54 protein-coding genes (1 of these 54 running past the window's edge) are annotated in these 57,671 nt (G+C 57.7%); 24 read left to right on the forward strand and 30 right to left on the reverse strand.

The window, feature by feature from the left end:
- The first annotated feature begins 160 nt into the window (after positions 1–160).
- The 4 genes from EKD05_RS08060 (at position 161) to EKD05_RS08075 (ending at position 4,683) form a co-directional block, all read left to right on the forward strand.
- A complete protein-coding gene (locus EKD05_RS08060) occupies positions 161–550 on the forward strand; it encodes an isoamylase early set domain-containing protein (RefSeq protein WP_129671931.1) in 390 nt (129 codons plus the stop codon).
- A 37-nt stretch (positions 551–587) separates the two neighbouring features.
- Positions 588–2,132 (forward strand): glutamine-hydrolyzing GMP synthase, encoded by a 1,545-nt coding sequence (guaA, locus tag EKD05_RS08065; protein WP_129671932.1) that lies wholly within the window; start codon positions 588–590, stop codon positions 2,130–2,132.
- Positions 2,129–3,091, forward strand: a complete 963-nt coding sequence (gene mvk, locus EKD05_RS08070; protein WP_205703891.1) for a mevalonate kinase — start codon at positions 2,129–2,131, stop codon at positions 3,089–3,091. Before guaA ends, mvk begins: the two co-directional genes overlap by 4 nt.
- A gap of 140 nt (positions 3,092–3,231) precedes the next feature.
- Positions 3,232–4,683 (forward strand): hypothetical protein, encoded by a 1,452-nt coding sequence (locus EKD05_RS08075; protein ID WP_129671933.1) that lies wholly within the window; start codon positions 3,232–3,234, stop codon positions 4,681–4,683.
- 72 nt (positions 4,684–4,755) lie between these two features.
- Here EKD05_RS08075 and EKD05_RS08080 read toward each other — a convergent pair whose 3' ends face one another.
- The 23 genes from EKD05_RS08080 to mraZ all read right to left on the reverse strand — a co-directional run bounded on the left by EKD05_RS08080 (position 4,756) and on the right by mraZ (position 28,207).
- Positions 4,756–5,289 (reverse strand): ATP/GTP-binding protein, encoded by a 534-nt coding sequence (locus EKD05_RS08080; RefSeq protein WP_129671934.1) that lies wholly within the window; start codon positions 5,287–5,289, stop codon positions 4,756–4,758.
- Between the two features lie 48 nt (positions 5,290–5,337).
- Positions 5,338–6,150 (reverse strand): DUF4388 domain-containing protein, encoded by an 813-nt coding sequence (locus EKD05_RS08085; RefSeq protein ID WP_129671935.1) that lies wholly within the window; start codon positions 6,148–6,150, stop codon positions 5,338–5,340.
- Between the two features lie 86 nt (positions 6,151–6,236).
- On the reverse strand, positions 6,237–7,160 hold the full coding sequence (locus EKD05_RS08090; RefSeq protein WP_129671936.1) for a DUF1385 domain-containing protein: 924 nt from the start codon (positions 7,158–7,160) through the stop codon (positions 6,237–6,239).
- 85 nt (positions 7,161–7,245) lie between these two features.
- Entirely contained in the window at positions 7,246–7,746 is a 501-nt protein-coding gene (locus tag EKD05_RS08095) for a hypothetical protein (RefSeq protein WP_129671937.1), read from the reverse strand.
- 95 nt (positions 7,747–7,841) lie between these two features.
- Positions 7,842–8,099 carry a hypothetical protein gene (locus EKD05_RS08100; protein WP_129671938.1) on the reverse strand — a complete coding sequence of 86 codons (258 nt, stop codon included), beginning with the start codon at positions 8,097–8,099 and terminating at the stop codon, positions 7,842–7,844.
- Entirely contained in the window at positions 8,096–9,241 is a 1,146-nt protein-coding gene (mnmA, locus tag EKD05_RS08105; RefSeq protein WP_129671939.1) for a tRNA 2-thiouridine(34) synthase MnmA, read from the reverse strand. The genes EKD05_RS08100 and mnmA overlap by 4 nt, the downstream gene beginning before the upstream one ends.
- Positions 9,242–9,438: 197 nt before the next feature.
- The gene (gene ftsZ, locus EKD05_RS08110; protein ID WP_129671940.1) at positions 9,439–10,605 is read right to left on the reverse strand and encodes a cell division protein FtsZ; all 1,167 of its coding nucleotides are present in this window, start codon (positions 10,603–10,605) and stop codon (positions 9,439–9,441) included.
- A gap of 26 nt (positions 10,606–10,631) precedes the next feature.
- Positions 10,632–11,882 carry a cell division protein FtsA gene (gene ftsA, locus EKD05_RS08115; RefSeq protein ID WP_129671941.1) on the reverse strand — a complete coding sequence of 417 codons (1,251 nt, stop codon included), beginning with the start codon at positions 11,880–11,882 and terminating at the stop codon, positions 10,632–10,634.
- A gap of 131 nt (positions 11,883–12,013) precedes the next feature.
- Positions 12,014–12,841 carry a cell division protein FtsQ/DivIB gene (locus EKD05_RS08120; RefSeq protein WP_129671942.1) on the reverse strand — a complete coding sequence of 276 codons (828 nt, stop codon included), beginning with the start codon at positions 12,839–12,841 and terminating at the stop codon, positions 12,014–12,016.
- 5 nt (positions 12,842–12,846) lie between these two features.
- Positions 12,847–13,956 carry a D-alanine--D-alanine ligase family protein gene (locus EKD05_RS08125; protein WP_129671943.1) on the reverse strand — a complete coding sequence of 370 codons (1,110 nt, stop codon included), beginning with the start codon at positions 13,954–13,956 and terminating at the stop codon, positions 12,847–12,849.
- Positions 13,953–14,891 carry a UDP-N-acetylmuramate dehydrogenase gene (gene murB / locus EKD05_RS08130; protein WP_129672034.1) on the reverse strand — a complete coding sequence of 313 codons (939 nt, stop codon included), beginning with the start codon at positions 14,889–14,891 and terminating at the stop codon, positions 13,953–13,955. The genes EKD05_RS08125 and murB overlap by 4 nt, the downstream gene beginning before the upstream one ends.
- A gap of 15 nt (positions 14,892–14,906) precedes the next feature.
- Positions 14,907–16,325 (reverse strand): UDP-N-acetylmuramate--L-alanine ligase, encoded by a 1,419-nt coding sequence (gene murC / locus EKD05_RS08135; protein ID WP_129671944.1) that lies wholly within the window; start codon positions 16,323–16,325, stop codon positions 14,907–14,909.
- 3 nt (positions 16,326–16,328) lie between these two features.
- Entirely contained in the window at positions 16,329–17,042 is a 714-nt protein-coding gene (locus EKD05_RS08140; protein ID WP_129671945.1) for a hypothetical protein, read from the reverse strand.
- Entirely contained in the window at positions 17,042–18,244 is a 1,203-nt protein-coding gene (locus tag EKD05_RS08145; RefSeq protein ID WP_129672035.1) for a glycosyltransferase, read from the reverse strand. The genes EKD05_RS08140 and EKD05_RS08145 overlap by 1 nt, the downstream gene beginning before the upstream one ends.
- Entirely contained in the window at positions 18,141–19,403 is a 1,263-nt protein-coding gene (gene ftsW / locus EKD05_RS08150; RefSeq protein ID WP_129671946.1) for a putative lipid II flippase FtsW, read from the reverse strand. Before ftsW ends, EKD05_RS08145 begins: the two co-directional genes overlap by 104 nt.
- A gap of 32 nt (positions 19,404–19,435) precedes the next feature.
- Entirely contained in the window at positions 19,436–20,236 is an 801-nt protein-coding gene (locus EKD05_RS08155) for a rhomboid family intramembrane serine protease (protein ID WP_129671947.1), read from the reverse strand.
- Between the two features lie 33 nt (positions 20,237–20,269).
- Positions 20,270–21,802 carry a UDP-N-acetylmuramoyl-L-alanine--D-glutamate ligase gene (gene murD, locus EKD05_RS08160; protein WP_165360643.1) on the reverse strand — a complete coding sequence of 511 codons (1,533 nt, stop codon included), beginning with the start codon at positions 21,800–21,802 and terminating at the stop codon, positions 20,270–20,272.
- A gap of 1 nt (position 21,803) precedes the next feature.
- Positions 21,804–22,904, reverse strand: a complete 1,101-nt coding sequence (mraY, locus tag EKD05_RS08165) for a phospho-N-acetylmuramoyl-pentapeptide-transferase (protein ID WP_129671948.1) — start codon at positions 22,902–22,904, stop codon at positions 21,804–21,806.
- A 3-nt stretch (positions 22,905–22,907) separates the two neighbouring features.
- A complete protein-coding gene (gene murF / locus EKD05_RS08170; protein WP_165360644.1) occupies positions 22,908–24,386 on the reverse strand; it encodes a UDP-N-acetylmuramoyl-tripeptide--D-alanyl-D-alanine ligase in 1,479 nt (492 codons plus the stop codon).
- Positions 24,387–24,510: 124 nt separating this feature from the next.
- Positions 24,511–26,328 carry a penicillin-binding protein 2 gene (locus EKD05_RS08175; protein WP_129671949.1) on the reverse strand — a complete coding sequence of 606 codons (1,818 nt, stop codon included), beginning with the start codon at positions 26,326–26,328 and terminating at the stop codon, positions 24,511–24,513.
- Positions 26,329–26,353: 25 nt separating this feature from the next.
- Positions 26,354–26,764: a hypothetical protein gene (locus EKD05_RS08180; protein ID WP_205703892.1), complete on the reverse strand. Its 411-nt coding sequence runs from the start codon at positions 26,762–26,764 to the stop codon at positions 26,354–26,356.
- Between the two features lie 40 nt (positions 26,765–26,804).
- Positions 26,805–27,719: a 16S rRNA (cytosine(1402)-N(4))-methyltransferase RsmH gene (rsmH, locus tag EKD05_RS08185; RefSeq protein ID WP_370374891.1), complete on the reverse strand. Its 915-nt coding sequence runs from the start codon at positions 27,717–27,719 to the stop codon at positions 26,805–26,807.
- Between the two features lie 56 nt (positions 27,720–27,775).
- Positions 27,776–28,207 (reverse strand): division/cell wall cluster transcriptional repressor MraZ, encoded by a 432-nt coding sequence (gene mraZ / locus EKD05_RS08190; RefSeq protein WP_129671950.1) that lies wholly within the window; start codon positions 28,205–28,207, stop codon positions 27,776–27,778.
- A gap of 332 nt (positions 28,208–28,539) precedes the next feature.
- On the opposite strand from mraZ, the gene moaC reads away from it, so the two are divergent.
- Together moaC and EKD05_RS08200 are read left to right on the forward strand one after the other, a co-directional pair.
- Positions 28,540–29,028: a cyclic pyranopterin monophosphate synthase MoaC gene (moaC, locus tag EKD05_RS08195; protein WP_129671951.1), complete on the forward strand. Its 489-nt coding sequence runs from the start codon at positions 28,540–28,542 to the stop codon at positions 29,026–29,028.
- A 225-nt stretch (positions 29,029–29,253) separates the two neighbouring features.
- On the forward strand, positions 29,254–29,556 hold the full coding sequence (locus tag EKD05_RS08200; protein WP_205703893.1) for a hypothetical protein: 303 nt from the start codon (positions 29,254–29,256) through the stop codon (positions 29,554–29,556).
- A 101-nt stretch (positions 29,557–29,657) separates the two neighbouring features.
- Here EKD05_RS08200 and EKD05_RS08205 read toward each other — a convergent pair whose 3' ends face one another.
- The 5 genes from EKD05_RS08205 to EKD05_RS08225 are packed head-to-tail and all read right to left on the reverse strand — an operon-like array spanning position 29,658 to position 34,560.
- Positions 29,658–30,413, reverse strand: coding sequence for an MBL fold metallo-hydrolase (locus EKD05_RS08205; protein ID WP_129671952.1), 756 nt, complete (start codon positions 30,411–30,413; stop codon positions 29,658–29,660).
- Positions 30,414–30,452: 39 nt separating this feature from the next.
- Positions 30,453–31,106 (reverse strand): response regulator transcription factor, encoded by a 654-nt coding sequence (locus tag EKD05_RS08210; protein ID WP_129671953.1) that lies wholly within the window; start codon positions 31,104–31,106, stop codon positions 30,453–30,455.
- Positions 31,106–33,298, reverse strand: coding sequence for a GAF domain-containing sensor histidine kinase (locus EKD05_RS08215; RefSeq protein WP_240695685.1), 2,193 nt, complete (start codon positions 33,296–33,298; stop codon positions 31,106–31,108). Before EKD05_RS08215 ends, EKD05_RS08210 begins: the two co-directional genes overlap by 1 nt.
- A gap of 13 nt (positions 33,299–33,311) precedes the next feature.
- Positions 33,312–34,052 carry a ScpA family protein gene (locus EKD05_RS08220; protein ID WP_129671954.1) on the reverse strand — a complete coding sequence of 247 codons (741 nt, stop codon included), beginning with the start codon at positions 34,050–34,052 and terminating at the stop codon, positions 33,312–33,314.
- A complete protein-coding gene (locus EKD05_RS08225) occupies positions 34,039–34,560 on the reverse strand; it encodes a hypothetical protein (RefSeq protein ID WP_240695686.1) in 522 nt (173 codons plus the stop codon). Before EKD05_RS08225 ends, EKD05_RS08220 begins: the two co-directional genes overlap by 14 nt.
- Positions 34,561–34,709: 149 nt before the next feature.
- On the opposite strand from EKD05_RS08225, the gene EKD05_RS08230 reads away from it, so the two are divergent.
- Both EKD05_RS08230 and EKD05_RS08235 read left to right on the forward strand, forming a co-directional pair.
- On the forward strand, positions 34,710–35,855 hold the full coding sequence (locus tag EKD05_RS08230) for a hypothetical protein (protein ID WP_129671955.1): 1,146 nt from the start codon (positions 34,710–34,712) through the stop codon (positions 35,853–35,855).
- 9 nt (positions 35,856–35,864) lie between these two features.
- The gene (locus EKD05_RS08235; RefSeq protein WP_129671956.1) at positions 35,865–37,088 is read left to right on the forward strand and encodes a response regulator; all 1,224 of its coding nucleotides are present in this window, start codon (positions 35,865–35,867) and stop codon (positions 37,086–37,088) included.
- Positions 37,089–37,154: 66 nt separating this feature from the next.
- Here the strand turns inward: EKD05_RS08235 and rbsK are convergent, their stop codons facing one another.
- Entirely contained in the window at positions 37,155–38,072 is a 918-nt protein-coding gene (rbsK, locus tag EKD05_RS08240; protein WP_129671957.1) for a ribokinase, read from the reverse strand.
- 78 nt (positions 38,073–38,150) lie between these two features.
- Here rbsK and recO point away from each other — a divergent pair, with 78 nt between their 5' ends.
- The 5 genes from recO to EKD05_RS08265 are packed head-to-tail and all read left to right on the forward strand — an operon-like array spanning position 38,151 to position 44,544.
- Positions 38,151–38,906 (forward strand): DNA repair protein RecO, encoded by a 756-nt coding sequence (gene recO / locus EKD05_RS08245; protein WP_129671958.1) that lies wholly within the window; start codon positions 38,151–38,153, stop codon positions 38,904–38,906.
- A gap of 10 nt (positions 38,907–38,916) precedes the next feature.
- Positions 38,917–39,594, forward strand: coding sequence for a PH domain-containing protein (locus tag EKD05_RS08250; RefSeq protein ID WP_129671959.1), 678 nt, complete (start codon positions 38,917–38,919; stop codon positions 39,592–39,594).
- Positions 39,595–40,428, forward strand: a complete 834-nt coding sequence (locus tag EKD05_RS08255) for a purine-nucleoside phosphorylase (protein WP_129671960.1) — start codon at positions 39,595–39,597, stop codon at positions 40,426–40,428.
- Positions 40,429–40,443: 15 nt separating this feature from the next.
- Complete coding sequence (locus EKD05_RS08260) at positions 40,444–43,383, forward strand: C1 family peptidase (protein WP_129671961.1); 2,940 nt, start codon at positions 40,444–40,446, stop codon at positions 43,381–43,383.
- A gap of 3 nt (positions 43,384–43,386) precedes the next feature.
- Positions 43,387–44,544, forward strand: a complete 1,158-nt coding sequence (locus EKD05_RS08265) for a M20 family metallopeptidase (protein ID WP_129671962.1) — start codon at positions 43,387–43,389, stop codon at positions 44,542–44,544.
- A gap of 304 nt (positions 44,545–44,848) precedes the next feature.
- On the opposite strand, the gene EKD05_RS08270 is transcribed toward EKD05_RS08265, so the two are convergent.
- The gene (locus tag EKD05_RS08270; protein WP_240695687.1) at positions 44,849–45,763 is read right to left on the reverse strand and encodes a DUF1338 domain-containing protein; all 915 of its coding nucleotides are present in this window, start codon (positions 45,761–45,763) and stop codon (positions 44,849–44,851) included.
- Positions 45,764–45,959: 196 nt separating this feature from the next.
- Here EKD05_RS08270 and EKD05_RS08275 point away from each other — a divergent pair, with 196 nt between their 5' ends.
- The 11 genes from EKD05_RS08275 to EKD05_RS08325 all read left to right on the forward strand — a co-directional run.
- Positions 45,960–46,913: a hypothetical protein gene (locus tag EKD05_RS08275; protein ID WP_129671964.1), complete on the forward strand. Its 954-nt coding sequence runs from the start codon at positions 45,960–45,962 to the stop codon at positions 46,911–46,913.
- Between the two features lie 493 nt (positions 46,914–47,406).
- Positions 47,407–48,606: an ArsA family ATPase gene (locus EKD05_RS08280; protein ID WP_129671965.1), complete on the forward strand. Its 1,200-nt coding sequence runs from the start codon at positions 47,407–47,409 to the stop codon at positions 48,604–48,606.
- A gap of 126 nt (positions 48,607–48,732) precedes the next feature.
- Positions 48,733–48,975, forward strand: coding sequence for a bacteriochlorophyll c-binding family protein (locus EKD05_RS08285; protein ID WP_097650419.1), 243 nt, complete (start codon positions 48,733–48,735; stop codon positions 48,973–48,975).
- Positions 48,976–49,056: 81 nt separating this feature from the next.
- Positions 49,057–50,313 carry a hypothetical protein gene (locus EKD05_RS08290; RefSeq protein WP_129671966.1) on the forward strand — a complete coding sequence of 419 codons (1,257 nt, stop codon included), beginning with the start codon at positions 49,057–49,059 and terminating at the stop codon, positions 50,311–50,313.
- Between the two features lie 66 nt (positions 50,314–50,379).
- Positions 50,380–51,879 carry a hypothetical protein gene (locus EKD05_RS08295; protein ID WP_129671967.1) on the forward strand — a complete coding sequence of 500 codons (1,500 nt, stop codon included), beginning with the start codon at positions 50,380–50,382 and terminating at the stop codon, positions 51,877–51,879.
- Between the two features lie 159 nt (positions 51,880–52,038).
- On the forward strand, positions 52,039–53,283 hold the full coding sequence (locus EKD05_RS08300; protein WP_129671968.1) for an ArsA family ATPase: 1,245 nt from the start codon (positions 52,039–52,041) through the stop codon (positions 53,281–53,283).
- A gap of 2 nt (positions 53,284–53,285) precedes the next feature.
- Positions 53,286–54,395, forward strand: coding sequence for an ArsA-related P-loop ATPase (locus EKD05_RS08305; RefSeq protein WP_129671969.1), 1,110 nt, complete (start codon positions 53,286–53,288; stop codon positions 54,393–54,395).
- A 25-nt stretch (positions 54,396–54,420) separates the two neighbouring features.
- Entirely contained in the window at positions 54,421–55,428 is a 1,008-nt protein-coding gene (locus tag EKD05_RS08310) for an alpha/beta fold hydrolase (protein ID WP_129671970.1), read from the forward strand.
- Between the two features lie 76 nt (positions 55,429–55,504).
- A complete protein-coding gene (locus tag EKD05_RS08315; protein ID WP_129671971.1) occupies positions 55,505–56,389 on the forward strand; it encodes a hypothetical protein in 885 nt (294 codons plus the stop codon).
- A 41-nt stretch (positions 56,390–56,430) separates the two neighbouring features.
- Positions 56,431–57,267, forward strand: coding sequence for a hypothetical protein (locus tag EKD05_RS08320; protein ID WP_129671972.1), 837 nt, complete (start codon positions 56,431–56,433; stop codon positions 57,265–57,267).
- A gap of 106 nt (positions 57,268–57,373) precedes the next feature.
- On the forward strand, positions 57,374–57,671 hold the start of the coding sequence (locus EKD05_RS08325) for a lipase (RefSeq protein ID WP_240695688.1). 449 nt of this gene lie beyond the right edge of the window; only the first 298 of its 747 coding nucleotides appear in the window; it begins with the start codon at positions 57,374–57,376; the stop codon falls past the right edge of the window.

A 57,671-nucleotide genomic window follows, 5' to 3' on the forward strand; every position in this document is an offset into this window, starting at 1 on the left:
GCGCACCTTCGATCGTCCGCTGCCGGTATTCTGGTTTGTGTACGTTTGACACCATAAAAAAGTGACACCTGGTGAGGGGCGCAGCCCCCAGGAGTATGCTATAATCCCATCGACATGTGCCAACAGCGACGTTGGTGCAGCGCAACAAAGGAGTTAGCGCATGATTACCAAGCGACCGGGTCGTCATGGAGGTGTGCTGGTTACGTTTGTGGTGCCTGCCTCGATTTGGGCTGATACAATCTATGTCGTTGGTGACTTCAACCGTTGGGATGAGCAGGCAACGCCGCTTCGCTTGACCGAAAATGGCTGGATAGCGACGCTTGAGCTTGAAGCAGGTCGTTCGTATCAGTATCGCTACCTCGTCAATCGGGTTGAGTGGCATAACGACTGGAACGCTGATGCGTATGTGCCGAATCGTTTTGGTGGCGATAATTCTGTGGTGATTACGCCGGATTTTCTAACTCCGCAGCCTGAGGGCAAAAAGGCTTCTTCCAATGACGTTGTGCTCACCTTTGTGCGTCCGCAGTTGCGCTTGATTTCATCTGGTTAAGGCCCCCTCTGGGGCCTTTGCCTCTTTTCTCAAAACCATGTCAAATCAGAGTGTCCCTGTCCTCGATTTTGGTTCGCAGACAGCCCAGTTGATTGTGCGACGCCTCCGCGAATTGGGCGTCTACAGCGAGTTGTTGCCCCACGATGCGTCCGAAACACAGGTGCGTGCCCTCAATCCTATCGGGGTGGTGCTCTCTGGTGGCCCCGCTAGTGTCTATGCGCCTGATGCGCCGTCGCTGCCCGCCTGGTTGCCTGCCTCGGGCTTGCCTGCCCTTGGGGTCTGTTATGGCATGCAGTTGATGAGTTATACCCTCGGTGGCATAGTCCAACGCCCCGATGCACGTGAGTATGGCCCCGCGATGATTACCCGCAACGAGGAGCATCCTCTGTTTGCTGGCCTCCCCGCTGAACAGCCGGTCTGGATGAGTCACGGGGATAGAATCGAGGCCCTGCCCCCCGGGTTTCGTGCGCTCGCTGCGAATCCTGCGACGCCTTTTGCGGCAATGGGTGATGATGCCCGTCGTTGGTATGGGGTTCAGTTCCATCCCGAGGTTGTCCATACGACCCACGGTCAGGCGTTGCTCGGTAATTTCCTCTTTCATATCTGTGGTGCCGAAGCCTCGTGGCGCCCCACCGCGTTTGTCGCCGAGGCGGTTGAACGGGTACGTCAGCAGGTTGGCCCCGCTGAACGTGTGATCTGTGCCCTCTCGGGTGGGGTTGACTCGGCTGTCGCTGCGTTGCTTATCCATCGTGCCATCGGTGAACGCTTGACCTGTATCTTTGTTGATAATGGCCTCTTGCGCCTGGGTGAGGCTGAACAGGTTATTGCAACGTTCCGTGAGCATGTGCAGGTGCCCCTTATCGCTGTGGATGCCCGTGAGGAGTTTCTCGCTGCCCTCGAGGGCGCCGCCGATCCTGAACGCAAACGCAAAATTATTGGCGAGAAGTTTATTCGTATCTTTGAACGCGAGGCTCGTAGCCTCGGTGAAGTACGGTTTCTTGCCCAGGGAACGCTCTATCCCGATGTGATCGAGTCGCGTGCCCCCGATCGTATCAAGGGCGTGACGATCAAGACGCACCATAATGTCGGTGGTTTGCCCGCTGATATGAAGATGAAATTGGTCGAGCCTCTGCGCTATCTCTTTAAGGATGAGGTGCGTGCGGCTGGCCTCGAACTCGGTTTGCCTGAAGATTGGGTCTGGCGCCATCCGTTCCCCGGGCCTGGTCTTGCGGTGCGGGTCATCGGGCCGGTCTCTTTTGCCCGCCTCGAGACGCTGCGCCAGGCCGATGCGATCTTTCTGGCCGAGTTGCGCGCCGCTGGTCTCTATCGGGCGACCCAGCAGGCGTTTGCGGTGCTTTTGCCTGTCCAGAGTGTCGGGGTGATGGGTGATGAACGTACCTACGCCGATACGATTGCCCTGCGTGCGATTACGACCGAAGATTATATGACCGCCGATTGGGCCCGTTTGCCGCACGAATTGCTCGCGACGATCAGTAGCCGTATTGTCAATGAGGTTCCTGGAGTCAATCGGGTTGTCTATGATCTCTCGTCAAAACCGCCTGCTACGATTGAATGGGAATGAGTGCGCTGATCCAGTCTGCTCCATCCAAGCTGATTCTCTGCGGTGAGCACGCGGTTGTCTATGGTCAACCCGCGCTGGCTGTACCCCTTGGCGATCTGCGTGCCTATGCCGAGGTCTCTGCTGGTACCCCCGGTTCTGGGCTCTCTTTTGTGGCACCTGATCTTGGCGAGGCCTGGTATGCTCACGTCAAGCCTGAGCATCCGCTTAGCGAGTTGGCTTTGGCTGTCCTCGCTTTCTTCGGTGTTACGCAGGCTGATCTGGTGCTGAGGCTGCATGCCGAGATTCCGCTCGCCAGCGGTATGGGCAGTGGTGCTGCGATTGGTACGGCGCTCGTCCGTGCCCTGGCCGCATGGTTTGACCAGGAACTCCCCCCGACCCAGATCGCCGAGCTTGTCTATGCCAGTGAGCGTCGGTTCCACGGTACGCCCAGTGGTATTGATAATACGGTGGTTGCGCACGAGCAGGCTATCTGGTATGTGCGCCACGTTATCCCCGGTGCGCAGACCTTCACGGCGACGATTGAGCCGGTGGTGATCAAAGCCCCGCTCCACCTTGTGATCGGTGATACGGGTGTGCGGAGCATGACCCGCTTGCCTGTCGGTGCAGTGCGCGAAGCTTGGCAGGCTGATCCCCCACGCTATGAGGCTCTCTTTGCCGCCATTGGCCAGGTTGTCCATCGGGTGCGCACGGCCCTCGCCGATGGTAACCAGCAGTTTCTTGGTGCGCTGTTCAACGAAAATCAGGCGCTTCTCGAAGAAATCGGCGTCTCTTCACCCGAGCTGCACCATCTTGTTGCCGCTGCACGCCAGGCCGGTGCCCTCGGGGCCAAACTCTCAGGTGCAGGTTGGGGTGGGGTTATGTTCGCCCTCGTTACGCCTGACCAGCGTTCAACGGTTGCCCAGGCCCTCCACCAGGCCGGTGCGGCCAGGGTTATCGCAACCACCGTGGCCTCAACCTAAAGCCCCACATCTTCGCGTCTCTGCGTCTCTGCGTTAAAACCTAAGCACAGCTTCTGCCAACCTTTTTGCAACGTGTGGTATAATTGAACGTTGTCACCTTGTTCGTGACTTCTACCATGAACGTAGAACAGGAGGTCTTATTGCGATCAACACGAACCCCCACGCTGTGGTTACGCTTTGCCTGGGCTCTCTTGATCATGGTCTTCTTTGGTTCCGCAACCCTCACCCAGGCCCAAGGATCGACGGGTGCCAGACCGCACCAGACCGCCGTCGGCCTTGCTCAGTTCGATGGAGTGCTGAGCCAGGGAGACGGTTCAGTCACCCTTGTTGACATGGCGCTCCCTTCACCTGCCGTTTTGTCCGACGTTGACCGGTACGGTACCCTCACATCTGAACAACTCTTCTTTGCCCAACCTGTGACCCGTCTGCAACTCACCTATGCGGCTCAGAGTCCGTCTGGATCTGCCGTTCGTGTTGATGTGCGCGGCAGTCTCGATGGGCAGCGCTGGCAGCCCTGGGTGGTGGATCTTTCCTCTGGTGACGTCATTGATTTTCGCCAGCCGATCAAATATGCACAGTATCGCCTGACTCTCACCGGCAACCAGTTCAGTGCGCCTGTGGTGCGCGAGGTGCGGCTTGAGCTAACGAGTAGCGCGGCGTCAGTGGAGGCGACTCCGGCTGACCCCTATGCGGTTGCCCCGACTTTTCGTGTCCGGGCTACGCGCCAGGGCATGGTTGGTGGCCGCACCGCCAATGGCTATATCATTCCACCCAATGCCCGCTTTGTCTCGCTTCCTTCGTGGAGTGCGCTCTCGAGTCGGGGTGGCAATGAGTATCAGGTACGCCTGACTTACCGTGGTCGCAGCACCGTCGTGCCGGTCTACGATGTTGGTCCGTACAATACTCGTGATGACTACTGGGCGACTCAGCGTACCGGCTTTCCCGATCTCCAGTGGGGTTGGTCAATGGATCATGCCGCCTACTATGATGGCTACAACAACGGGCGTGCCGAAAAGGGTTATGTGCGGTTCCCCACCGCCGTTGATGTCGGCGATGGTGCATGGATCCAGGATCTCGGCATTGTTGGCGACCAGGCCGAAGTGGAAGTCACCTTCCTCTGGATGGGGCAGGATCCAGCCAATGGCCGCCCCCTCCGCAATCCCGAGGCAAGTGAGCATCTTGTTGATGAACTTGATGGCGATTTCTGGAGCAATACGCCGCTCTTGAGTGCGAGTGCGATGCGCTGCGGGGCCAATCTGCACGCGTACTGGTCACGCACCACGGCGAACCCCGAGAACGCAACGGTCGTGCGATGGCAACCCAATGTGCCCATCGAGGCCGCCTACGACCTCTTTGTGCATGTCCCGGTTTGCCCGCAACGCTTGCCCGCAACGACAACGGCAGCGTATATTGTCGGGCACCGCGATGGTGTCACCGAAATTGTTGTCAACCAGCGTTCGCAGACTGGCTGGGTTCACCTGGGCCAATTCCCCTTTGCCGCTGGTGATCAGGGCTATGTCCAGCTTGGGGCCGTCGCCAGCGATGGAGGCATCACCTGGTTTGATCAGGTGCGCTGGGTTCCTGTGCGGTAACGGTAACGCTCGCCGCCATCAAGCATAGTCCCTCGGCGTGACCAGAGTCAAACTCTGGTCACGCCGAGGGACTTATGCTTCCTCACTATTTTCTTGAATAACATAGAGCAACTCAAGCAAAATATTTTTGACACTTGCACGATCCGAGGCCACGCACGGCAAAATTTTGACATGGGCTGGCTGCCGTAGGGCAAGGCGGAGTTCATCGGGTGCCCAGGCATTGGGCCGATCTTGTTTGTTGGCCGCGATCACAAACGGTGTCTCACGAAAGGAAACAAAAAAATCAATAATGCGATTCGTCTCACGAAAGGTCTCGGGCCGGGTACTATCCACCAGGATCACAAGGCCCAGCATCCCCTCCGACAGAATCTCCCACATAAAATCAAACCGCTTCTGCCCTGGTGTCCCAAACAGGTGCAACACCAAATCATCAGCAATCGCAATGCGCCCGAAATCCATCGCGACCGTGGTCTCGTGTTTGATCATCTTGGTATCATCAGTCGCCCGGCGTTCGGTCGAGACTACTTCGATGTCGCTGATTGACCTGATGAACTCAGTTTTGCCTGCGTTCACGGCCCCGGTAATAACCATTTTTACAGTCTGCACGCCAGCCCTCCGCTATGGTGCTGTGCCCTGGCTGAAGCACATCGGGTTTTACATATCTTTAATGCGATGAATAATGCGGTTGACCAGACTTTTTTTGACTTTGGGTGGTTCTGCGGGTTGAGGACTCCGGCTTGTGGGCCTGGGTTTGCGTTGCACCTCGACCAGACCGGTCGTCAAAAAACCGTAGACCATCCGGCACACTTCAAAGTCACTCATGCCCGTCTTCTGCGCTAGTTCAGCGAGTGTCTCACGGCCATTGATCCGTGCAAAGAGCCGCCACTCGGTCGTTGAGAGCTTCACGCCTTTGAGGTGCTCACGTGGCTGTTCGAGGAAACGTGCCACCATATCGGTCGAAGGAATGCGGTCTTTAATGCGGCCCCATTCATCAATCCGCCGTACACCCTCCATAATCAGGTGATCGACCGAGATAGGCATAGGAATGACGGGCGTATCGTGCGCTGGCCGCTGGTTTTGTTCAAAGCGAAACTCACCTTCAGGCCAGGCAAACAGCCCATAGACGGCCTCTTCCGTAAATGCCTGCAAAGCCCGTTGTAGGCGTTCACGGGGCACCAGTTGTTCTTCCACGATGACCTGGGTAAGCGTGGTTCCATCGGCACTCATCGCAAGCCCTGAACGGGCGCGGTTTAACTCTTCTGCACTCAACACACCCAGGCGCACCAGCAAGGCCGCCTGGACATCCTCGGGCCGCCGCACGGCCAGCAGCAACTTGCCCTGTTCAAAAAAGAGCAAGGCCATCTCGTGCTGATAGGCAAGATGGAGCCCGCCCGTTTTATAGCCACGATCAACCAGATAGAGAAAATCAGAGAGGCCAAAATCGCGAAGGTTGCCTACCAGTGCCATACTACTACCCTCCGGAGCCGCTACGTGATGCAAACGAGGTCTGGTTCCAGGCGACCGAGGTGAGCCAGAAGGGGCCTATCATGGGTTCAATATACCACCTGGGCCAGTGGTTGTTCGGCTTCAAGCGTCTCATTGACGGTTACCCCATCGGCAGCCAGAACTGGCAAAAGGGCTGCAATCGCGGTGGCAACCATCGCATCATCAGGTTCGCGTGTGGTCAGATATTGTGTTGAGAGGGCTGGCATAAGCAGGCGACTTACCCAGGGCCGATGGTAGTGTGCAGCCGCAAAACGCATCACTTCGAACGCGACTGCCGCAACCAGGGGAATGAGCACAATCCGTGCCCCGATGCGTGCCAACAGCGGTAACCCACTGACGGCAAGAAAGATCACAAACCCGATGATGGCGGCAATTACGAGGAAACTTGTCCCACAGCGAGGATGAATCCGACTGAACGGGCGCACTGCCTCTACCGTGAGTGGCACACCGGCTTCGTACGCATTGATTACTTTATGTTCGGCCCCATGATAGCCAAACACGCGTTGAATATCAGAGAGCCGACTGATGGCATAAATGTACAAAATGACGAGCGTCAGATTGATCAGCCCTTCAATGATCTCACGTACCAGAACTGATGCACCACGTTGGGCGAAGTAATTTGCAATAAGCGATGGCCCGACAACAAACAGCCCGATACCCACCGTGAGCGCCACCAGCAAGATGATCCATTGCACCACCGGCGACAGATCGTCTTCGTGCTCTTCGCTCGTCACGGCTGCCGAGAAATCGAGCGCCTCTTTCCCAACGAGAAAGGCACTCCGCAGCCCCACCAACCCACGGATAATCGGCCACCGCATCCAGGCTGCGCTAGCAGACGGGGGCAAGGGGATATGCTTCAGCGCCAGACTGCCATCGGGACGTCGCACGGCCACACTGGCGAGATGCCGTCCGCGCATCATGACCCCTTCGAGCACTGCCTGACCGCCATATGAAAATGTCTTATCGCTCATGATCCACGTACCACAATCCTACCCTCACACGCGCTGCTGGGTATTCGCCGTGCTGCTTCATCGCCGCCATCTTCGTCATCCGGCTCTATCCGCCCTTTGTGCCATTGAGGTCACCATTTTGCTGAGACGCCATCTGTTCGGCGATGCTCTCAGGCGCACCACGTCGTGCCAGGGTGGTTGCCGCAGCACGGACACCCGTGGCAAGACTGGCAATGCGAATCACAGGTGAAACCACCCGTTCGGCCACGAAGGTTGTGGATCCCGTCACGGTTGCCGAAGAGTCGCGGACATTATTCGCCAGTGTGCGGGTACTATCAAGCACTTCATTCAGTTTGACGATCGACTCATCAACCTTTGGCACGAGCGTACCACGGGCAAGGCGGTCGATCCGGTTGAGGATATAGAACAAACCGAGCAGCACTGCGATCATCAAAATCACCCCAACCAGGGTGAACAGGCCAAGCAACACAATGAAGATATCACGGAATGCTTGGCGAATCTCTACTGGGGCTAGGGCCAGACCAACAATCAGCGCGATCAACGCCAGCAGGATTATTCCGAAGCCAATTCCTACCCACTTTAACACAGCGCTCCTCCGCTATCAGCGACGTAACAGGACGCCTGGATCTTTATGGCGGCTTTCCAATGCGGTGTTCAGGGACGGCAATGCTGCGGATTATATCACACCCTCAGACGTGAAACAACTATCAGCAAGATCCATGCCAGCAGCACTGCCTCAAGCACAGGTATACCTGCTGGAGTAGGCAGATCCAGAGGGAAGCGCCACCCGAGGCCATAAGCAAGCAGACATCCGACACAGGCGGTCAACCAGAAGACAGGCAACTGACGCCAGCGTTTCCCCAACAAAACATGCGCCAGACCTGCGCAGGCCGTGGCGAGCAACAGGATCAGCAAGGTGGCCGGTGCCCATCCGGTCATGCCAGACTCACGGCCTGGTTGTCGTCGGGTTCTGCCTGACGTGCGGGGCAAGGCTCTTTCAGCGCACGTACAATGCGGCCCCCGCCAATGACCCGGTTGCCATCATAACAGACGGCTGCCTGTCCAGGGGTGATTGCCTTCAAGGGTGCTTGCAAGTGTACCTCCATCCGTCCATCGTCAAGCAGTTCAACCTCAGCCGGGGCCGGGTCGGCGTGTGCCCGTACCTGCACCTGACAGGTAAACGGGGAGGTTGGGGGCACATCGGTGACAAAATTGAGCCGATCCACCAGAAACCGATCCCGCAGGATCGCTTCAGGTGGGCCTACGACCAGCGCATTACGGGCGACATCCAGTTCGACCACATAGAGCAACTGCCCGCCTCCCAGGCCCAGGCCGCGCCGTTGCCCAATTGTATAGAGGGGCAAACCCTGATGTTGCCCTATTTCCCGCCCCATCAGATCAACAATTGGCCCTGGGGTCAGTCGCTCGGGAACCTCGTCGCGCAACAAATTGCGATAATCCCCATTGGGGACAAAGCAGATATCCTGGCTCTCGGGGCGGTCGGCGCTCGCCAGGCCGCGTGCTGTCGCCATTGCACGAACCTCGGTTTTGGTCAGTTCACCAAGCGGAAAGAAGAGGTGCGCCAGATCGCGCTGTCCAAGCATATAGACCATATACGACTGGTCTTTATCGCGATCAACCGCTCGCGCAAGCGTATAGCGTAGCCTCCCATCGGGAAGCTGTTCCTCAACCCGCTGTGCATAGTGGCCTGTTGCCACATACGTAAAACCAAGGGTATGCGCACGGTCAAGTAGTGCTCGGAACTTGATCTCGCGGTTACACTCGAGACACGGGTTTGGTGTATAACCCTGAGTGTACGCTTGCACGAAATAATCAATCACGTGACGTCGAAATTCACGCTGATAGTTAAAGACATAATAGGGCACACCAAGCTGAGCACAGACGCGCCGCGCACTCTCGGTCATCTCTTGGGAACAACAGAGACTCTCGGCCATGCGCTCATCGTCACCATCCCAGAGATGCATCGTCACCCCGACGATCTCGTGGCCCTGTTCGTGGAGCAACGCTGCCGTCAGCGAGCTATCAACGCCACCACTCATCGCAACCATAATCTTTGCCATACGTATATTATAGCAAATCTTGCCCGATGAGGAATGCATGAGAGGTGGGATTGCGCAGCTTTGCTGCGCAATCCCACCTCTCATATGGTGTAGTGCGCATTTTTGCCAACACAAGTACATGAACGTTAGGGCGTCAGCCCTAACGTTCATGTGCGTCGCAGTACCCCACGCATCACTCTGGGGAGGGAGTGATGCGCTTAGCGGTTGCGGTTGCGGTTGCGCAGGAAGGGCGGAATATCCAGGTCTTCACTATTCGTGAAGTTGGGGGCCACCCGTGGCTGTTGTGGCTGCTGCTGGGCCGGGGCCGGTTGGGTCGGGCGCTGCTGTGGCTGCTGCTGAGCCGCATTCGGATTCGTTGTGGCCCCAGGGTACGAACGGGTACGCTGTACGTTGGGCTTGTTTAGATCAAAGCCGGTTGCAATCAGCGTGACCTTCACTTCGCCAGGTGAGTAGGCTGGATCGATGACGGCACCAACAATGATATTGGCCTCGGGATCAACTTGCTTGGCGACAATGTCTGCCGCCTCGTAGACCTCGAGAATGCCCAGATCTTCGCCACCTGTGACATTGAAGAGCACACCTTTGGCCCCATCAATGCTGACTTCAAGCAGCGGGCTGGCAATCGCCATATTGACGGCATCAACCATCCGGCTATCACCTTTGCCAAAACCCATTGCCATCAGCGCTGAACCCTGCTGCGCCATGATGGTCTTGACGTCGGCAAAGTCGACGTTGATCAACCCGCGCTGGGTAATCAAGTCGCTGATGCCCTGAATACCCTGGCGCAGCACATTGTCGGCCATCTGGAACGCCTGCGTAAAGGTGGTATTCTTGCTCGCGGTCTGCAACAGGCGGTCGTTGGGGATGACAATCAACGTGTCAACTACTGGACGCAACTGGTCAATCCCTGCTTCACCGATCTTCCGCCGGTGGTTCCCCTCAAAGGTAAATGGACGCGTCACAACACCCACCGTCAAGGCCCCAAGATCGTGGGCGATGCCCGCAATAATCGGCGATGCGCCCGTTCCTGTGCCACCACCCATGCCTGCCGCAACAAAGACCATATCGGCCCCTTTGAGTTGCTCGTAGACATCTTCCTGGTTCTCTTCCGCAGCTTTCTGCCCGATGACTGGGTTGCCACCACTCCCGAGACCCCTGGTCAATTTGTCACCAATCCGAATCCGCACGGGGGCGAGCGAGTGCATCAACGCCTGGACGTCGGTGTTGACCGTCATGAACTCAACTCCCTGCACGCCGTCGGCAATCATCCGATCAATCGCATTCGAACCACCACCACCGACGCCTACGACCTTGATCTGGGCAAAATCCTCGTAGCTAAAGCCCCCACTGGTACGATCAACCATAGCTCCCCTCCCCATTATTGCATTCTTTATGGTAGAAATTCCCGCATCCAACCCTTGAAGCGCTCGTAGACATTGCCCCATCCCTGGCGTTCTTCTGAACGATGGGTTGGACCCAACATCCCTAGCCCATGACGTGCGCCCCAGCGTAACAGACCCACCCCGGTGGCATATGAGGGGCTGTCGAGTGAGTCGGCGAGCCCACTGAGGTCGGTTGGTGTCCCGATGCGGACGGGCATGCCCAGCATTTCGCGCATCAGTTCATCGAATTGGCCCAGTTGGGCCGCACCTCCGGTCAAGACAATCCCTGCTGGCAGCATTCCTTCGTAGCCGCTCCGCCGGATCTCGTTATATATCAACTCCACCACCTGCTCGGCTCGGGCCTGAAGAATCTGATTGAGCAAGTGGCGGCTAATTTTCTGCTGCTCGCCGACCGTCAAGGTCTCGATCTCGATCTGATCCTGTTCATCACCCGCTGCGGGCGCTTCACCGGCAATGGCACTGCCATAGCGCAACTTCAGATATTCAGCGGTATTGTGCGGCGTGTGCAAGACATAGGTCAGGTCGTTGGTGAAATGATTGCCCCCAACTGAAATGACACTGGTATGCCAGACCCCGCCCTGCACAAAGATGGCAACATCAGTTGTTCCTCCTCCAATGTCAACGAGCATGACGCCACGATCTTTGTCTTCATCGGTCAGCACTGCTTCACCCGAGGCCAGCGGTTGCAAAACGAGATCATCTATTTCAACCCCGGTTCGCTGAACACTCTTGATCAGGTTTTGGATCGCCATCATTTCGCCGGTAACGATATGCGTTTCCACTTCAAGGCGGAAGCCACTCATCCCGATCGGGTCACGAATCCCTTCGTGTCCATCCAGCACATACGCCCGCGGAATGACATGAATAATCTCGCGCTGGGTTGGGATCGCGACCGCCTGGGCTGATTCAACGGCCCGTGCGACATCGTTGCGGGTGATTTCGTGATCGGGGCGCTGCACGGCTACGACGCCCCGGCTGTTGAGGGACGAAATATGCCGCCCACTGACTCCGACAAAAGCCGTTCCAATCCGATAGCCACTCAGCCGCTCGGCTTTCTCGACACTGGCCGTGATCGCGTTGACGGCATCGTCAATGTTGACCACGACACCCTTGTCGAGCCCTTTGCTGGGCATTACGCCAACACCCAGAATATTCAGACGCCCGCCATCGGCTACCTGGGCCACAATGGTACAGACTTTGGTTGTGCCGACATCAATTCCGACAATGGTTCGCTGCATAGATGCCTCTGTCTTTTCGCTCGTTGGCTCGCAAACAACCAGCAAAAAGGGTGTTGTAACTTCCTTCCAATCGAACGCTTCGTTTCATATGTGCGCTCAGGATTCCAGATGAACTGACGCTTTCACGTATGCTATGGCTCTGGTGCGCCCGTTGCTGGTGCTTGGAGCATCTCGGGGCGGTACTGGTAAAATGGTGTTGCAGGACGGAGATCAAGATAACTAAATTCGGTCTGTTCATTGAGGAGCAACGTCAGGATCGCTAGCTTGCGCTCAAGCTCTTCGCTTTGCCCAAAGACAATGGTTTGCCCAATGGTGGTGCGTACATACACCCCCAACCCATAATCCCAACCGATCTGCGCCGGGGTGAAGCCTAGTTCAATGGGGAGCCGGAGGGCCAGTACCTGGGCGAGTTGAATGGCATCAAGATCGAGATGTTCATTCGGGCTCAGTTGGGCATGCGATGTGTCAATAATGACAAGAACGTCGTTTTCTGCCGGTTCCTGCGCAGCATCAAGCACTTTGCCACTCGCATCAACCAGATACTGGACCCCGCCTGCTTGCCAGCGCACTTCCGGGCGGCGTTCGATGATCTGGATCGTTGCCTGATCAGGAAGGGCTATCGTCAGTGAGGCCGAGGCGATATAGGCATTCTCTTTGAGGCGGGCCAGGGCACCCTGTTGGTCAACAAACCAGATCGAATGCCCACGAATACCTGCCAGTTCGGCAATCGTTTCGGCGTCAAGCGCTTGGTAGCCTTCTACCTTGATCTGTTGCACGCTGAACCTGGCATCGGTAAAGGCATACCCGAGCCCCCCGGTCGCAGCCACGAAGAGCAGCAGTCCCACGATGCGCCCGCTCGTTACCCAGGTGAGTAACGAACGCCACGGCCCCGGTGTAGCCTGCTGGCCTGGCACCGGTTGAGCGGGACGACGACGTCGGGTTGCCATCTCTCGCGACATAAAGGCTACTCCTTTGTCCGGCTTAACGCCAGTTCAATCAGCCGGTCAAGCAAGGTTGGATACGCTAGCCCATCCGCCGACCACATTTTGGCGTACATACTGATCGGGGTAAAACCTGGCATCGTATTGACTTCGTTCAACCATAATTCGCCGCTCTGCTTATCGAGCAAGAAGTCGACCCGTGCCAACCCCGCACCGTCAAGCGCCTGAAAGGCTTTGATGGCCAGTTCTTGAACCCGTGCCGTCTCGGCATGGTCGATGGGGGCCGGGATATACGTTTTGGACGCATCATCAATATATTTGGCCTCGTAGTCGTACCACTCGCCTGAAGGGACAATTTCACCTGGCGTGCTGGCAAGCGGGTCTTCGTTCCCAAGAATACTTACCTCGATTTCGCGGGCGGCAATCCCTTGTTCCACCACGATGCGTCGGTCATAGCGCCCTGCTTCGGCCAGCGCCGTTCGTAGACTTGCCCGGTTCGTTGCTTTGCTCACTCCGACACTACTGCCCATATTGGCCGGTTTGACAAAGACCGGATAGTGCAGCGCGGCTTCAATGCGCTCGCAGACTTCGCTCGGCGCACGTGCGAAGTCACGCCGCCGTACTAGTAACCAAGGCAGCAAAGGCAAGTCAGCAGCGGCAAACGCGGCTTTCATCAAGGCTTTGTCCATCCCGACGGCACTTGCGGCCACGCCACAACCGACATAGGGCAAGGCCGCCAGTTCCAGCAAGCCCTGAATGGTGCCGTCTTCGCCTTTTGGCCCGTGCAAGACTGGAAAGACTACATCAATCCCTGGCGGCAAGAGGCGCGCCACACTCGGCCTCCCGGTATCCGGGATCATTGAGGTCAGGTGCGCAACTGGCCCTGGCGTTACTTCGCTCTCTTGTGCATTCGTAAAACTCGTCGGTAACATAATGGGATTAGCTTCCGCGACCAGCGCGGCGAGCACCCCCGGCCCGGAAAGCCAGCGCCCGTCTTTGCCGATGCCAATTGACAACACGTCGTATTTCTCCCGGTCGAGCGCCTTCATCACGGCATGGGCCGAGACCAGTGATACTTCATGCTCGCCACTCTGACCGCCAAAGAGCACGGCTACCGTTCGTCGCGTCTTCATATGATCCGTACCTCCAGTTCGAGCATGATCCCGGTCTGTTGTTCAACCTCTTGTTGCACATGGCGAATCAGGTTGAGAATGTCGGTCGCGGTCGCTTTACCGGTGTTGATGATATAGTTGGCGTGCAGCGGGCTGACAATGGCCCCCCCAAGCATAAAGCCTTTCAGTCCGACCTGTTCAATCAGGCGACCGGCACTATCGCCAGGCGGGTTCTTGAAGACACTGCCACAAGAACTGCCCGCTGGCGTGCGTGCCTTGCGCTGCATCGCGATGGAGGCCATGCGGCTGTGCAGTGAAGCCGGATCACTCCGCAAGAGGCGAAACGTTGCGGCTACCACCAGTGGAGGCTGCGGCCACCACTCATGTGAACCAAGTTCGGCCTGGGTGCGGCTTACCGCATCGCTTGTCGCCTCGCCGCGCTTCAAGACACTCGTTCGGTAGCCGTAGCCCATCTGCTCAACCGGCCAGACCTCAAGCGCTTTGCCGAGCACTTCCGCGCTGACCAGACACCCGGCCATATCACCGCCATAACACCCGGCATTGCCAACCACGGCCCCACCCACGGTGCCAGGTAAGCCTTCCGCCCATTCGAGCCCGGCCAGACCCAACGCGGCAACGCGGCGTACTAGGCTCGTCATCGTTGCTCCAGCCTCGATCCGCAGATGAACGAGATCGTCATCAGGCTTTTCTTCAAGCTCCCAGGCCTGACCACGATAGGTCGCGATCAACCCGGCAAAGCCCGCCTCGCGGACAAGCAGATTGGTGCCGCGTCCGACCCAGATCAGTGGCATCTCCATCTCATGTGCCCACGCTGCCAGGGCCTGGGCCTCGTGCATACTGGTTGGCTCGGCATAAAAACGGGCAAGCCCACCCGTACGCCACGAAGTGTGACGTTGCATTGGTTCAGCTTCACGTACGCCCGACGGTACCTGCATAGTTCCCATGTTCCCCTACTCAACTTCCTGGTGGCGTAACCTTTCGAGCAGGCGTATGCCGAGAAGTGAACTATCACCAGCCCCCATTGTCACAACCAGATCGTCAGGCTGTACCAGCGCACCGAGGTGCTCAAGGGCCTGTTCAAGTGAACCGACCGGGCGCACATCAAGGCCTGTTGCGGCCATCTGTGCTGCCAGTGCTTGTGACGCAGCGGTCGCGTCACCAGCTTCACGTGCCGCATAGACATCGCCCACCAGGACGATATCAGCTGCCGCACATGCTGTTGTCCACACACTGCTCAGCGCTGTTGTGCGGCTAAACGTGTGTGGCTGCAGATAGGCGATCAGGCGTCGTCCCGGATAGGCAGCCCGCGCTGTGGATAGCGTGGCCTCTACTGCCGTGGGATGGTGGGCATAATCGTCAATCACCAGGACACCGCACGCTTCACCCTTCTGCTCAAACCGGCGCAGCGCACCACCAAAGTTCGCGAGCGCAGCCGATGCTGCCGCTAGATCGCCCTCGAGCATGGCAACAACTGCCAGTGCAGCCAGGGCATTGCGCACATTATGCACCCCCGAAAGCCGCAAGTTCTGGGTGCCGAGGCGTCGCTGGGCCATGCGGCGTCGATCGTAGCGCCAAAGATCAAACGTGACGCCGCCGCCTTGCTTTGTCTGTACCCCGCTTGCGGTCCAATCAAAGGGGGCTAGGCGACACGAGACTGGATCAGTTGCGAGCCGTTCTTCGATGCCATACAGCGCGGCTTCGTGCAACCCGAGGCTCATCGCCCCCTGATCATCACCACAGAGAATGACGCGCTGCGGTTTGGCGACCGCCGCCGCAAACTGAGCAAAAGTCTCGTGATAGGCGGAGGCATCGGGGTAACAGTCGGGGTGATCCCATTCGACGTTCGTGATCACGGCCACGTCCGGGCTCAGTGCGAGAAACACCTGGGCATACTCATCGGCTTCGATCACCAGAGGGGTTTCAGGGTCGCCCCACGCTGCATTGCCGCCAAGCTCAGGCACTTCCGCCCCGATCAGATACCCCGCAGGCACCCCGGCGGCTCTGAGGGCTACGGCGACCATGGCACTCGTCGTTGTTTTGCCGTGCGTCCCGGCGATGGCGATCACACGCCGTTGGGCCGACCAGTCGCGCCACAAGTCAGCCCGGCTCAACACGGGAATGCCCGCTGCCCGTGCCGCCTCAAGCTCACAATGGTCAGCCGTCACGGCTGCGGTTGCCACAAGTGCATCGACCCCTCGCACATATGCCGGGCTATGGCCCAGGTAGATTGTCGCGCCTCGTTCGATCAGCGCCGCTGTCTGACGATTGGCAACGCGATCCGAGCCACTCACCGTGTGACCCTGATCGAGCAATAGATTGGCAATGGCACTGAAGCCTGTCCCCGCAATTCCTACCAGATGATAATGCATATGCTATCTCTTCCCGCCGCCGCCGCCGCCGCCGCCGCCGCCCGCATCGCCCTTCCAGACTTTCGGGAAATTGAAGACAATCAACACCATGAGTACCAGGAAAAAGATGACAATCAGCGAAGTCAAAAAGTTGCTGACATTGGGTAACGTATTGAGCACCTGGGCCAGCGGTCCACCAAACGTTCCTCCCTGCTCCTGAAAGGTTTCCCAGAACACAACTGCCGCGTTGGCCCACAGTTGCAGCACAAGCACCCCGGCAAAAAAACCGAGTGGCTTGGCCAGTGGCTCTTTTGGTGCCCCGCGCCAGGTTGCCGAGCGATCAAAGAAAAAACCGAGCAGGACAAGCACCGCAAACATCACCATGCGAAAAAAGAGCGGAACCTGAAAATCGGTCGCGATCAGGGGATCCAGCGCCGGAGCCTCGCTCACCGGACGTCCCAGGGCAAAAGCGGCGAGTCGTGGTCCGTTGACCCAGAAACGGTTGAGAATTTCAACCACAATATTGCCACCCTGCACCGTTGTGAGATAGGCAATAATCGTCCACAGGGCGATCGTAATCATATTCCGAAAGCCCTGCTGAAACCCCCAGTACCCCCCCAAGGCGAGCAGGATCAACAGGAGACGCGCACTATCCAGATCGACCTGAAAGGTCGTCTGGGCGAGAGGGAGCAGTGAAATTTCAAACAAGAGCGGGTGTGCAGCCGTCGCGTTACTCATCAGCTACAACTCCTTGCGGCCAGGCTGAGCACTGCTTCAGCCAGGTGGCGTGCCGCATCTGGACGAGCCAGAGCCCGACTCTGCTCGACCATACGTTGACGTTCAAGTGGGTTGTCTAACAGCCGGGTGATAGCAGCAAAGAGTGGCCCCGCTTCTGGTTGATGCGACCCCAGCAAGGCTGCATCAGCCACTTTGACCGCCGCACCACGCTCCACCAGGTAATCAGCATTCTCATCCTGATGCACATACGGATACGGCACAAGGATGGCTGGCAGGGCTGCTGCGGGCAGTTCAGCCAGGGTCGACGCGCCACTCCGACAGATGCTCAGGTCAGCCGCGCCAAAGGCTGCGGTCATTGATGGTTGGGATGCGCCATCGGTCTTTGCTTCGAGATAAGGGTAGAGACGGTAGCGGGCTTGCAGGGTTTCAGGCAAGGCCGCCGCAGCCTCTTTCAGCCATGCTTCATCGCCTTCGCGCCCGCAGACATGGATCAGCTGGCACCGTTCGAGCAGTGCTCGCAAGAGCGCTGCAATCGCCCGGTTAATGCTCCGTGCGCCGCGGCTTCCTCCATAGACTAACACGACGGGCAGCGCTGGATCAAGTGCAAAGCGGCTGACGCAGGTGGGCCGATCTTGCCCAAATAATTCGCTACGGACAGGGTAGCCAGTCACGAGTGCGCGTGCGTCGTTGCGCTGCAACCCAAGCCGCGGCAGGGCATCTTCGACGTTGACAGCGGTGAGCGTCGCGATACGTGACAGCATCTTTACCGCCAGACCAGGCACCACATCGGGCAGGTAAATCATCGTTGGTACCCCCTTGCTGCGTGCAGCAAGAAAGAGCGGTACACAGACATACCCTCCTGTCCCCAGGATCGCACGTGGCTGAAGCGCGGTGAGCAACCGCCGGGCCATGCGGGTGCCTGCTACCATTGTGGCTAGCCCACGCATCAGCGCCACCGGGTTGCGCCCGCGTAGCGCTGCGGCGGGCAAGGCCCGAAACGGTAATTGACTTTCTCGTGCGACAATACGCTCCTCCATACCACCTTCGCTTCCCACATAGACGAGCGAGACAGGGGCTTGCCCGGGGTTGACGGTTTTTTTACCGTCGTCGAGCGCTACGGCTACTGCTAGCGCCGGATAGACGTGCCCGCCCGTTCCCCCGCCACACAGTAAGATGGTCGAGGAAGCGCAAGGCGGAGCCACGGCGGGTGAACGGGCCATCACTACTCTCCTGAGCCTGTCGTGCAACCATATGTTTGGAAATGTTGAGCAAAATGCCTACGCCGATCATGGTTGTGTAAAGCGACGTACTGCCATACGAAAGAAACGGTAAGGTCAATCCGGTAAAGGGCAAGAGCGATGTGGTGACGCCAAGGTTGACCATCGCTTGAATAACGATCCAACTGGTAATGCCTACGGCTACCAGGGCGGCAAATGGATCAGGGGCACGCCCAGCAATGCGATAGCCTCGGTACGCAATCATCGCAAAGGCGATCAGAATGGCCGTCGTGCCAATCAGCCCCAGTTCTTCGCCGATAATGGCAAAAATTGTGTCGGTGTGGGCTTGGGGCAACCACTGAAACTTCTGTCGTCCCTGGCCCAGGCCGAGCCCAAAGATGCCGCCGTTGCCTAGCGCGTACATCGCGTGGATCGGCTGAAACCCGAACGAGTCGTAGTATTTCCACGGATCCAGATAGGCCAGAATGCGGTAATTGCGTATGCCCATCACACCTACCAACATCCAGAAGGCTAGAACTCCTGTTCCGATGGCTCCCGCCAGGTGCCAGAGATTGGCCCCCGCAGCAAAATAGACTGCGCCGCCAATCAGTACCAGAATAACCGCCGTACCCAGGTCAGGTTGAAGCATCACTAGGCCACAGACAAGCCCGAGCATGACACTGAATGGGATGAGACCATAGGTTACGTTGCCGACATGCTCCCCCCGGCGAGAGAGCCAGTCGGCAAAGTAGATGATGATGGCTAGTTTCGCGAGTTCGGCTGGCTGAATGCTAAAGAGACCGAAGACCCCTCCTTCGCCAAAGCGGATCCACGAACGTGATCCGTTGACTTCGGCCATCGAAGCCGGCAAAATCAGCACCAGGAAGAGCAAGAGCAGGCAGATCCCCATGATGTGAACCGAGTATTTCCGCCAGACTTTATAGTCGATCCGCATCACGATGAGCAAGCCCACCGTCCCGATGACTGCCCCGACCAACTGTCGTAAGAGGTAGAAATACTGGTTTTTGTGGATGACAAACGCCTCGATGAAGCTGGCACTATAGACCATCACGAGACCGAAGGCTACCAGCGAGCCGACGGTCGCCAAGAGGACATAGTCCGGCTTTGTGCTGCGATCGGTCACGCGCTTTTTCCTTTCTCAAACCTTCCCTGGCTTTAACTGGCTCCGGGAAGGACGACAGCTAGGGCACTCAACACGGCAAAGACGGCAACGGCCATGCCCCAGCCCCAGCTTTCAAACTGACGCACAAGCGTTGGCGGAAACCAGGTCTGATTGACCGTCAGACGTGGTGCGAGGGCAAACCCGACGGCAAGGCCAGCCATCAGGCCTCCCAGATGGCCCCAGTTGTCAATCACACCTGGTGCCGAAAAGCCAATCACGAGGTTGATGCCGGCAATGGCCGCCATACTCTGCACCTGTGCGCGCCCCCAGGCACCCAGAATCTGACGGTTGAGGTAGAAGAAGATCCCAAGCCCACCGATCAACCCGAAGATAGCCCCACTTGCCCCGACTGATGGCACGGGTGACATTAGGTACGAGGCGACGCTTCCTCCGATGCCCGCAATGAAATAGAGCGCGAGAAAGCGTGCGGTGCCATAGATGCGCTCACTCTCGGGCCCGAGGGCATAGAGGGCGAAACTGTTGAAAAAGATATGGACAAGGTTGCCATGGAGAAAGGTCGCGGTCAAGAGCCGCCAGTACTGGCCCTGGTCAATCAAGCTATTCTCTTTGGCCCCGAGCACCAAGAGTGCCCGTAAACTTGGTTGAAACAGGCTGCCACTCAACAGACTACTCAGGATATAGCTCACAATAATCGCCGCCAGAATAATCCAGACGGCAATCACTCTGGGGCGTTCACCTGATCCCGTATCGGTCATCTGGCCTGATGACGCATCGGGAGGTGGTGAGGGCGAAGGGTCGTTGTGCAACTGGTGCAGGCCAATCCTGTCAATCATGCCGTTCCTGTCGTGCTCAAGTTTCATAAGTAGTTATGCGTCTGCTCGGGTCTGTTCAGGCGGATCAGCTTCTTGCTGTGACGTCAGCGCGGCCACGTGCTGTCGAAACATGTCGCCCCGGTGGAATTCGTTCCGAAACATGCCAAAACTCGCACATCCCGGCGAAAGCAGCACCGTATCACCTGGTTCGGCAACTTCGCGTGCCCTGTTTAGCGCTGTGCCGAGATCGAGGAATGGGCCGTTAACGGGCAGGTCGCGACGGTGAAGGGCCACGGTGCCAGCGAGTCGTGTGGTCGCTGTCCCTTCGAGCAAGATCAGGGCCTTGACCCGCTGCGCAATCGCCGCCCCCAGGCTGGTAAACTCTAGGGCTTTGTCGGCACCCCCGGCAATCAGTACCAGCGGCGTTGTCAATGCCTCTAGGGCTGCAATGGTTGCCGCCGGATTGGTTGCTGTGGTGTCATTGACATAATGTACGCCGTCAAGCTCACGTACCAGTTCGAGGCGATGTTCAACACCAGTAAAATGCTGGAGAGCGTGCTGGATGGCGGCGCTAGCGAGGCCAAAGGCGCGAGCCAGGGCCGCTGCCTGCATGGCATTGGCGAGATTGTGCCAGCCCGGTACCCGTAGATCAGAGCGCCGGAAGAGAAGTTCGCCCTCAACCGGGGTGGCCGGGCCGCTCCTGCCCCCGGGGTCATACCAGATCACCTCGTCGTGCCGTAGCTCAACGCGGGTTGAGACATCACGAACAGATGGTTGCGGGTAATGACTGCGTACGCGTGACCAGTGTGGCCCCGCCCCAACCCAGATAGCCTGACCACCGCGCCGTGCGCCCTGTTCATCAAAGAGCGTATAGTAGTCGACCGAACCGTCATCGGCCCCATTCAACACGACGGCTCCATCAGCCTGTTGGTGCCAGTAGATTTGACGCTTGGCCGCTGCGTACGCCTCAAGGGTGCCATGCCAGTTGAGGTGATCGCCCGAGAAATTGGTGAGCAGGCTATACTGGGGACTCAGCCCGACTGCCCCCATCCGCTCGAGTTGGAAACTCGACAATTCGAGCACGACCGGCGTGCCTTCGGGCAGGTGCTCGATCGCTTCCAGGGCCGAGACCCGCAGATTGCCTGCCGCAAGGGTGGCAGGGTAGCGTTCGCGCAGCATGGCGGTCATCATCAGTGCCGTGGTCGTCTTGCCTTTGGTGCCGGTAACGCCCAGCACCGGCCCGCGGTAGGTACGCAAAAAGATCGTCATTTCGGTCTCGACCGGTACCCCGAGTTCGGCAGCCCGAGCGAGCCAGGGCGAGTCAGGCCGCACCGCTGGATTGACAACCACCAGATCAGCCGCCGCGAGGTCGGCCTCCTCGTGACGGCCAAGCGTATAGTGGACGCTAGTTCCTAGCGCTGAGGCTGCCGCATCAAGCGCCTCAAGTGAGCCAGCGAGCAGTTCGCGTTCGGCGAGATCGGTCACGGTAACCTGTGCACCCTGGGCAAGCAACCAGCGTGCCACGCCAAGCCCGCCACCGTGAACCCCCAACCCCATCACCAACACATGTTTATCTGACCATTGCATACTATGGTTGACCTTCAACAACCTGCGAAGCTGGGGGCAGTTCGGCGCGGATGGGTGTACTTGGAGCGGTGAAGATCAAGGCCAGCGAAATGCCAACCATGGCCGCAACGGTGCCAATGAGCACAAAACGCTGCGTTACCTGCACCTGACTCCATCCGAGCAATTCAAAATGGTGATGCAGCGGGGCCATGCGGAAGACGCGACGACCTTCGCCAAAGCGCCACTTTGTCCACTTGAAGTAGCCTGTTTGAATAATGACCGAAAGTGCTTCAACGACGAACACAATGCCGACGACCGGCAGCAATAACCACTGCTGCGATTGCAAGGCCACCACAGCCAGGGTTGCCCCGAGGGCAAGCGATCCGAGATCGCCCATAAAGACCTGCGCGGGATGCGCATTAAACCAGAGAAAGGCGGCACACGCCCCGACCAGGGTAAAACAAAAGCCCATCAGATTGATCAACTGCGGCTCGGCCAGGAAGGTCATCACCCCATATGCTGCAAAGGCGAGCGTCAGATTCCAACCAGCCAGACTATCGAGCCCATCGGTCAGGTTTACCGCATTGGCCGTGCCCACAATGATCAGGGTCGCAATCGGAATGAAAAAAAGGCCGATATCGCGTTGCCCGACAAACGGTATCTGCACCAAGCCCTCGTGATCGAGGCCAAATGGTGGCGGCAGATAGAGGGCGAGGCTGGCGACCAAGGCCACCAGGATCATCAGCCAGAACTTGTAGCGCACGGTAAAGCCGTAGGTTTTTGACTTCGAGCCAGTCAGCGTCATCCAGTCATCAACGCCACCCAGGACGGCAAAGCTTACAAGTACCGCAAGGGGCAGCAAGATTGACCAGCGATCCACCACATTGACCAGGGCGGTCAAGACGACCACCGTACCCACAATCATCACCCCACCCATCGTCGGGGTGCCCATCTTCGTCAAATGGCTCTGCGGGCCATCAAGACGGATCTGTTTGCCAAGTTTATGTCGGCGGGCAAAACGCACCCACCAGGCCCCAACAAACAGCGTCAGCACAAAGGCTGCGGCTGCCAACAACAAGGCTCGAGCCATATCTTGCACGAGAACCGCGCGTAGGACATCCAAGGTTTATTCCTCCTCCAGATAACGTTGTAGTGCTGCAACGATCTGCTCCATCTCCATACCGCGCGATCCTTTGATCAAGACATAATCGCCAGCGTGCAAGCTTGTGGTGAGTAGGGCAACCGCTTCGACATTGGTTGCGCAGCAATGAATCTGATTGATCGGCATGCCAGCCTGCCTTGCTCCTTCGGCGTACCAGTGTGCACGTGGCCCAACCGCAACCAGGGTGGTGACGATCTCAGCCGCTTGTCTGCCAACCTCATGGTGGCTGGCTTGCTCAACGCTCCCCAGTTCGAGCATATCGCCAAGCACGGCTATCCGGCGCCCTGGGGCTTCGGCTAGCAAGGCAAGGGCGGAACATGTTGAAGCTGGTGCTGCGTTGTAGGCATCATCAATGAGCGTTACTTCATGGCGTGTCTTGATGATGTTCACGCGACTCTGACTGCCTGAAGCTTGCAGGCCCGCTATTATTGCGGGCCATTCCATCCCAAGAACGAGGCCTGTACTGATGGCTGCCAGGGCTGTATACACGTTATGTCTGCCGAGCAAGGGCAGCCGTATTTGTACGGCATCAGTGGCGGTTGTGACAACAAAGCCAAGGCCAGCAAAGCCAAAACTCTCTAGCTGCGTAGCCCGCAGATCAGCTTCAGGGGCACAGCCAAAGCGGAAAACCCGCGCTGCGGTTCGCTCGGCCATTGCCGCTACCCGGGGATCATCAACATTGAGCAGACACCATCCATCGGCAGGCAAAGCCTCGGGCAACTCGGCTTTCGCGTGGGCAATTGCCTCGATACTTCCCAGTCGCTCAAGGTGCGACGGCCCGACATTGGTCACAATCCCGACGTGGGGCCGGGCTAGTTCGGCCAAAAACCGAATCTCACCCGGCGCCCACATCCCCATCTCCAGCACCGCAACCTCGTGGTCAGCGGTCAACTGAAGCAGGGTCGTCGGGAGCGTTGCCTCGCTATTAAAACTACGTTGACTTTTTAAGGTTCGGAATTGGCGCGCCAGGATGGCTGCCGTGACTTCTTTGGTCGAAGTCTTGCCCACGCTGCCGGTGATACCAACAACGGTCGGCGTGAACTTTCTACGATGGTAGACGGCCAGCCGCTGGATCGCCATCAGCGGGTCGTCTACGGCGATGAACAGAAACGCATCGGGTGGAGCTTCGGCAAGCCCGGCCCCCGAGACTGGATCAACCACGACCCAGGGACGCTCGCTTGTGCGTAAGCGTTCGCTCCGCGCTTCAACCGCCGCCCGCGTGACGAGTGCCCCGCGTGCGCCCCGTTTCATAACATCGACCAGATAATTGTGTCCGTCGGTACGCTCGCCACTCAGCGCCAGAAAGAGCTCACCTGGCCCCACCTCGCGTGAGTCAGTGACCACCTTGCCGAGTGCCAGACCCTGCCATTGGTGCGGCAGGTGCGGCATGCTCCGTGACCACGCTGGCTGCACACCATACAGTACATCTTCTAATTGCAGCACGATGCCCTCCAGAATTCCCTGTTTGCTCAGGGGCTACTGCGGGCAATTATAGCACCTCCCTCTTTCGTTTTGAGCATAGCTCATACCTGCGTGCAATGATAGGTAGCTGATAGCGCCATCGCACCTAGCGTTGCCCTGGACTAAAGAGCGCCGGATCGGGTGGGATGCGTTCGTATTGCAGCAATTCTTTCATGACGTTGTAAAAGACCGGAATCGCCGTGCCCACACCCCAGATATCGTCTTTGGGCCGGTCAATTTTGACCAGCACGGCAAAATGAGCATCTTCTGCGGGCGCAAACCCGAGTACCGAACCAATCGTATAACTGGGATCGTACCCGCCGCCAGGGAGCGGAATGCTGGACGTTCCGGTCTTGGCTCCGATCTCGTAGCCCGGGACGAGCCACTGATCTGACCAGTTCCCGATCCGGGGCCCCCAGACGACCGGGGCATAGTGATTGGCTGACTTGACCATCATGCGCCGTACGGTCCACGCTACGCCAGGCTCAACTGGCTCACCGGCTATGACAGGATTGGTGTCGGTGCAATTTTCACCTTCATAATCACATGTTCTCTCAATAATATACGGCTTCATCATTACGCCATCATTAGCGATCGCTGCTGCCGCCTGCACCATCTGGAGCGGTGTTACCGAAATGCTCTGCCCGTACGCATTGATCAAAAATGAGAGATCGTTATAGAATGGGCTGCCCGGCCCATGCACAAGCCCAACTTCTTCGCCGCCGAGTTCAATCCCCGTTGCCCGGCCAAACCCAAACGCATCAAGGCTGCGATAGAAGTTTTCTGGCCCCGTCAACTCGTTGAGTTGGATGGCACCAACATTGCTTGAGTAATAGAGCACGCCAGCCGAGTCGAGCATCCCATTGGCCCCGGCATTCCAGTTCCGCAGCATCTGATCATAGCGAAAGATGACGCCGGTATCATTCACCAGCGTATCGGCGGTAAACGAACGACTCTGCAATCCGGCGGCCACCGTCACCATCTTGAACGTACTACCTGGCTCGTAGAGGTTGCTGATCGCCGGGTTGCGGGCATAGACCTCTTCGGGATACTCGGTATACCGATTCGGATCAAAGGGCGGCCACGACGCCATGCCCCGAATCGCTCCGGTACGCGGATCCATCACGATGATCGAGCCACCATCGGCGTTGTGGCGTTCCACCGCCTCTTTGAGTTCATGTTCGATCACATATTGAATCAACGGGTCAATCGTGGTCTGGATATTGATCCCATTGCGGGGCGAGACGGTGCGGCTCTCGGCAATTGCGATCAGTTGCTGGCCGGGGCCAAATTCGCCCTCAATCGAGCCGGCAACCCCCTCGAGTTGAGGATTGAAGAAGCCCTCTATCCCACTGATACCATCACCATTATGGTTGACCGCCCCAATAAGCTGCGCCGCAAAGGAATTTTGCGGATAGATGCGCCGCGGTTCGTGGATCAGCCGCAGCCCCGGCTCGTTCAGCGCCTCGATTTGCGCTGCTACCTCCGGTTCAAGCCAGCGGGCAATGGGGAGCCAGTAGAAGCGGGTATCACCGAGCGCCACGAGGATGCTCTGGGGCTCTTTGCCAATCAGTGCCGACAGCGTGATCGCCAGGCGTGTCGCACGTTCTTGATTGATGTGCGCTGGTACAACCCAGAGACTCTCGCGTTCAACATCCATCGCCAGCACATTGCCGGCATGATCAGTAATCAGACCGCGGGTGGGCAGCAGGGCGATCTCTTGCTCGATCTCGCCCCGCGCCTTCGTGCTCAATTCTTCATGGCGCACGACCTGCAATTCGCCGAGGCGCAAAAAGATGCGCCCAACGAGGATGACCGCAAAGAGCAGCAAAAAATTAATCCGCCAGCGCGGGAGCCGCACCCTGCTGGGCGCGGCTGATGCCGGAGGGCGGGTGCCAAGACGAGTTGTCGTGCGGGTTGCCATAGCTAGCGCTTCTGCTCCTCAATCCTCACGGTTGGCGCTCTTCCATCGTGGCACCAGAAAGTTCTGGCGCTAGCGGAACGTTCGCTGGCTTGATCATCAGATCAACATAGCGCACCTGATCAGCCGTAACTGGCTGCATGCCAAGCTGCTCGGCGCGCCGACGAATCCGATCCAGTGACTGCGCACGCGCCTGGCGCTCTTGCAAGAGGCTTCGCTCACGCAGCAAGGTCACCTTCTCGGCTTCGAGACCCGCGAGGGCGTACCCTTTGGTTGCGACAACCCCGGTCTGGACAAGGACAATGAGGCTCATCAGGCTCAAAATAAGCACCAGCCCCAGCAGGTAACGGCTACCATCAATGCGTAGGTAGCGAGGCAGGGCCATCCGCCGTGCTCGAGCACCTTCGATGAGCGAGATGCGTTGCGAATTGATAGCCATTGTGGCGTTCCCTTCAGCACAGAGTTAACTACGACACGACCTATAGTTTCTCGGCAACCCGCAATTTTGCACTACGCGCACGCGGATTCACGTCACATTCATCGGGGCCAGCAATGATCGGCTTGCGAGTGATGATGCGTAGATGCGGTGTTCGCTCATTCATACTGCCGCCATAGCCTGATTCATCACGAAAAAATTGCTTGACAATGCGATCTTCTAACGAATGAAAACTGATTACTGCCAGTCGTCCTCCCGAGCGGAGCAACGCCACCGCCTGGGGTAAGACGCTTGTTAGTTGCTCAAGCTCGTCGTTCACCGCGATCCGTAGCGCCTGAAAGGTGCGTGTTGCCGGGTGGATGCGGTCACGCCCTCCTCGTCCAATCGCCTTGGTGACCAGGTCGGCCAGCGTGGCGGTTGTCGTGATAGGGGTGTGCCGACGATGTTCGACAATCAGACGTGCAATGCGGCGTGAGCCGCGTTCTTCACCATAACGATAGATAAGATCAGCCAGTTGTTGTTCACTCAGTTCGGCGATCAGGTCAGCTGCGGTTGGCCCTCGGGTTGGATCGAGGCGCATATCGAGCGGGCCATCAGCACGAAAACTAAAACCTCGTTCCGGTGTATCAAGTTGATATGAAGAGACCCCGAGATCGATGAGGATGCCATCAACCTGCACCAATTGAGCCACTTCAGCCAAGGTGGTCAGGTCACGAAAATGGCCGTGGCACAGATGAAACTGGCTCGTTGCTATGCCCCCTGTCACCAGGCGTTCGTGCGCCCTTGCAAGGGCTACTGGGTCAGCATCAAGGCCCAGCAAGTGACCGTCTGGCTGACTTGCCGTAAGCAAGGCGAGCGCATGCCCTCCGGCCCCCACAGTACAGTCAATGAAGCGACTGCCCGGCCCTGGGGCCAGCATGCTCTGAACTTCCTGGGGCAACACGGCAACATGCACAATTCCTCCCACCCTCACTTCGTTGTCGCTCAGCGCGGCTCACGCTACCCTTCAACTGGTTAGATCCCAAGTTCCGCCATCTGCTCGGCAATCGAACTGCCACTGCCTTGCAACTCTGCTTGCAAGGTTTGCCATTGTGTCTGTGACCAGACTTCAAAATAGGTGTTCATGCCTGTGATCAGTACCTCTTCGGCGAGGCCTGCATACTCGCGTAACCCCTGAGGAATGACAATCCGTCCCTGACGATCAAGTTCTACTTCTGCGGCTGGTGCAAAGAGGATGCGCCGCATGTTACGTGCCTGAGGACTGCCGAGGGGCAGTTGATCAACTTTTGTTGCGAGTTGTTCCCACATCGTAAGCGGGAAAGCTTGAAGACATAGCTCAAAGCCGCGGGTCAACACAAAACGCTCGCCGAGCGCTTCACGAAAGCGGGCTGGTATGGCGACACGGCCCTTGTCGTCGATAACATGCTCGAACTCTCCAAGGAACACCGCATCCTCCATATGCATAGTGAAAGAAAAGAGAACTTTCGTTCATATTCCCCACTTTGCCCCACTTTGCCCCACTTTTTGCTAGTTCTCAGGCATTATATACCAGTCCCTCCTTCATTTCAAGCAGAGATACGCGTGATTTTGCCGCAATTTGGGCTCGATCATGATCGCCAGCACGCTTTTTGTGCTGGCCTCTTTTGTGCCTAGCATAGCATAGCCGACGTAAAAAGTCTACTACAATGCGTGGTAAATAGCGCAAAAGTGAAGAGAATGTGTACAATAGGGTGACGATTTTTCACGGTGTCTATCGATTATGACAGAAAGTAACACATATGAGCGAAGAAGTGCCTGCTTTAACCCATCTTGATCAGCAAGGCCGTGCGCATATGGTGGATGTAGGGGCAAAAGAGGTAACGCCACGCGAGGCGATCGCGGCTGGCCGTGTGGTTATGCAACCAGCCACCCTCGCCGTGCTTCTGCAGGGTGGGATGCCCAAAGGCGATGTGTTCGCCACTGCCCGCATCGCCGGCATTATGGCCGCCAAACGTACCCCCGAGTTGATCCCGCTGTGCCATACCCTCTTCCTGACCCACGTCCATATCGCCATCGTACCCGTCGCTGATGCTCCTGCTCTCGATATTCAGGCAACGGTACGCACAACTGGTCAGACCGGGGTGGAGATCGAGGCCCTGACCGCCGTGAGTGTGGCGGCCCTTACGATCTATGATATGTGCAAAGCGGTTGATCGCACCATGCGTATTACTGATGTCCGCCTGCTCGAAAAACGCGGTGGACGCAGTGGCGAGATGGTGCTTGAATAAGCGTACAGTGTTCTTGACATTGTACAAATGTTCTGTTATACTCGAACGACAAGCAGCGATTTCTATGTAAGGCAAGGTTTCAGGTTACTTTACAGTTTGGAGGCATCCATCGCGTCCTGATGCGCTCGGCTATTTCCTATTTTCTAGCTCCTAAATCCTTGTCTAAGTGTTAGTGTCGGGCAAGTCGCTCGTGCGTCGCAACTTGTCTGGCTACAAAGGTCTGTGATGATGAATGTGCAAAGCCCGCCCTTTCTCGTCTGGTATGATGATAACCCCAAGATCAGTGTTACCCAGAAGATCGAGGCGGCTATTGCAGCGTATGGTCATCGTTTCCGTGGGGTTCAACCAACCCTGGTGCTCGTCAATGAAGCTGAAGTGACCGAACTCCAGGGCGTTGAAGTGCGCAGTGCTACCAATGTCCGTCGCCATACCTATTGGGTTGGGCTCGACGAGCAGACCGCCGCTGCGCTCCCCTCTCCCGACACGGCACCGCTCAAGCCGACACCTGCCTCGCGCCGCAAAAAGTGATCCACCACCGTTCGCCTGAAATATCGTTCTTGCTTCTCTCCGCGCCTCTGCGTCTCTGCGTTAAAAAAGGAACCTGGATGTAACGTAGGGGCGCTCCGGCGCTACCTCACCTCGATCCGTTGCCCGTCACGCCCGATCTCGGCCTGCCCCAGAAACCCACCCGCCCGTATCGCCGCCAGGGCTTGCTCTTCAGCCATTGTCCAGCGTGGGCTATAGTGAACCAGTACCAGACGCTCTACCCCCGCCGCCGCCGCGACTGCTCCGGCTTGCTTGGGTGAGCTATGTCCTTCAAATGGCTCAGCTGTGGTCGCTTCATGGATGAGCACCGTTGCACCATTGGCAAGTTCCTGCACTTCAGGGCTTGGTTCAGTATCTGCCGAATAGACCAGTGCTCGCCCAGTTGCGCTCTGCTCAAAGCGTAGGGCAAGGCACGGGCGGCTATGTTTGGTCGGTGCGGTCAGCAGCTGCCAGCCCTCATCAAGCGCAAGACGGCTGCCTGGCGGCAACTGCTGCCACTCGAGCGGCACATGGTACTCGACTTGCATCGCCCCCATCGTCGCTTGCACAATCGCCAGCGTTGCATCGAGTCCATAGATTGGCAGTGGGTCTTCCCGCCCTCCCAGGCGCATACTAAAGACGAGCCCGGGCAATCCGTTGATATGGTCACAATGGCTATGGGTCAACACAACCCCGGCTAACTTCTGCGGATCAATCCCGGCTCGTAACAGCCGCTCATATGTACTTCCGCCTGCGTCAATGAGGAGGGGGCCGCCTGGTCCATCCCATACCATATGCGTATTGCCCCGATCCACATCGGGCAACCCGGTGCCGGTTCCCAATAAAATCATGGTTGCCATAGCGCATCCCTCCGTAGCTTTTCAGGTGAGTTTGTGACCCTATTGATCATCCATTGGTACCAGACGTTTGCGGAGTGCATAGATTGCCACCTGTGTGCGATCCGCCAGGTGTAATTTCGAGAGGATATTGCTAAGGTGCGTTTTGGTCGTCTTTTCCGAGATAATCAGCGCTTCGGCAATCTCTTTGTTTGACATCCCCCGAGCAACCAGGCGCAATACATCCATCTCGCGGGGGGTCAATTGATCCACCGGCGCTTCGTTGGGGCGCGGTGAGCTAAATTCTTGCATCAGTTTCGTCGCGACCTCGGGGTGCAAGACGGCTTCATTGCGCTGCGCCGCACGAATGGCATGGGCCAGTTCTTCTGGGGAGATATCTTTCAGGAGGTAGGAAATCGCCCCCGCTTTGATCGCCGGAAAGACCTTTTCGTCGTCGGCGAAGCTCGTCAGCACGATCACTCTGGTGCTCGGACTCACTGCTTTCAGCCGTCGGGTTGTTTCGACTCCGTCAATCCCGGGCATGACTAGATCCATCAGTACCACATCGGGCAACAGTTCACGCGCCAGTTGCACGCCCTCTTCGCCACTTGAGGCTTCGCCCACAACTTCAATATCGTCTTGCAATTCGAGAAAATCGCGCAATCCCTGCCGTACAACGCGGTGATCGTCAATCAACATCACATTGATGATATCCATCAAGGCTCCTTTCGTTCCCGCACCCGTGGTACCGTCACCAGTACCTCTGTTCCAATGCCCAGGGTAGAGTGTAGATCCATAGTGCCGCCGAGTTCGATGGCTCGCTCGCGCATACTCAGGACACCAAGATGACGCCCGTGGCCGGTTGGTAACGAGGCAAGATCAAACCCGGTGCCGTTGTCAGTGATGCGAACCGTGACATGTTCAGTGGTGAACTCCAGGATGACTTTTACATGGGTGGCCGATGCATGCTTGATCACGTTATTCAACGCCTCCTGGACAATCCGATAGAGGGGCTGTTCAAGGTTGCGTGCCAGGCGCTCATCACCAACGACGGTCAAGCCGATGGCGATGCCTTCACGCCGTGAGAGCATCTGCGCGTGTTGCTGCAAGGCTGCCACCAGGCCTTGATCGCGCAGCGCCGGCGGGCGCAGTTGAAAAATCAGCGCACGCATTTCGGCAAGGGCCGCTGCCGAGGTCTCTTGCAAGCGTTCGAGTTGCAACGCGACGCGCTGGGGATTGCGCTCGAGTTGGGCACGGGCCGCCTGCGAGGTCAGGGTCATGCTAAAGAGTTGTTGGGTCACACTATCATGCAATTCGCGTGCCAGCCGGTTCCGTTCTTCGAGCACGGCGGCTGCTTGCGCCCGCCGGTACAGATGCACATTCTCAACCGTTCCCGCCAGGATATCTGCAACCGTCTCGATCAGATGCATGTCTTCTTCTGAAAAGGCATGCGACGCGGGTGACTCAAGATTGATCAGCCCGAGAACTCGCCCACTGGCGATAATCGGTACGATTAATTCCGCGCAGGTTGCCTCACGTTCTGCCAGGCCCAGAAAATCTGGCTCTTCAGTGGCGTTCGCAAAGTACAGGCTTTTTCCTTGCCGTGCTGCGCGCCCGATCAAGCCGAGGTTGAGATGCTGGCGGTAGCCTGCCATTAACGCGGTCAAGCTGCCTTCACTTGCGACGAGCACGAGTTCACTGGTCTCTTCGTCGATCAGAAAGAGATCAACCTGTGGGTAGCCGAACCCCTGCTGAATCTGCGCCGTAACCTGGGGGAGACTCTGGGTCTGTTCGAGAGAACCCGACGCGATGCGGGCAATCATGTTGAGCACCGCCAGTTGATCGGCTCGCCGTTGCACCTGTTCCGCCAGTGATTGGGCCTCGGCATAGAGTTGGGCCGAGGTGATCGGCCCGCTTACCTGTGCGGCAATTGCTTCAAGCAGATCGACTTCTTCGTAGGTAAAGGCATTGGGATGGCGTGCGCCGACATTGAGCGTGCCAATCACATGTCCACCACTGAGCAGCGGGACAACAATGCTTGACCGTGCCTCAGGATCATGTGGGGCAAACCCTGGCTCTCCCGTCGTGTCGTTACTCAGATATGCTTGTCCTTGCACCGCCACCCGTCCGATCATCCCTTCGCCCAGGCTGAAATGCCGTCCAACCAACTCCAGTTCGTGTGCGACGGCCGCAATCACTTCGAGCGTTCCATCAGCCCCCAGCAAGGCCAGTGAGCCGCTTCCAAAGGCCGTGCCGATCCGTTCGACGGTACGCCTAAGGATCGTCGATTGGTCGAGGGTGCTACTCAGATCCCGCCCAAGCGCCGCCAGGAGTTGCTCTTTGGCAAGAAGGCGGGCACTGCGTTCGGCCAGGCGCACATTTTCCACCGCCATCGCGGCCTGGCGCGTGATCGCTTCGATCACGAGGACAACGCTGGAATTGATCGTGTGCTCGGGTGTGGGCAAGACAATGCTAACGACGCCGATTAAACGGGTTCCGCGTCCACGCAAGGGTACCAGCAGCGTCGCTCCATCAAGGTGCAGTTCTTCTGGATGCACCAGTGCATGTGGCTCAGGTTTGAGCAGAAATGACTCACTGACCTGGTACAACGGGATCAGGAAATCCTGGTAGGTGGAAGGAGCAACCACTGTCTTGCGCAAGAGTGCTGCTTGTTCCGGTGCCGTGCCGACACAGGCAACCGTCTCAAAGGCATCGGTATCAAGGTTGCGCAGCCGCACATAGACGAGGGGGCTGGCAACGACCCGGCACAGGCTTTGCGCAACGTCGTGCAAGAGGCTTTCGGGTGTGTCATCAATGCGCAGGTGACTGCCCAGGGCCAAGAGATCCCCCAGAGGCAGGTGACTCATTGGATCAAGCTGGTTGTTCGTTTCTGAGCTTTGATTTTGCATCCGTACTTTGCTTTCATGGCACCAACTTGGCTCGCCCCAGGCTAATTGGCCCGAATAAGGCCTGCTGTTCAAGCACAATCATCCGTCGTTTCAGGAGTTCAAGGACTGCCCAGAACGTGACAATCACATCTTCGCGGGTGACCGATAGCCCGAACAAATCGTCAAAACTGCACCATGTCTGGTGTTCGAGGCGGCGCTCGATCTGCTCGACAACCTCATGTACCGTCAAACGAGGCGCGAGACTTACGACCTCTGGCTCATCAAGCGTCAATCTCAGTTGCAAGCGACGCTGGATTGCCGCCAATAACTCGGCGATGTCCTGCTTGACGAGAGGCGGCTTCAGATCGAGCTTAATGGCAAGCGGGGCCGCCCGGACGAATGTTTGCCGCTCGTCATCATAACAGGCTCGCAGCCAGGCCGCTGCCTGCTGATACCGCCGATATTCGCGCAACTGACGGGCCAGCGTTTCGGCATCATCCTCTTCCTCGTCATCTATTGCTCGCTCTAGCCGGGTTGGTCGTGGCAAGAGCATGCGTGATTTGATCACCAGCAGACGTGCCGCGAGACTCACAAACTCGGCGAGCGCACGTGGTTCGGGTGCCTCCAGCGAACGCACATACGCAAGGTACTGATCGGCCACTTGCGCCAGCGCAATCGTGGTAATATCCAACTCTTCCCGTTCGATCAGGCGTAAGAGCAGATCGAGCGGCCCGGTAAAAGCCGGGAGCGTAATTTCATACTTAGTGCTGTTCATCGGCCCATTTGAGCAGGGCCGCCAGGCCCGTAGGATTTGGATCGTGATAATGACGGAGCGCCTCAACCATGACCGGCGGACTGCCCGCCTTCGCTGCCATCTGCGCCCCGCGCCAGGCATGTTCAGCATAGATTCTGATCGGTTGCAACATGCCTCCGTAACGTGCCACCGCAAGATAAAGCCCTGGGATCTGTTTGAGGATCGTTGCGACGACATACCATCCGAGGGCCATTGGGCGTCCATGATCATCAACTTTGCCACAATCGTGGATTAACGCTGCTCGGCGCAACAATGGCTCATCATAGCCTGCAGCAACGAGCGTATGATGCACATCCAGGCAATGCCGCTGATCGTAACGCGGCATGGCACCAAAGAGACGTTGTTCTGGCTCGGTCAGGGTTGCGGCGACCATGGCTACCTCTGCGGGAGTCAGGTCGGCACGCAGCGCGGCACGTAACTGTGCCATGCGATAATGCCCCCTGATCTGTTCCTTCGCGTGCTGTACCATAACTGCCGATCTCTTTTGCCTCGTCTCAACCTGATGCGTCTATTATAGCGCAGCCCATCCGGTTTCTCGACTTTCCTGGCTGTGTCTCGGCCCAGTATGCTATAATACCCCGTATCACGAACCTGACCACAGCGGTAAAGGTTGATCACATGTTGTTGCACAACCCCGAAGGTATGCCGCCGATTGTATCGAGCGTGATGGCCCGCATCGAGCGTCGTCTGCCCTATCCAGGTCAGATCCTTGTTCGTCAGGGTAGCCGCGTTGAACCTGAAGATGCAATCGCCCGTACGCTCAAGCCCCTTCCTCCCTATAATGTCAATCTCGCCCGTGTGTTGCGCATCGCTCCCGATCAGCTTGAACGTGCGCTCCTTGTTCAGCCGAACAGCAAGGTTGAGGTTGGGCAGATCCTTGCGCGTGCCCCCGGGATCTTTGGGCATACCTATCAGTCACCGGTCAATGGTGTGGTGATGGGGGTTGATGCGCAGACAGGCTATCTGACCCTTGCGCCTGATCCTCTTGAACAGGCCATGCATGCCGCTGTGCGCGGTGTGGTGATGGAGGTTCGCCCCTATGAGGGGGTTGTGATCGAGACCCTCGCTGCGCAGATCTACGGTGCCTTTGGGGTTGGTGAAGAGCGGAGCGGGGTGCTCCGTTTGATGGCGCTTGAGCCGTCCGATATTGTCCGCCCTGAACAGATTGATGCCCGTAGTGCCTATGCGGTGCTGATCTGTGGGGCAACGATGAGCGCAGCAGCCTTGCAGCGCGCCGTTGAAGCACAGGTTCGCGGGATTATTGTTGGTGGTCTCGAAGAAGCCGCCCTTCGTGAGTTTCTGGGTTGGTCGGGCCACGGGGGTTGGCGTCTTGATGCCCACTCCTGGCAGTGGCCTGCTCCACGGATGACCCCTGATCTGCCGTTGACCCTGGTCGTTACCGAGGGCTTTGGCGTTCGCCCAATGAACCAGGCGATCTTTGAACAGTTGAGCCTCCACGATGGGCAAGAGGCGCTGATCGATGGTCATACGATCCTCCGCCGTCCCCTCCGCCGCCCTCGGGTGGTCATTCCCCTTGGACGTGCGAGTAGTGCCCAGCTCGAGCCGCCTTCGCCTCACCTTCGCCCTGGGGTCAAGGTTCGTCTCTTGGATGCGCAGCATCTCGGCCAGACAGCGCTTATCCGCTCCCTCTCCGCTGCACCTCGCCGCCTTGCCTCTGGCATGCGCCTTCCTGCGGTCGAGGTGATTGCTGCTGATCAGACCTCCTTCTGGCTCCCGCAGAGTTGTGTTGAAGTATTGGGATAAAGCACTCGTATGACCAAGCGCCTCCTTCTTGTTGCGGCTGACGATTCACCTTTGCGTGCGCTGGTTCACCAGTTCGCCGAGCGTATGCAGCTGCACGTCTTCTCTTCACCAAATGAGGCCCTCTGGGAAGTTCGTCTTAATCCACCCGAGGTGTTGCTCGCTGAGTGCGATCTTGCCGAGATGACTGGCCTTGAGTTGCTTGAGATCGCGCTTAGTTTTGAACATGCACCACGGGTGCTTCTCTATAGTTCTTCTCCTGATAGTCTCTGCGCTACCGCTGAGACGATCGGGGCCTTCCGTTTCCTCCAGGGTGCGCTTGAGCCCGAGCAACTCTTTGCCGTTGTCAGCCAGGCTGCCAATGCAACTCCGTCTCACGGTGGCGATCCCGCCTCACTTCTTCCCGCTAGCCCTGCCGCGCCGTCTGATCCGCCTCCCCTCGCTTCGGCTGTTCAGGCCGCTCCTGATCAGGCGCTTCAGGCAACGGTTGAGCCGCTGTCCCCTTCGGTGGCACCATCACTTTCAACTGAGCATTCAGCCCAGTCTTCCGCACTTCCCGCTGATCAACCGCATCCCCGTCGTGATTTTACGCCCGCACGGGTGGTTCTGCCAACAATGCGCGAACGCGAAGCCGCTGCCGCTGAGGCCGCCGCCGCTGCCGCTGCTCAGCCACCTGTGTTATCATCGCCATCAACGCCTGCTTCGCCTCGTCCCAGGGGCCTCGCTGCACGCAGCCGTGCTGCTGCTGCGCGGATGCCCGAGCCGTCGCGGATGCCCGAACCGCCGCCCCTGTCACCCGCCGAGCCGGCATCGGTTGCATGGCGCACGAGTGAAAGCAGTCTTGTTGTCACCGAGCACAATATCAATGCGGTTCGTACGGTGATGAGCCATGTGGCTCAGGATCTTGGTACGCAGAGCATCATTTTGACGGATCGCGCCGGGATGCCCCTTGTTGAAGTCGGAAGTTCGTATCAACTGCCGATGATGGTCGTGTTGCCGCTGCTCTCAACGGGGTTTTCTACCACCGGTGAGGTTGCCCGCCAGCTTGGTGAAGAACAGGGTACGAGTGTCTATATCCACGAAGGTGTGAAGATAGATATCTATTGCTTTGATGTCATGCAGCGTTTTCTACTTGTCCTTGTTTTTAACAAGCAAGTGGCCCATTCCAAGCTCGGTGCTATCTGGATCAATACCAAACGTGCTATTCGTGAATTGGATGAGATCCTCCAGCATTAAATGCGGAACCTACTGCCTCGAAGAAACTCGCGTGTGCAGGCTCAATCAAGCTTAGGGTGTTAGCCCTCACCTTGATTGGCCCTGTGCAACCAGTGCCTCAACCTCGGCTCGCCTCGGTAGCGCAGGCTGCGCTCCGGCACGGGTGACGGTGATCGCCCCCGCTGCCGCCCCCCAGATCGCCGCTTCCCGTGGGCTTAATCCTTCACACAATGCTACCGCAAAAGCCCCCACAAAGGCGTCCCCCGCCGCAGTCGTGTCCACTGCCTCGACCCCAAACGGGGCAATCGCGGTTTTCCCGGCTTCGTCAACCACCAGCGCTCCTGCCGATCCCAGCGTCACAATGACGCTGCTGGCACCCTGCGCTCGTAGTTGCCTTGCCGCCTCTGCCGGGCTCTCTTCGCCCCCACTTAACAGGCGAATTTCGTGTTCGTTTGGTAATAGGTAGTCTACCATCCCGAGGATCTCGCGCCCAAGCGGTTGGGCCGGGGCAGGGTTGAGCAGCGTGGGGACACGGTATCGACGGGCCAGGCTCAGCGCTTCGATGACGGTCGCCATCGGTGTTTCTAGTTGCACCAGCAAGACCGCTGCTGTCTTAAAGAGCGCTTCGCTCGCCTGTATATCTTGTGGTTGCAAGAGGGCATTCGCCCCCGGGGCGACAATGATGCTGTTTTGGCCTGTTGCATCAACGGCGATCAAGGCGATGCCTGTCGCTGCTTCAGACGTCACGGCGATATGGCTAATCTCAATGTGATCAGCGGCCAGTCCTTGCCGAAGCTCTTCCCCAAAATGATCATTTCCCGTGCGCCCAATCATGACGACCGGTGCCCCTAGTCGCGCTGCCGCAACGGCCTGGTTGGCTCCCTTCCCCCCTGGAATGGTCGCAAATGGCCCGCCCAGGATCGTCTCGCCAGGCTGCGGGTGCTGCGGGGTTTGCACCACCAGATCTATATTCAGACTACCCACTACCAGGATGTGCCGCTTCATCGTTGCGCCGCTTGATTCAGCCCTGAGGTATCGTTATAATACCCATACTATGGGTATCATACCAGTAAACCTACACTGATGCGCGATCGTGTCTATCGAACCGAAGGCCTGATCTTACGGCGAAACGATTTCGGCGAAGCCGATCGCATCGTCTTGCTTGCCACGCCCGCCGGAAAGCGCCGCGTGGTCGCCCGCGGGGTGCGCAAAACGACGAGTAAACTTGCCGGACATATTGAACTCTTCACCCACACTAGTCTGATGCTCGCCCTTGGGCGCAATCTTGATATTATGACCCAGAGTCAGACCATCAGCCCCCATACCAAGCTTCGTACAAGCCTCGCTCGCCTCGGTTGTGCCTATTATGCCGCTGAACTCTATGATCGTTTTACAGAAGAACAAGATGAGAACCCCGCCCTCTTTGCGGCCCTGATCGAAACCTTTGGCCTGCTCGATCGTAGTGCTTCCCCAGATCTTGTGCTACGGGCCTACGAACTTCACCTTATGCAACTGCTCGGCTATCGCCCACAGTTGCACCAGTGTGTGGTCTGTGAGTCTCAGTTGACCCCCGTAGCTGACCGTTTTAGCCCTGAATTGGGTGGCGTTCTCTGCCCCCTCCATCGTGACGCCGACCGGATGGCCCTGCTGATGGCTGAACCGGTCTTTCGCTTGATGCGGTATCTTCAGAGCCATCCGCTTGGTGCCGTTGAGTCGCTGCTCCTTTCGCCAGAACTCCGCCGTGATGTTGAACGCCTGCTCCGTGCGTATGTGCGCCAGTTGCTTGAACGCGATCTCAAGTCCGTCGCTTTTCTTGACGAGAGCCTGCGCGTCGAATAGGAGTGAGGTCATGAATTACGTCGATAGCCTCCTCAGCCGTGGCGAACAAATCGTCTACGTTGCCCGTCAACATATCTTTGTCTTGATCAGCAATATCTTGGCCGAACTCTCGATGATAGCGTTGCTGGTCGCCGCAGGCGTTGCGTCCCATGTTGCGTTTGATACCTCTCAGCCGGTGATGAGCGATCTGACGGCGAGTTCACTTATTTTGCTTATTAGCATTACGATGAGCCTGGTGGTGCTCGTTAGTGGCTTTATCGATTATCTGCGCTGGACGACCGAACAGTATGTTGTGACCGACCGACGCGTTATTCAGGTGCAGGGGGTGTTGAATAAGCGCGTCACCGATTCGTCGCTCGAGAAGATCAATGATGTCGAGTTGCGCCAGAGCATTTTCGGGCGCATGATGAATTTTGGCACGGTGGCGATCTTGACGGCTTCAGGCAGTGAGGGCCTCAGCGTTATGGATCGTATCGCCGATCCCCTCGCGTTCAAACGGGCGATGATGGACGCGAAACATAATCTTGAACGTGGGTATGGTTTCCTCGAACAAGCCTATATCCATTCGTCAGGAGCAGCAGGCGACATCCAACGTACCATCGAAGATCTCGCCGACCTCCGCGACCGGGGTATCCTTTCAAGTGATGAGTTTGAAGCCAAGAAGCAGGAATTGCTGCGGAGAATTTAGATGAGTATCCTCTACGAGCAGATTACCCAGGCCTGTACGACGATCAAGATGCATGCCCGTGTCACTCCCCGCATTGGGCTGATCCTTGGCTCGGGCCTCGCTGCCCTCGCTGATGAGTTGACCCAGGCGGCGGTGATTCCCTATGCTTCGATCCCCGGTTTCCACGAGCCAAAGGTGCCCGGTCATCGCGGCGAACTCGCGATTGGTTCGATGGCCGGTCAGTCCGTTGCGGTTCTCCGCGGGCGCTTCCATTTTTATGAGGGCTATAGTATGACCGAGGTCACGTTTCCCGTGCGTGTCCTCAAGGCCCTCGGGTGCCAGACGTTGATTGTCACCAATGCCGCTGGCGGCCTCCATGCTGATTGGCAGGTCGGCGATATTATGCGCATTACTGACCATATTTTTCTGCCTGGCTTGATGGGCATGCATCCGCTCATTGGCTCAAATGACGATCGCCTCGGCCCGCGGTTTCCTGCGATGCTCAATGCCTATCAGAATGATCTTGTTCCATGTGCCCACGCCGCCGCCGCGAGCACCGGTGTCCGCCTCCGTTCCGGGGTTTATGCGATGCTCGCTGGCCCCAGTTTCGAGACCGCCGCCGAGATGCGGATGCTCCGGGCGATGGGCGCCGATGCCGTCGGGATGTCCACCGCCCCCGAGGTGGTCGTCGCTCGTCACGCTGGGATGCGCGTTCTTGGCTTTTCACTTATTACGAATCTTGCGCTGCCCGATGGTTCCCCCGCTAATCACGCCGAGGTGTTGGAGGCCGGCGAGAAGGCGAAGCCTCGTTTCGCGGCGATGCTCCGACAGGTGCTTGCTCAGGTTGTGAATTGAGAAGGTGAGAGATGCATGCCTCTATCGTTGACTTCGCTCGATCAGTTGACGCTCCTTGATGCTTCCCTGCGGGCGAAGCTTGAACCCTATTGGATTACCAGTGTTGAAGAACTGGTCACAACTGCGCGTGCGAGCAATCAACGCTACGGGAGTGGCCTCGTTGCCCTCGCGCTCGCCCTTGGCATCGGTGAGGCGACCCTTCGCCCTCTGATCGAGGCCGCTCTGCCTCTGATGCCTCCCGGACTCTCTTTTGATGTCCCTGTGCAACAAGAGTACGGCGCTGGCCTTGTCCTTCCCGATGATGATGACGATTTCGATGCTGTCTCGTTTTCTGTCCCGACAAATCTTCCCTCCGTAGTTCTTCCGCTCTTCGCCCTCCCTCCCCCCGTCGATCAGGGCGTTCGCAATACCTGTGTCGCCTTCGCTCTCAATGCCGCCCTCCAGGTGCTCAGTCAGGATCCGACCGCGCTCTCGGCTCAGTTTCTCTACTGGGCCGCTAAAGCTGCCGATGGCCTCCCCGGTGACGTTGGTACCGATCCCTTCAAGGCGGCCCTTATCCTCCAGTCCACCGGTGTCTGCCGTGAGCTTACCTGGCCCTATCAACCCGCTCCCCGTGATGACCAGAATCCCGGCCACGGCCCGCCCCCCCCCGAGGCCCACGCCGAAGCGCCTCAACGTCGCGTCAGGCTCTTCCATAAGTTGCCCCGAACGAGCGTTGTGCAGCTCAAAACGGCCCTCGCTGCCGGTCAACCAGTGCTGATCGGTTTGACGATCTGGGAGCATTGGAGCGATTCATGGCAGGGGAGTCGCCTCGGGCGGCTGCGCCTCGCGTTGCCCGGTGAGGCACGGCGTAGCGGCCACGCGCTCTGTGCCCTTGGTTATCGCGATGATCCGCAGGCCCCCGGTGGTGGCTATTTCATTGTCCGTAATTCCTGGGGCGACTCCTGGGCCGTTGAAAATAGCGATGGTCCTGGCTATTGCCACGTGCCCTATCGCCTCATTGCCGAAACCGGCCTCGCCTCCGTCGCCCTCGAAGGTGCTTTCATCCAGGCCCCTCCCCTCCCCACACCAGAAGCAGCGCCAACCTCTGCAACTACACCGCTTCACCAGGGTGGCGCCTCCCCCGGCACTGTTTCCGGCGAACTTGCCGCTCTCTATGCCGAAGCTACTGATCTTAAAGCGCGCCTCGATGCTTTTGTTGTCCGCCTCGGTAGCCTTCTCCACGCCGAGGCCTCCGCTGGTTCACCTCAGCAGCCTGATCCTTCAACGAGGCGCACGTCAGATCCTGTAGGCGCAAGCTCTGGCGAGCAAAGCCCGGACTCTGCCGTCGGCATGCCGCTGCTCCTTCTCACGCCGTCCGAGGCACCAGACTCCGAAGAGCTCTACCCCAACGGGCTTTCGCCTGATGGCCGGCCTCTGCTGCGGCTCAGCACGGCAGTGGCTGCCGATCTTGCGCGCAATAAAATGGCTGCTGATCCCAGGCCACTCGCTGATTTGCACCGAACAAAACTTGATGCTGAAGCACAGCACCTCGGTACCGTGATTGATGTTGATATCCATAGCCTCCCCCAGGCGCACTGGGCCGTGGTGATCAATGCCAATGAAGATGCTGCCCTGCTCAAGGCGATTTGGCCCCTCATCGCGCATCGGATGCGCCAGATGGGCCATGCGCCGCCGTCGGTCGATTTCAGAGCGGGCGAAACTGCGGCAGCCTGGCTCCTCCGGCATACCGACAATGGCCGTCAGAACCTCAAAGAGGCCTGGGGCCAGCTTCCACCGGTGCTCATCTATCGCCACGATGATACCGTACGTACCTGGCTGAATCGCTATGGCGTCGCGCCTGGCCCCGTCGATCCAGGCCGTGGGGTGCCCTTCTATCTGCTGCTCCTTGGACTTCCAGGGCCTCGTCAGGCCAATGATACGGCCTTCATTCCCTTTCTCTTCCAGTATCAACTCGATATCTTTTGGGGCGTTGGTCGTCTCTGTTTCACCGATGCCAACGGTCTGCATCGCCTCGCTGACTATACCACCTACGCTGAACGCCTCGTTGCCTTTGAGCAGCGCCAGGACGCCGCTACGCTCCTCCGCAAAGAGGCGCTCTATGTCGCGACTCGCCATCCGCTTGATCCTGCCACCATCCGCAGCGCCGATGAGTTGATCCAGCCCCTTGCCCGCTGGAGTAGCGATCCAACGCGTACGCCCCTCACATTTGGTTTTGCGCACCGCCTTATCGTCGGTGAGCAGGCGACTCGTGCGCAATTCGAGGCGCTTTTGCGCGGCAACGGCGATGGCAAGGCCCCGGCTATTCTCTTCACTGCGACCCACGGCCTCGGCCTGCCGGCCAGCGACGATCGCCTTGTCGCTTCTCAGGGTGCCCTTGTTTGGCAAGACTGGGATGGCGTTGGCAATGTGAAGCGCGAGCACTGGTTTGCCGGCGAGGATCTTGCTGCGCTTGGCGCTGATGCGCACCTCGAAGGCACGATGGCGCTGCTCTTCGCCTGTTATGGCCTGGGCTGTCCGGCCTACGATGAGTTTATTTTTGATGCTCAGCGTCGTCGCCCCCGTATTGCGCCCTTCCCCATCCTCGCGCAGTTGCCCCAGCAACTTCTACGCAACGGCGCTCTCGGTGTGCTCGGCCACGTTGAACGCGCCTGGACTTTCTCTTTCACCGGCATTGAGGGGGCACGTGCTCAGTCGCAGGCCTTTGAAGATCTGCTTGGTCGCCTCATGCGCGGCTGGAGGGTCGGCCACGCGACTGATCAGTTCAATGTCAATCAGGCCGAACGTGCCTCCGCGCTCGTCCAGGAACTCGAAAACACCGAGTTTATCATCGCCAATGGAGGTGCCCCTGATAACCGGCTGATTGCTAGGCTCTGGATGGCGCGCAACGATGCGCGCAACTATCTCTTCCTTGGCGATCCCGCCGCTCGCCTTCCCTTCGCCGAAGAAAGTTGAGTTATGTCATCGCTTGCCGAACAATTGACTGCCTGGCTCACTGCTCGCTCTACGACCTATCTTGAAGAGCTTCGCCAACTCTGTGCCTTTGAGTGTTTGACTGACCACAAACCTGGGGTTGACCAGGCTGGCAACTGGGTGCGTCAGTGGGCGATGCAGCGCGCCTGGTCAATCGATACGTACCCCGATCCCGAGGTTGGTGATGGCCTTGTGGTCAGTTGCCCTGGTACCGGCCAGGGGCGCGTGATGCTCGTCGCCCACCTTGATACCGTCTATCCTGTCGGCACCGCAGCCGAACGCCCCCTTCGCATCGAAGGTGACAAGTTGATCGGCCCTGGCACCGCCGACAATAAAAGCGGCCTGCTCTCGGGACTCTATGCTATCGAAGCCCTCGCTACCCTTGCCCCCGCATCCTTTGGCTTGCTCAGCCTTGTCTGCGGTGGCGACGAAGAGACGAGTGCACGTGCGTCGGGCGCGATGCTTGCCAGCCTTGCGCCGCACTACGATCTTGCCCTCGTGCTCGAAGCAGGTCGCGAAAATGGTGATATCGTCAGTGCCCGCAAAGGCGGTGGTCTCTTCACGGTCACGGTTACAGGCCGCGCTGCTCACGCCGGTGTCGAGCCCGAAAAGGGGGCCAATGCCATCCTCGCCCTCGCCCATCACATTCTTGCCCTCCAGGCGATGAATGGAATGTATCCGGGCTTGACCGTCAATGTCGGGGTGATCACCGGTGGCAGTGTGCCCAATACCGTACCTGCCCTGGCCGAGGCTCAAGTTGATCTGCGCATCACCCATCCCGACCACACTGCCCCCGTTGAAGCGGCGCTGCAAGCGCTGGTACAACGCGATCTAGTCCAGGGTACCCGTACCACCCTCGCTGGCGGATGGGGCTTTGCCCCGATGGCTCGTACACCTGCGATTGCCAGGCTTGCTGAGCTTACCCGTAGCTGTGCCGATGAGCTTGGTTTTGCCCTTACCGACGCCGCCACGGGCGGCATCAGTTACGCCAATCTCCTCGCAGGCGCAGGCCTACCAGTGCTCGATGGCCTTGGCCCTGTCGGCGGAATGGATCACAGCCCCGACGAATACATTGACCTCTCAAGCATCATACCGCGCACCGCCCTGCTCGCGCTCCTTATTGCCCGTTCGAGTGAGCAGTAGCCTAGGGCGATTGCATCTTGCGTGTATGCACCCCCCAGGGCCCCGCAAGGGGTGCCCGTACACCGAGCCCGGCCCCCGGCCTGTAGGGGCACCCCTTGCGGGTGCCCTGATAGCGCGTCTTGTTGTATCCGGTTTCGTATGATGCAATCGCCCTAAGCAGTAACCCCATCCAGTTGCACGGGCCAGAAACCAGCCTGGCTGGTTTCTGGCCCGTGCAACCTTGTTCAGGCATCAGCACGACGCCGACTTCGTCCAGATGCGCTGCGCCTAATCTACAAGCGCAAATCTGCAATCTGCAAGCGTACTAGCCCCGTCGCCCCGTCTGATCACTGTAGGTGCTCTCGAAGATCTTGTCGGCATTGCCCGCCTCGAAGCCCTCGCGCCGATGCTCACGCCGCAATTCATGCGCAGGCAGATGCGCATAGGCCTCAAGCGGACGTCGCTCGGCAAACTCGACATACGACCCCGAGATGGGATGTTTTTCGCCACCCGCGAAGGTCGCCTCAAGCATCTCGGCCACGGTGCTGCTCTGCAATAAGTTGCCATCAGGACTGATCTTCACCTTGCCGCCCGCATTGTTCAGCTTGAAGCCGTGTTGCTCAAGGAACGCGTTAAAGGTCGGAATCGTATCATACCCCGTCGGCAAGTTGTGGATCGTCACCGTGAAATGGTTGAGATAATACCGATTGTAGATGACCCACGCGGCATACTCGCTCTCTTCCGCCAGGCGGCAATAATCGGCCCATGTCGGCAGGTGCCACAAACTCTTGTGCAGGAAGGCATCCACCTGACTGCCATCATCCAGATCAAGATCGTCAACGGGATCATGCGTGACTTCATCAGTATAACTGTGAATGATTGCCTGCGCTTCGGGCGATAGATCGCTCACCCGCAACTCCGAAATAAAGATCCGTGGCAGATCAACGCGTGGCGGATGATACCAGAAAGCGTTCAGTTTCTTCCCTTCAAAATGATACGCATCACGTCGCTCGTATCCGTAGTGTAAAAAGATGCGCTCAAGAGACGCGATGCCAAGCTGTGGCACCCCCATCGTGCGGAAGGCAATATGATCGTTCTCGATCTGCTCAGGGGCCGTAATCAGTCCTTTGTCTATCATCGCGGCAATAATCTTGCCCACATCAGGCACTCGCTCCTGGTACCGCCGCATCAACCCATCCAGCACCTGTTCAAGTGTGGTTAACCGATCAATCGTTGTCATGACAATGTTCTCCCTCTTTCGTCACGGACGCCACTGTCCTGTGACCTGACACCTTCAAGTATAATCTCAATTCTACCGTAAGAGAAGCTCTCAGGCACCTTTGTCGCTTGTGCTCATCGTCGTACCGTCTGATGGTTTTCAAGCATAATTACCTCTGAAGTGGCCGCATCCATTGGTCATGCCGAAAGGATCGCGTATGCAACGATTGATCGCCTTGCTTGCTCTGGGGCTCCTGTTCCTCATCATCTTTGCGGCCACACTTGCCTATGCGCAGATGAATCGGATTCACCTTGTCGTGCCCCCAGAGCAATCCGCTGCTCTGCCTGAATCACTTCTACCCTCGGTTCGCCTGCCGCAACCTGCCCCTGGTACCCCGACCGTGAGGCCCACTATCTTTCCCTCACTTACCACGGTTGCCCTTTCACAACAGATGAGCCCTCCACCTTCACCATGGCAAATCCTCTATGATGGTACCCGCGAAGGCGAAAAACCAGACGATCAGGGTTTTTTTAGTTATCAGGCGCTAACCCGCCAGCCTCCGCTTGCCACCGATACGCTTTACGAAGCAGGTGGCACGACGATGCGCAGCCTCACCCAACTCGCCGATTATGCCGGTTACATTGGCTTCCTTGCCGAGCCACAGATCCTGACCAGGACGGTGGGCTATACGCTCACTATGACCGTTGAATTGCTCGCCGAGACACACGCCAGTCTGGATCGGGCCGGGTTTAGTCTGCTCATCTTAGATAATGAGAGCTGGGGGGTCGAGTTGGCGTTCTGGGAGGATCAGATCTGGACCCAGAATGACGGCATGCGTGATCCTGGTCCGCTCTTTACCCGAGGCGAAACGGTCGCTTTTACGCCGACGCTCCGCCCTTTCACCTATACCCTCGTCGTCCAGGGCGATCATTATCGCCTCATTGTGGATGCAACTACCATCTTGACTGGTTCGCTGCGTCGGTACGAGCCAGTGCTCTCGATCGAAAACCCGCTTCGCCTGATCTATTACCAGTCTAACCTCATCTTTCTCGGTGACAATACCAGCGCTGCCGGGGCCAATGCTCGCCTCCACTCCGTTGCCCTTGACAACGCCTTGTTGCCATCGACCCCAGCTGCCTCGCGCCTCTTTGTCCCGTTGTTGCGTCGGTAGTCAGGTGTCTGGTTAACAAGAATTGCCAGATCCTGGCCCGATGCTTGTGAAAAATCCAGCTTGTGTATAGAGATTCTCTCCCTGAAAGTGGTACTCCTTGTGTTGCAAATCATACAACTAGTGCTATGATATCCACGGGATAGCAATCATCAGTCTGGTGGAGCAACAGGTAAGCATTATCTTGCAAGCGATCAGGCCAGAAACAGGCCCTTCAGATCCTGAAAAAGCCTGTTTCCACCGAAAAGTTGTCATTTTTCCTCTCTGTAGCCACACGACAACCATCGCTTACCTTTGGTGCATATGAGTCATTTTTATTGACACTCCAAGACATTCATGGTACTATTGCCGCATATCCGAGCGATAGTCGAGATGTAAAGGGCATCAAAGTTTTTAGCATTTAAGCAAAAATGCCCACCACTGGATGGTCTACCCCGAATGTTTTCGCCCGCCTGTTAATGGATAAGCAGAGCAGCCCGCTCCTGGAAAGGTACCGATGCGAACCCTCATCTTTACGGGCAAAGGCGGTGTCGGCAAGACAAGTGTCGCCGCAGCAACAGCGTTGCGGGCCGCCGACATGGGCCTTCGCACCCTCGTGATGAGTACCGACCCGGCCCATAGCCTTGCTGACTCATTGGATCTTGAAGGCCCCCTTGGCCCCGATCCTGTGCGTCTAACGCCAACACTCGACGCACTCGAAGTGAGCATTTATCACGACATCGAGTCAAACTGGGGTATCGTGCGCGAGCACTTTTCACAGTTGATGGCTGAGCAAGGTGTCGAGGGTATTCTGGCTGATGAGATGAGTATCCTCCCCGGTATGGACGAGGCTTTTCCACTCATTCGCATCAAGAAACACAAGGATAAAGGTGACTATGACCTCCTTGTGATCGACTGTGCTCCCACTGGCGAAACCCTTCGCCTGCTCTCGGCTCCCGAGACGTTCAAGTGGGCTATCGGGATGTTGCGTGGTGCTGAGAAGTTTCTGATCAAGCCGCTTCTTCGTCCGATGAGCAAGGTGACACCTGGTCTCAGCAAAATGGTCGCTCCCGCTGAGGTCTATGAGGCAGTGGATGATATTTTCCAGCAACTGGAAGGTGTCACTGCTACCTTAGCTAATCCGCTCGAAACATCGGTGCGTCTGGTGATGAATCCTGAGAAGATGGTCATTAAAGAGAGCCAGCGCGCTCTGACCTACCTCTCGATGTATGGGATGACCGTTGATACGGTCGTGGTGAATAAGATTTTGCCGGTCAATGAGGATAGTGGGTACCTCAACCACTGGAAAGATGTCCAGCAACGCTATCTCCAGGATGTCGAGCATTCGTTCGCACCCCTGCCCATTCGTCACGTGCCCTACTACCCCGAGGAGGTAGTCGGTCTCGAGAAGTTGCGTGCGATGGGCCGTGATATCTATGGTGATACCGATCCGAGTGCGGTGCTCTATAATGAAGCACCAATGGATATCAGTAAATTGCCTGATAATTCGTATCGGGTCAAGATTAAGTTGCCGTTCGCTGATGTGAGTCAGCTGGATCTCTTCCAGAACGGCGATGAGTTGGTCATTCAGATCGGGGACTTCCGGCGGATTATGACCTTGCCAACGAGCCTCGGAGGCCAGGAGGCAGGTCAGGCTGAGATGGAAGGGGACTGGTTGATCGTTCCTTTCTATGCAGCGAATGGTGTTCCTAGCTAAGTCAGGTGTAACGTCTGATATCATCGGCGTGAGCCTGCAAGGCTACTTCACAATGGGGTTAATCGGGGTGTTTGCCCCGAAGCCTAATAAATCAGGGTGTTCGTTTAGGTTACAGGAGGTGTACGGATGGCCGTCACACGAGGCTGGTTCTCAGAGTCGTCAGCGCAAGTTGCGCAAATCGGCGACATCATGTTCCAGGGTCACTGGCAGTGGGTGTCGAATGCACTCCAGGCCACGTCGGCAGCGGTCGAGAATATCAACCGCAACGCCTACCCCGGTATCTCTCGCAGCGGTAGCGGCGAGGGTACGTTCACCGCTCCGGATGCAGGCTTCCGCCCGAAACGCATTCGGTCGCGCTTCAACCGGTAGCACGTTGTCCGTAGTCCGTAGTCCACGATCTGTGTGCTTCACAGGTCGCGGCCTACGGACTATCGGCTACAGGCCTTCCTCATGATCAGTTTACTCTATCATAGCCATACCGTAGTTCCCGCCCATCTCGCTGAGCTTGAGGCGATGCATCTTGTCGAACCCGATGAGCAGATCCTCGTGGCGTTCGATGGGGTCATCCTTGATGCCAATGGGCAGCGACTCAGTGGGCCAACCTTGCATGATTATTGTCTGTTGACGAGCCTGCGCGTGATTCTGTGGGCACGCGATTATGGACAGCATCTCTGCTGCGCGTTTCCGCTCGCTGAACTGACGTCTGTTGAAGGTGTGGGGCTCGATCCGCTCCACGCGCAAATTACCATGACGTTTGCGGCACCTGATGAGGAAGAACAGCAGTTTACGCTGGCCCTGTTGCCCCTAGTGAATCTGCAGGCTGCTTTGGTGTTGATGCGTGCAGCCAGTACTGCCGCACGTGAACTTGCTGACCATGGGGTCGATGCGCGTGAGGCTGGGCCTGAAATTATGGCGGTCTTGAGTGAACAGATCTATGGGCACGTGGATGGGTTGCGGCCCAATGAGACTCCCTATCGCTGGCCCGGTGCGGCGGTTGTTCAGCCGACTCTGAGCCCTACACCTGCGTTTGCCCACGATCCCGCGAGCTTGCCGCCAGGTCAGATTTATGCGGCTGGTCGCCTCGCTCGTTCGGCCTGGGATACCCTTCGCCGTTCAATTCGTGAAGCTGATTTGCCGCTCCCGTTTGATCTGAATGGTAATAGTTTACGTGAGTTGACCGAGACGATCCGCGCAGTTAATGATCTTGTGCATACGGTGTCAAGTAGCCCGACGGCCCAGCAGATGGCAATGGCGTTCCTTAATCGCAATAATAATGCCCAGGCTGCTCCGCCGTCTCCTATGGCAACCGCTGCTGACTTTGCCGCTGAGGCATGGCAGGCTCAGGTGCAACCTGAACCGGATCTTCCTGCGGCTGCAGTGCCACCATCACCGCCGAATGATTATCATGAGATCCCGTTGCGTCGTCGCAATACGTCTCCTCTTGATGCTGTTGTTCCTGTTGCTGAACCGCCTGTTGAGACGGTTCAAGCCGTGCAACCGGTGGTGGAACGCCGTCAGTCGCTTGCCGACCGCACTCCATCAGTTGCCGCTGCGCCTGATCATCGCGAGATTCCTTTGCGCCGTCGTAGTAGTTCCTCGCCGACAGCCCGTACGTTTGGTCAGGGTCATCGTACCCCGGCTATGAGTGGCTCAGGTGACGCCGGTTTGGAAGATCGCGCTATCCCGCCCGAAGACCGCCGCCCATAATGGACTCGGTGCGACCGGTTGATGATGGTCGCTTAGTAGCTTATTTAGACTAGATAGGGAGCGACTATGAGCACTCGCCCGTATCTCGGCATCAATGTGAACGCGGCTAGCGCTGATGAATTGCGCTACCGTGGGCTGCTCGAGGAGGGCGAGATTCTCCTCGCCCTCTTCGATGGTGTGCTGTTGGACGAGCGCCGCCGACGTGTTGGTGGCCTGGCCCTCTCCGATTTTGTGGCCCTTACCGAACGTCGGGTGATTACCTGGGCTCGTGGCTTTTTTAACGATACCGTTGATAGCTTCGAGTGGAAGGATGTCGATGTCGTTGAGGCTGAAACTTGGGATCCGTGGCACGGCCGCGTGACGCTTGCGTTCCGTTTGCCTGCGGTTGCCCCCCGCAAACGCCGTATCGCGGTCAATGGCTCCGTTGAGGATCCTGGCAGCGGTGAACGCTTGGTGATCAATACGCTCGATTATATGCCGACCGATGATGTGACGATCTTTGCACGCATGGTCGAGTTGATCGGTGATCAGATTATTGCCAGTGTTGGCGGCGAAGAATTGGTCGCTGCGTTTGTTGAGGCCTTCCCTGGCGTTGAGCACGAGCCCCTTCAACCATTCTTTACGGCACCTGAACCGGCCCCGCCCCCTGTCGCTGAGCCTCTTCCCGAGGCAACGCAGACCCGCAAACGCTGGTGGCAGGTCGGTAGCGCTGGGGAAGAACAGCGTGAACTGGTTCCTCCGACGACGCCTGGTAATCTGATTGCCGCGTATGAAAGTCAGCGTGGCGGTGCTCCCGCTGGCAGTGGCATCTCGCCGCTCTCTTCGACTGGCCCTATTGGTCCGTTGCCCAATTTGCCTGAACAGCCGAGTATGTATGAGGTCAGTCGCTCGCTGCGTCTGGTGCTTGAAGCACCTCGTAAGCTGGCCCGTGGCCTCCGTCGTGCGACCGAGGCTGTGGGTGGGGCAAATGAAATGGTGAGCGGTCTCCAGGATCCGCGTGTCCGTCGCAATGCGATGCGGGGCCTCTATTATGCCGCTTCTCAGCAAGAGTCTGAGGGCGGGCCGTTTGCGCCGGTCGCGCCAGTGGTGCGTGCGGCTGTTCGTTTCGCCGAGCCGCTCGAGGATGAACAGGCTGACCAGCAACAGTCGAAGCGTATTCAGGTTCGTGCTGCTGTTCGTCGTGCGCCTCCTTCTACTCAGCAGGTTGCACCCGAGGCGAAAATGTCGCCTCCTCCAACGGTTGCGCAACCTCGTACACCGCCACCGTCAATGGAGGCCGATCGCCTCGATCCGCAACGCCCCGATCCGGTTAAGCGCTCGATTAGCGTGCGTCGGATTGAGACTGCCCCTCAACCAGTCGCCCGCGAGGAGTCTGCTCAGGCTGAACCGGTTCAGCCTGCTGCTGATCTTTCGCCAACGCTTGACCCTAATCGCGCTGCACCTGTGCGCCGTATTGCTGTTGGTCGCCCTGAACGGGTGCTCCATGCACAAGAGACGGTTGAATCTGCGGGTCCACGCGTCATTAGTTATAATGGCAATGGCGTCCATCATGCCGAGGATGAATGAGCAAGCAAGCCAGGTGGTGAGGTCAGGCCTCACCGCTTGTGCTCGTTGGCACGAGGTGTCAACGATGAAGGCAGGCGTCTGGGGTGTGTGCCCCGGAAAAGCACCAGAGCAGAAGTTTGTGGTGATCTACCATAGCTCTTCTGCCAGCAAAGAGACACTATGACGCGCGTCATTATCTATTCAGGCAAAGGTGGAACCGGTAAAACCACCATCTCAGCGGCTACGGCTACCTTGTTGGCTCGCACCGGACGGCGTACGCTCGTTCTCTCTAGTGATCCGGCGCACTCGCTGGCCGATGCGCTTGGTACTGAGATTAGCCGCGATCGCCCAACGGCGATTGCACCCCGACTCTATGGCCTGGAGATAGATACGATTTATGAGTGGCGCCATAATCTGGGGGGCTTTCAACAGTTTGTGGCCTCAACCTATTCGAATCGGGGCATTGATCGCTCGACCGCAGCGGAACTGGCGAATCAACCTGGCCTCGATGAGATCCTTGCCCTCCAGCGGATGATGACTGAGGCTGAGAGTGGGCGCTGGGATGCGATCGTGCTCGATACGGCTCCAACAGGCAATACCCTGCGCCTCTTGGCCTATCCCGAGATGATTATCGGTGGCGATGCCGGTAAGAAGTTCTTTCGGGTCTATCGGGGCCTGGCGAATTTTGCGCGCCCCTTTAAACGCGATCTCCCCGATGACCGTTTCTTCAATGAGGTCGGGTCGTTGCTGGAACGGATGGATAAGCTCGCGAATTTCTTGTTGAGTCCTGAGATTTCGGTGCGCCTGGTGCTCAATCCCGAGAAGTTGCCCCTCCTTGAGACCCGCCGGGCCTATACATTCTTGAATCTCTATGGCTTGATGGTTGACGCGATTATGGTCAATAAGATTTTGCCCCTTCGCGCTGACCTTGGCCCCTATTTTGATTATTGGGTGAGCCTCCAGCGAGGCTATCTGCAAGATATTGATGATAGCTTTATGCCCACCCCTATCTTCCGTACCGTTTTGCAAGAGGGTGAGCCGATTGGTATGCCAGCCCTTGAAGCTATCGGGCGGGCCACGTTTGGTGAGCACGATCCAGGGGCGCTGCTCTTTGATGAGCGCCCGATCTGGCTTGAGCAGTGGAGTGAAGAGGGTGAGCCGGGACGGTATGACCTCTGTATGAAACTGCCGTTTATCAATGAGGAAGAAGCGGTTGATTTGGTGCGTAGTGGGCCGGATCTCGCTGTATCGATCGGCCGTGTGCAACGTACGATTGCGTTGCCGCGCATCCTCTATTCATGTACCATGGGGAACCATCGTTATGAAGAGGGTGTGCTGCGTTTGGAGTTCTGCGAGGGTACCGGTGATGAGGCTGGTCTCCCCATTGAAGAAGAACCCGATAAGTTGCGGGTTGAGGCAGCATAATCATGAAGTTATTGATCTTCTCCGGCTTTAGCCAGATCTTGCAGAGTACTGCCGCTATCGCCTCGGCCTGCCATGCAGCTCGTCGTGGGCAGCGTGTCCTGCTTGCTTCGGTTGGGCCGGGGCATGTGCTCGGTTCGTTGCTTGGTCAGAGCCTGGGATCACGTCCGATGGAGTTGGAAGCGAATCTGGCTGCACTGGAAATCAATGCCCTCAGTGAGCTCGGAGCACGCTGGGACGATGTCCGTCCGTCGTTGCGCAGTGGTCCCGCAGCGAAATTGCGCGAGCTTGGCCCCGAAGAACTGCCTTCGTTCCCCGGTATGGATGCGATCGCAGGGTTGCTGATTGCGGAAAAAGCCCGTCAGACCGGGCGCTTTGATCTGGTGGTGCTCGATGGTCCTTCTCCCGAAGGCCTCGTGCGGGCGATGACGCTGCCCGATGTGTTGCGCTGGCTGACCCGCCTGATCTTTGGGCTTGACCGTGGTGCGGGACGTTCGCGTACCTCCCAAGAGGCGGCGTTTATCCCTGCCGCTCTGCTTGGCCCCAATGCCGTCGCGCCCCTCCAGGATCTGCGCGTTGAACTTGAAGTGCAACGCTCTCGCCTTGATGCCGCGACTGGTACCCGCGTACGCTTGGTGGCAACGAGTGATGAATTGGTGCTCCCTCCTACCCGTACGATGCTGACGGCCCTCGGTCTCTATGGGCTCGCAAGTGATGAACTGCTCGTTTCAGGCGAACCCTCGACGGTCAGTGATGCGACGCGCCTCGAATTTTCACCCGAGACAAGCAAGGCGCGCCCACATTTGCGTATCCATCCGCTCGTTTCAAGCCCTGCTAATGGTGATGATTGGGCCCTGCGTGGGGCCGCACTCTATCATGATGGCGAAGTCTTTGACCCCGCAAAGTCGCCCCGTGAATCCGCAGGCGATCGCGAGGTGAAGTTGCATATCCCCTTCCTCGACTCGAAAGAGTTGGATATTGCGCTGGCAAGCGAAGAAGTTGTGGTTCGCCTTGGCCAGTTGCGCCGCCACGTGCTGCTGCCTGGCATTGCGAGTGGTGGCCGTTTGCGTGCCAAGGTCGATACCGATGAAGTGCTCCGGCTTTGGGTTGAGTGAGCGTTTGCCCTCTGGAGAAGTAGCGATGCTGAACGAAGAGACGAGCCAGTCAGTAACAAGGTTGGGCACAGGGATTCCCACCGCGCCAACGGCAAAATATAGCACCTATCGGGAAGAGGTCGCAACGAAACTCGCAGGTAAGTTGAGCGCCCGCGAGCGTCGCCGCCTCGAAGCCGAAGAATATCTGATGAGTCGGGCCAACTTTGTTGAGTTGAATGGGGTTGTGCACCATTATATGGATGTCGGGCCACGTGATGGCGAACCGCTGGTGCTCATTCACGGCTGGGATTGCTCTTCGTACTGGTGGCATCATATTATTGACCCCTTGGCTTCGGTTGGCTATCGGGTGATTTGCTATGATCTCAAGGGTCATGGCTTTTCCGATACCGATCCGCGCCGTGATTATACGGTCGCCGGGTTTAGCAATGACCTGCGTGCCCTCGGTGAGGCACTGCAGTTGCCGCCCCACCATGTGTCGGCTTTCTCGCTCGGGGCGTTCGTGGCTCTTCACTATGCCGATGCGAATCCTGATCGGGTGCGTTCGCTCACCTTCTTTAATTTTAGTCTGATTCCTTATAATCGTGTAGCCTCGGCCCTGATCCCCGGCATGCTCGACACTGTCTTTAATACGGTGCTGCGCCCGATCGAGCGTCGTGGCCTCTGGTGGATTCCTTATGTCTATGCGCTCGTCGTGCTGTCAAAGAATACCGCCCCGGTGAGTGATGTCAAGCTGGCGACGCTGAGTCTCCGCTGCTGTGATCCTGCGGCGGTGCGTGTCTCGGCTCAGGAATTGGCCCGACGTGAGATCCTCGAAGCGGTCGCCGCGCAGATGGCTCGGGTTCAGCATCCTACGTTGCTCGTGGCAGGTTCAGGTGATCCGATTATGCGTCCCCAGGGGGGGCGTAAGCTGATGCAACTCGCCCCCAATGGACAGTATCTCGAGGTGCCACGTTGTGGGCACTTGATCCTTTTTGAACTGCCCGAACAGGTTATTCAGATCCAACGCCTCTTTTTGCGGGGTGTGCGCGAGTAGTTTTGGATTGCAACTCACGGCATCTCAGTTCGGCTGAGGTGTCTCAGAAACTGGAAAGTGCCAACGAGGAAGTCATATGCAGCTACTGCTTCGAGCAAATGGTCAGCAAGCCGTGATCACTATGGAGCAAGCCGGCGATCAGGTGTTGATGGTGGGCGAGTACCGCTATCGGCCTGCACAGATGGCCCGCAAGGTGCGGCGCTTTGCCGGTGCCATGTGGGGGGCTGATCTGGCAAGTGATATTCTCAATGAGAGACTCACCTTTGAGGCGCTTGATAGCGGCAAGCCAGGTGGCCCCTGGACAGATAGTGGCAGTTTTTCGCCACGCAGTGGTTCGTTTGTGAGCCTCGGTCGCTGGGACGAAGATGGTACGGTTGGCATTGCGCTCCACGAACTGGCTCACGAGATGCACCTCCGCCGCGGTGGGTATGATGCTTCTGATGGTGTTGTCCGCGAGGCTGTGTCGCTGATGGCCGAGCGCGAGGCTGACCTTGAGCGGACATTTGAGCGTGAACCGTACTATACGGCAAGCAATCTGGTCAGTCAACTTGCCGCCCTGAGTGCTTTTAGCCGTCAGCCGTTTCATAAACGCTGGGATGAGCTTATGGAGTTGACGAGTGATACGGGCTTGTCTGATCTGGTCAATTTTTACCTTGATAAGAGCGAGCGCTTTGGTCTTGAACGCTGGTTGAAGCGTTTTACTGAAGACCTCGATTTGCGCGATGCTATCTTGGGGAAATTGGCCGCGACGACATTGCGCTATAGCCTCGAATTGCGCCGCAAGCTGATTGGCAATCTGGTACGCTGCGGCCCTCAGGTGCAACCTGATCAACTCGCGTACGTGCTTGACTCGATCATCACGCTTGACCGACGCTACCCTGGTGATGACCTTGGTCGAATTATTGATTTCTGCTTCGCCCCCCATATGCAACCGAAACGGCGGCTCCTGGCGCTGGGGTAATGTGCGCGGAACACCGCGCTTATGATTGAGAGGACAGGCATATGTCCAGTTCAAATTCGTACAGCTGGATGCCGGAGTGGTTACGCAAGTTCTTGAACCTTGATAGCGAGCCAACAAGCTATGGTTCGGCAAGTAGCGTGAGCACACAGTCCAGTTATTCGCCACCTGCTCGTCAGTCGTTCAGCTACACGCCACCTCAAGCGACCTATACGCCGTCTACCCAGGCGACTTATACGCCGCCTGAGGCGACTTATACGCCGTCTACCCAGGCGACCTATACGCCGCCTTCTTCAGGCGAGGCGTCAACGGCTAACAATGCAGAGACACCACCGCGTTTTGCGATTGAAGGCTCGTGGAAGCCGAACACGCCACCCCCGCCGGCTCCACGTACCAATGGCAATGGAAGCGGCAATGGCAATGGTTCCTCGTACAATCTCGAAGGCTATGTTCAACCGATTGGCTATGGCGTCCGTACCTATCTACGAGGGTCGCTGCCACCTCAGGGGCTTGAGCAATTTACTCGTGAATTTCGGGCGACCCTGACGGATGTCTGGAATTTCTATAGCTATTGGACACGCTTCCAGACGGATGAATTGGTGCGTATTGGCCGTGAAGCGGTCGATACCGTGATTGAAAATCTGCCTGGTGATAGTTCGGCCAGTAGTGCGCCGACGGTGCGCCGTATCAAGGTCAATATGGCCAATGGCAATGGGCAAAACAAAGCTTCGGTAGCCCCTGAGGCCAAAGCAACCCCTGAGGCCAAAGCGGCCCCTGAAGCAAGTGATGGCCCACCGCCACCTGCTGCTAGTGATAAGCCAGCCGATGCATCGGACAGTGCCGCGCCAAGTCCATCTGACAAGAACAAGAAGCGGCGATGAGTTCGCTTGAAGGAATGGAAATGGGCGCTGTGCAATGCAATTGGGGGCCACAGGCCCCCACTCTACCGTGTAGCCCTTGGGTTGCATAGCTTGAGGAGAGAAGAGTATGCATAGACCAATTGTTATTGTAGGCGGGTGGCTTTCATCGCCAGGGGACTATCTGGGGTTTGCCCGGATTCTGGCTCAGCCCTCTTACAATCGCATTGTCTATATTACTGATTTTGGACGAACCCAGTGGGCAGCGTTGCGTGATCCCGATTTTACGCCGATCCTGAATGTTGTGGCCCGTACGGTTGAACTGGCGTTGCACGAGACAGGTGCCGAGCAGATTGACCTGATTGGACATAGTGCCGGTGGTCGCGTTGCGCGGGCGTATCTTGGTGACCAGCCGTACCATGGGGTGG

This window comes from Candidatus Chloroploca sp. Khr17 (assembly GCF_004138165.1).
In the GTDB taxonomy this organism is placed as follows: domain Bacteria; phylum Chloroflexota; class Chloroflexia; order Chloroflexales; family Chloroflexaceae; genus Chloroploca.

Excerpts from the sequence above, each read along its gene's own strand:
- EKD05_RS08260 (WP_129671961.1), top strand. The coding sequence starts at position 40,444 with ATGCCTCTATCGTTGACTTCGCTCGATCAGTTGACGCTCCTTGATGCT.
- EKD05_RS08140 (WP_129671945.1), bottom strand. The coding sequence starts at position 17,042 with ATGAGTAACGCGACGGCTGCACACCCGCTCTTGTTTGAAATTTCACTG.
- mvk (WP_205703891.1), top strand. The coding sequence starts at position 2,129 with ATGAGTGCGCTGATCCAGTCTGCTCCATCCAAGCTGATTCTCTGCGGT.
- EKD05_RS08180 (WP_205703892.1), bottom strand. The coding sequence starts at position 26,764 with ATGGCTATCAATTCGCAACGCATCTCGCTCATCGAAGGTGCTCGAGCA.
- EKD05_RS08060 (WP_129671931.1), top strand. The coding sequence starts at position 161 with ATGATTACCAAGCGACCGGGTCGTCATGGAGGTGTGCTGGTTACGTTT.
- EKD05_RS08250 (WP_129671959.1), top strand. The coding sequence starts at position 38,917 with ATGAATTACGTCGATAGCCTCCTCAGCCGTGGCGAACAAATCGTCTAC.
- EKD05_RS08255 (WP_129671960.1), top strand. The coding sequence starts at position 39,595 with ATGAGTATCCTCTACGAGCAGATTACCCAGGCCTGTACGACGATCAAG.
- EKD05_RS08155 (WP_129671947.1), bottom strand. The coding sequence starts at position 20,236 with ATGATTGACAGGATTGGCCTGCACCAGTTGCACAACGACCCTTCGCCC.
- EKD05_RS08230 (WP_129671955.1), top strand. The coding sequence starts at position 34,710 with ATGTTGTTGCACAACCCCGAAGGTATGCCGCCGATTGTATCGAGCGTG.
- EKD05_RS08315 (WP_129671971.1), top strand. The coding sequence starts at position 55,505 with ATGCAGCTACTGCTTCGAGCAAATGGTCAGCAAGCCGTGATCACTATG.
- EKD05_RS08090 (WP_129671936.1), bottom strand. The coding sequence starts at position 7,160 with ATGAGCGATAAGACATTTTCATATGGCGGTCAGGCAGTGCTCGAAGGG.
- EKD05_RS08225 (WP_240695686.1), bottom strand. The coding sequence starts at position 34,560 with ATGGTACAGCACGCGAAGGAACAGATCAGGGGGCATTATCGCATGGCA.
- EKD05_RS08285 (WP_097650419.1), top strand. The coding sequence starts at position 48,733 with ATGGCCGTCACACGAGGCTGGTTCTCAGAGTCGTCAGCGCAAGTTGCG.
- EKD05_RS08220 (WP_129671954.1), bottom strand. The coding sequence starts at position 34,052 with ATGAACAGCACTAAGTATGAAATTACGCTCCCGGCTTTTACCGGGCCG.
- EKD05_RS08100 (WP_129671938.1), bottom strand. The coding sequence starts at position 8,099 with ATGACCGGATGGGCACCGGCCACCTTGCTGATCCTGTTGCTCGCCACG.
- ftsZ (WP_129671940.1), bottom strand. The coding sequence starts at position 10,605 with ATGGTTGATCGTACCAGTGGGGGCTTTAGCTACGAGGATTTTGCCCAG.
- EKD05_RS08290 (WP_129671966.1), top strand. The coding sequence starts at position 49,057 with ATGATCAGTTTACTCTATCATAGCCATACCGTAGTTCCCGCCCATCTC.
- EKD05_RS08310 (WP_129671970.1), top strand. The coding sequence starts at position 54,421 with ATGCTGAACGAAGAGACGAGCCAGTCAGTAACAAGGTTGGGCACAGGG.
- EKD05_RS08300 (WP_129671968.1), top strand. The coding sequence starts at position 52,039 with ATGACGCGCGTCATTATCTATTCAGGCAAAGGTGGAACCGGTAAAACC.
- EKD05_RS08210 (WP_129671953.1), bottom strand. The coding sequence starts at position 31,106 with ATGGATATCATCAATGTGATGTTGATTGACGATCACCGCGTTGTACGG.
- EKD05_RS08235 (WP_129671956.1), top strand. The coding sequence starts at position 35,865 with ATGACCAAGCGCCTCCTTCTTGTTGCGGCTGACGATTCACCTTTGCGT.
- guaA (WP_129671932.1), top strand. The coding sequence starts at position 588 with ATGTCAAATCAGAGTGTCCCTGTCCTCGATTTTGGTTCGCAGACAGCC.
- EKD05_RS08200 (WP_205703893.1), top strand. The coding sequence starts at position 29,254 with ATGATGAATGTGCAAAGCCCGCCCTTTCTCGTCTGGTATGATGATAAC.
- recO (WP_129671958.1), top strand. The coding sequence starts at position 38,151 with ATGCGCGATCGTGTCTATCGAACCGAAGGCCTGATCTTACGGCGAAAC.
- EKD05_RS08270 (WP_240695687.1), bottom strand. The coding sequence starts at position 45,763 with ATGACAACGATTGATCGGTTAACCACACTTGAACAGGTGCTGGATGGG.
- EKD05_RS08265 (WP_129671962.1), top strand. The coding sequence starts at position 43,387 with ATGTCATCGCTTGCCGAACAATTGACTGCCTGGCTCACTGCTCGCTCT.
- EKD05_RS08175 (WP_129671949.1), bottom strand. The coding sequence starts at position 26,328 with ATGGCAACCCGCACGACAACTCGTCTTGGCACCCGCCCTCCGGCATCA.
- ftsA (WP_129671941.1), bottom strand. The coding sequence starts at position 11,882 with ATGCAGCGAACCATTGTCGGAATTGATGTCGGCACAACCAAAGTCTGT.
- EKD05_RS08320 (WP_129671972.1), top strand. The coding sequence starts at position 56,431 with ATGTCCAGTTCAAATTCGTACAGCTGGATGCCGGAGTGGTTACGCAAG.
- EKD05_RS08205 (WP_129671952.1), bottom strand. The coding sequence starts at position 30,413 with ATGGCAACCATGATTTTATTGGGAACCGGCACCGGGTTGCCCGATGTG.
- EKD05_RS08305 (WP_129671969.1), top strand. The coding sequence starts at position 53,286 with ATGAAGTTATTGATCTTCTCCGGCTTTAGCCAGATCTTGCAGAGTACT.
- moaC (WP_129671951.1), top strand. The coding sequence starts at position 28,540 with ATGAGCGAAGAAGTGCCTGCTTTAACCCATCTTGATCAGCAAGGCCGT.
- murC (WP_129671944.1), bottom strand. The coding sequence starts at position 16,325 with ATGCATTATCATCTGGTAGGAATTGCGGGGACAGGCTTCAGTGCCATT.
- EKD05_RS08120 (WP_129671942.1), bottom strand. The coding sequence starts at position 12,841 with ATGTCGCGAGAGATGGCAACCCGACGTCGTCGTCCCGCTCAACCGGTG.
- EKD05_RS08085 (WP_129671935.1), bottom strand. The coding sequence starts at position 6,150 with ATGGCACTGGTAGGCAACCTTCGCGATTTTGGCCTCTCTGATTTTCTC.
- EKD05_RS08280 (WP_129671965.1), top strand. The coding sequence starts at position 47,407 with ATGCGAACCCTCATCTTTACGGGCAAAGGCGGTGTCGGCAAGACAAGT.
- rbsK (WP_129671957.1), bottom strand. The coding sequence starts at position 38,072 with ATGAAGCGGCACATCCTGGTAGTGGGTAGTCTGAATATAGATCTGGTG.
- murD (WP_165360643.1), bottom strand. The coding sequence starts at position 21,802 with ATGCAATGGTCAGATAAACATGTGTTGGTGATGGGGTTGGGGGTTCAC.
- EKD05_RS08125 (WP_129671943.1), bottom strand. The coding sequence starts at position 13,956 with ATGAAGACGCGACGAACGGTAGCCGTGCTCTTTGGCGGTCAGAGTGGC.
- mnmA (WP_129671939.1), bottom strand. The coding sequence starts at position 9,241 with ATGGCAAAGATTATGGTTGCGATGAGTGGTGGCGTTGATAGCTCGCTG.
- murB (WP_129672034.1), bottom strand. The coding sequence starts at position 14,891 with ATGCAGGTACCGTCGGGCGTACGTGAAGCTGAACCAATGCAACGTCAC.
- EKD05_RS08215 (WP_240695685.1), bottom strand. The coding sequence starts at position 33,298 with ATGCAAAATCAAAGCTCAGAAACGAACAACCAGCTTGATCCAATGAGT.
- EKD05_RS08275 (WP_129671964.1), top strand. The coding sequence starts at position 45,960 with ATGCAACGATTGATCGCCTTGCTTGCTCTGGGGCTCCTGTTCCTCATC.
- EKD05_RS08295 (WP_129671967.1), top strand. The coding sequence starts at position 50,380 with ATGAGCACTCGCCCGTATCTCGGCATCAATGTGAACGCGGCTAGCGCT.